The organism is Belnapia moabensis DSM 16746 (assembly GCF_000745835.1).
GTDB lineage: Bacteria > Pseudomonadota > Alphaproteobacteria > Acetobacterales > Acetobacteraceae > Belnapia > Belnapia moabensis.
Genome location: NZ_JQKB01000020.1, coordinates 1 through 55,491, shown reverse-complemented (window position 1 = coordinate 55,491; position 55,491 = coordinate 1). Strand labels below are relative to the sequence as shown.

At 69.7% G+C, this 55,491-nt stretch carries 51 protein-coding genes, 1 tRNA gene and 1 pseudogene (1 of these 53 only partly in view); 34 read left to right on the top strand and 19 right to left on the bottom strand.

Features of this window, described 5'->3' with window-relative positions:
* Positions 1-827, bottom strand: the 5' portion of a protein-coding gene (locus EP26_RS14680; RefSeq protein ID WP_043339497.1) for a hydantoinase B/oxoprolinase family protein. The gene continues 754 nt to the left of window position 1, outside the view; only the first 827 of its 1,581 coding nucleotides appear in the window; its start codon is at positions 825-827; its stop codon lies beyond the left edge, outside the window.
* Positions 824-2,818: a hydantoinase/oxoprolinase family protein gene (locus tag EP26_RS14675; RefSeq protein ID WP_043339495.1), complete on the bottom strand. Its 1,995-nt coding sequence runs from the start codon at positions 2,816-2,818 to the stop codon at positions 824-826. The genes EP26_RS14680 and EP26_RS14675 overlap by 4 nt, the downstream gene beginning before the upstream one ends.
* A 94-nt stretch (positions 2,819-2,912) precedes the next feature.
* Between EP26_RS14675 and EP26_RS14670 the strand changes: the two genes are divergently transcribed.
* The 7 genes from EP26_RS14670 to EP26_RS14640 all read left to right on the top strand — a co-directional run bounded on the left by EP26_RS14670 (position 2,913) and on the right by EP26_RS14640 (position 10,246).
* Positions 2,913-3,674: an SDR family oxidoreductase gene (locus EP26_RS14670; protein WP_043339494.1), complete on the top strand. Its 762-nt coding sequence runs from the start codon at positions 2,913-2,915 to the stop codon at positions 3,672-3,674.
* A gap of 51 nt (positions 3,675-3,725) precedes the next feature.
* Positions 3,726-5,321, top strand: coding sequence for an ABC transporter substrate-binding protein (locus EP26_RS14665; RefSeq protein ID WP_043339492.1), 1,596 nt, complete (start codon positions 3,726-3,728; stop codon positions 5,319-5,321).
* Entirely contained in the window at positions 5,321-6,343 is a 1,023-nt protein-coding gene (locus tag EP26_RS14660; protein ID WP_157033546.1) for an ABC transporter permease, read from the top strand. The genes EP26_RS14665 and EP26_RS14660 overlap by 1 nt, the downstream gene beginning before the upstream one ends.
* Positions 6,340-7,185 carry an ABC transporter permease gene (locus EP26_RS14655; protein WP_043339490.1) on the top strand — a complete coding sequence of 282 codons (846 nt, stop codon included), beginning with the start codon at positions 6,340-6,342 and terminating at the stop codon, positions 7,183-7,185. Before EP26_RS14660 ends, EP26_RS14655 begins: the two co-directional genes overlap by 4 nt.
* Positions 7,182-8,810, top strand: a complete 1,629-nt coding sequence (gene nikE / locus EP26_RS14650) for a nickel ABC transporter ATP-binding protein NikE (protein ID WP_043339489.1) — start codon at positions 7,182-7,184, stop codon at positions 8,808-8,810. The genes EP26_RS14655 and nikE overlap by 4 nt, the downstream gene beginning before the upstream one ends.
* 83 nt (positions 8,811-8,893) lie before the next feature.
* Positions 8,894-10,102, top strand: coding sequence for an acyl-CoA dehydrogenase family protein (locus EP26_RS14645; RefSeq protein WP_052389200.1), 1,209 nt, complete (start codon positions 8,894-8,896; stop codon positions 10,100-10,102).
* Positions 10,103-10,169: 67 nt separating this feature from the next.
* Positions 10,170-10,246 (top strand) — tRNA-Arg (locus EP26_RS14640).
* A 6-nt stretch (positions 10,247-10,252) separates the two neighbouring features.
* Here EP26_RS14640 and EP26_RS14635 read toward each other — a convergent pair.
* Positions 10,253-10,834 (bottom strand): GNAT family N-acetyltransferase, encoded by a 582-nt coding sequence (locus EP26_RS14635; RefSeq protein WP_245624404.1) that lies wholly within the window; start codon positions 10,832-10,834, stop codon positions 10,253-10,255.
* A 158-nt stretch (positions 10,835-10,992) separates the two neighbouring features.
* Between EP26_RS14635 and EP26_RS14630 the strand changes: the two genes are divergently transcribed.
* From EP26_RS14630 to EP26_RS14620, 3 genes are all read left to right on the top strand, one after another.
* Positions 10,993-12,228, top strand: coding sequence for a CaiB/BaiF CoA transferase family protein (locus tag EP26_RS14630; protein ID WP_052389199.1), 1,236 nt, complete (start codon positions 10,993-10,995; stop codon positions 12,226-12,228).
* Complete coding sequence (locus EP26_RS14625) at positions 12,225-12,785, top strand: hypothetical protein (RefSeq protein WP_043339487.1); 561 nt, start codon at positions 12,225-12,227, stop codon at positions 12,783-12,785. Before EP26_RS14630 ends, EP26_RS14625 begins: the two co-directional genes overlap by 4 nt.
* Positions 12,786-12,869: 84 nt before the next feature.
* The gene (locus tag EP26_RS14620; protein ID WP_043339486.1) at positions 12,870-13,592 is read left to right on the top strand and encodes an SH3 domain-containing protein; all 723 of its coding nucleotides are present in this window, start codon (positions 12,870-12,872) and stop codon (positions 13,590-13,592) included.
* On the opposite strand, the gene EP26_RS14615 is transcribed toward EP26_RS14620, so the two are convergent.
* Positions 13,589-14,074 carry an MOSC domain-containing protein gene (locus EP26_RS14615; RefSeq protein ID WP_043339540.1) on the bottom strand — a complete coding sequence of 162 codons (486 nt, stop codon included), beginning with the start codon at positions 14,072-14,074 and terminating at the stop codon, positions 13,589-13,591. The two genes, EP26_RS14620 and EP26_RS14615, sit on opposite strands and share 4 nt — an antisense overlap.
* 243 nt (positions 14,075-14,317) lie before the next feature.
* On the opposite strand from EP26_RS14615, the gene EP26_RS14610 reads away from it, so the two are divergent.
* The 7 genes from EP26_RS14610 to EP26_RS14580 are packed head-to-tail and all read left to right on the top strand — an operon-like array spanning position 14,318 to position 21,402.
* Positions 14,318-15,097, top strand: a complete 780-nt coding sequence (locus tag EP26_RS14610; protein ID WP_043339485.1) for an ABC transporter ATP-binding protein — start codon at positions 14,318-14,320, stop codon at positions 15,095-15,097.
* Entirely contained in the window at positions 15,087-15,791 is a 705-nt protein-coding gene (locus EP26_RS14605; RefSeq protein ID WP_043339484.1) for an ABC transporter ATP-binding protein, read from the top strand. Before EP26_RS14610 ends, EP26_RS14605 begins: the two co-directional genes overlap by 11 nt.
* A gap of 4 nt (positions 15,792-15,795) precedes the next feature.
* The gene (locus tag EP26_RS14600; RefSeq protein WP_043339482.1) at positions 15,796-16,668 is read left to right on the top strand and encodes a branched-chain amino acid ABC transporter permease; all 873 of its coding nucleotides are present in this window, start codon (positions 15,796-15,798) and stop codon (positions 16,666-16,668) included.
* A 5-nt stretch (positions 16,669-16,673) separates the two neighbouring features.
* Positions 16,674-17,699 (top strand): branched-chain amino acid ABC transporter permease, encoded by a 1,026-nt coding sequence (locus EP26_RS14595; protein WP_043339480.1) that lies wholly within the window; start codon positions 16,674-16,676, stop codon positions 17,697-17,699.
* A gap of 27 nt (positions 17,700-17,726) precedes the next feature.
* Complete coding sequence (locus tag EP26_RS14590; protein ID WP_043339479.1) at positions 17,727-18,932, top strand: ABC transporter substrate-binding protein; 1,206 nt, start codon at positions 17,727-17,729, stop codon at positions 18,930-18,932.
* A gap of 25 nt (positions 18,933-18,957) precedes the next feature.
* Positions 18,958-20,166 carry an ABC transporter substrate-binding protein gene (locus EP26_RS14585; RefSeq protein WP_043339478.1) on the top strand — a complete coding sequence of 403 codons (1,209 nt, stop codon included), beginning with the start codon at positions 18,958-18,960 and terminating at the stop codon, positions 20,164-20,166.
* A 27-nt stretch (positions 20,167-20,193) separates the two neighbouring features.
* Complete coding sequence (locus tag EP26_RS14580) at positions 20,194-21,402, top strand: ABC transporter substrate-binding protein (protein WP_157033545.1); 1,209 nt, start codon at positions 20,194-20,196, stop codon at positions 21,400-21,402.
* A 17-nt stretch (positions 21,403-21,419) separates the two neighbouring features.
* Here the strand turns inward: EP26_RS14580 and EP26_RS14575 are convergent, their stop codons facing one another.
* The 10 genes from EP26_RS14575 to EP26_RS14530 form a co-directional block, all read right to left on the bottom strand.
* Positions 21,420-21,989, bottom strand: coding sequence for a lipid-binding SYLF domain-containing protein (locus tag EP26_RS14575; protein WP_043339477.1), 570 nt, complete (start codon positions 21,987-21,989; stop codon positions 21,420-21,422).
* A gap of 79 nt (positions 21,990-22,068) precedes the next feature.
* Positions 22,069-23,400, bottom strand: a complete 1,332-nt coding sequence (locus EP26_RS14570) for an MFS transporter (protein WP_043339476.1) — start codon at positions 23,398-23,400, stop codon at positions 22,069-22,071.
* Between the two features lie 39 nt (positions 23,401-23,439).
* Positions 23,440-24,042, bottom strand: coding sequence for a nitrile hydratase subunit alpha (locus tag EP26_RS14565; RefSeq protein ID WP_043339475.1), 603 nt, complete (start codon positions 24,040-24,042; stop codon positions 23,440-23,442).
* Positions 24,039-24,347, bottom strand: coding sequence for an SH3-like domain-containing protein (locus EP26_RS38475; RefSeq protein WP_043339473.1), 309 nt, complete (start codon positions 24,345-24,347; stop codon positions 24,039-24,041). Before EP26_RS38475 ends, EP26_RS14565 begins: the two co-directional genes overlap by 4 nt.
* Positions 24,344-24,634 (bottom strand): SH3-like domain-containing protein, encoded by a 291-nt coding sequence (locus EP26_RS38470; RefSeq protein WP_043339471.1) that lies wholly within the window; start codon positions 24,632-24,634, stop codon positions 24,344-24,346. The genes EP26_RS38475 and EP26_RS38470 overlap by 4 nt, the downstream gene beginning before the upstream one ends.
* Before the next feature lie 137 nt (positions 24,635-24,771).
* Positions 24,772-25,695, bottom strand: coding sequence for an SH3 domain-containing protein (locus EP26_RS33185; RefSeq protein WP_084112562.1), 924 nt, complete (start codon positions 25,693-25,695; stop codon positions 24,772-24,774).
* Between the two features lie 41 nt (positions 25,696-25,736).
* Complete coding sequence (locus tag EP26_RS14545; protein WP_043339469.1) at positions 25,737-26,111, bottom strand: DsrE family protein; 375 nt, start codon at positions 26,109-26,111, stop codon at positions 25,737-25,739.
* A complete protein-coding gene (locus EP26_RS14540) occupies positions 26,112-26,939 on the bottom strand; it encodes a molybdopterin-synthase adenylyltransferase MoeB (RefSeq protein WP_043339468.1) in 828 nt (275 codons plus the stop codon).
* Positions 26,940-26,989: 50 nt separating this feature from the next.
* Positions 26,990-27,955 carry a tripartite tricarboxylate transporter substrate-binding protein gene (locus tag EP26_RS14535; protein WP_043339466.1) on the bottom strand — a complete coding sequence of 322 codons (966 nt, stop codon included), beginning with the start codon at positions 27,953-27,955 and terminating at the stop codon, positions 26,990-26,992.
* 11 nt (positions 27,956-27,966) lie between these two features.
* Entirely contained in the window at positions 27,967-29,031 is a 1,065-nt protein-coding gene (locus tag EP26_RS14530; RefSeq protein WP_043339465.1) for a ketopantoate reductase family protein, read from the bottom strand.
* 128 nt (positions 29,032-29,159) lie between these two features.
* Between EP26_RS14530 and EP26_RS14525 the strand changes: the two genes are divergently transcribed.
* From EP26_RS14525 to EP26_RS14515, 3 genes are all read left to right on the top strand, one after another.
* Positions 29,160-30,662 (top strand): acetyl-CoA acetyltransferase, encoded by a 1,503-nt coding sequence (locus EP26_RS14525; protein ID WP_043339464.1) that lies wholly within the window; start codon positions 29,160-29,162, stop codon positions 30,660-30,662.
* Between the two features lie 26 nt (positions 30,663-30,688).
* Complete coding sequence (locus EP26_RS14520) at positions 30,689-31,516, top strand: SDR family NAD(P)-dependent oxidoreductase (protein WP_043339463.1); 828 nt, start codon at positions 30,689-30,691, stop codon at positions 31,514-31,516.
* Between the two features lie 66 nt (positions 31,517-31,582).
* Positions 31,583-32,896, top strand: coding sequence for a dicarboxylate/amino acid:cation symporter (locus tag EP26_RS14515; protein WP_245624403.1), 1,314 nt, complete (start codon positions 31,583-31,585; stop codon positions 32,894-32,896).
* A gap of 129 nt (positions 32,897-33,025) precedes the next feature.
* Here EP26_RS14515 and EP26_RS14510 read toward each other — a convergent pair whose 3' ends face one another.
* Positions 33,026-33,883: a family 16 glycosylhydrolase gene (locus EP26_RS14510; protein WP_043339461.1), complete on the bottom strand. Its 858-nt coding sequence runs from the start codon at positions 33,881-33,883 to the stop codon at positions 33,026-33,028.
* A 604-nt stretch (positions 33,884-34,487) separates the two neighbouring features.
* On the opposite strand from EP26_RS14510, the gene EP26_RS14505 reads away from it, so the two are divergent.
* The 13 genes from EP26_RS14505 to glpK all read left to right on the top strand — a co-directional run bounded on the left by EP26_RS14505 (position 34,488) and on the right by glpK (position 49,502).
* Positions 34,488-34,970, top strand: a complete 483-nt coding sequence (locus EP26_RS14505) for a (2Fe-2S)-binding protein (protein WP_043339460.1) — start codon at positions 34,488-34,490, stop codon at positions 34,968-34,970.
* Positions 34,971-34,973: 3 nt separating this feature from the next.
* Positions 34,974-35,960, top strand: a complete 987-nt coding sequence (locus EP26_RS14500) for an FAD binding domain-containing protein (protein WP_043339459.1) — start codon at positions 34,974-34,976, stop codon at positions 35,958-35,960.
* Positions 35,957-38,182 carry a xanthine dehydrogenase family protein molybdopterin-binding subunit gene (locus tag EP26_RS14495; RefSeq protein WP_043339458.1) on the top strand — a complete coding sequence of 742 codons (2,226 nt, stop codon included), beginning with the start codon at positions 35,957-35,959 and terminating at the stop codon, positions 38,180-38,182. The genes EP26_RS14500 and EP26_RS14495 overlap by 4 nt, the downstream gene beginning before the upstream one ends.
* Positions 38,183-38,267: 85 nt before the next feature.
* Positions 38,268-39,497 carry a YeeE/YedE family protein gene (locus EP26_RS14490; protein WP_043339457.1) on the top strand — a complete coding sequence of 410 codons (1,230 nt, stop codon included), beginning with the start codon at positions 38,268-38,270 and terminating at the stop codon, positions 39,495-39,497.
* A gap of 48 nt (positions 39,498-39,545) precedes the next feature.
* Complete coding sequence (locus EP26_RS14485) at positions 39,546-40,340, top strand: DeoR/GlpR family DNA-binding transcription regulator (RefSeq protein ID WP_281177086.1); 795 nt, start codon at positions 39,546-39,548, stop codon at positions 40,338-40,340.
* Positions 40,341-40,430: 90 nt separating this feature from the next.
* The gene (gene glpD / locus EP26_RS14480; protein WP_043339456.1) at positions 40,431-41,957 is read left to right on the top strand and encodes a glycerol-3-phosphate dehydrogenase; all 1,527 of its coding nucleotides are present in this window, start codon (positions 40,431-40,433) and stop codon (positions 41,955-41,957) included.
* Positions 41,954-43,030, top strand: a complete 1,077-nt coding sequence (locus tag EP26_RS14475; RefSeq protein ID WP_043339455.1) for an ABC transporter ATP-binding protein — start codon at positions 41,954-41,956, stop codon at positions 43,028-43,030. The genes glpD and EP26_RS14475 overlap by 4 nt, the downstream gene beginning before the upstream one ends.
* Entirely contained in the window at positions 43,030-44,088 is a 1,059-nt protein-coding gene (locus EP26_RS14470; protein WP_043339453.1) for an ABC transporter ATP-binding protein, read from the top strand. Before EP26_RS14475 ends, EP26_RS14470 begins: the two co-directional genes overlap by 1 nt.
* A 3-nt stretch (positions 44,089-44,091) precedes the next feature.
* A complete protein-coding gene (locus tag EP26_RS14465) occupies positions 44,092-44,979 on the top strand; it encodes a carbohydrate ABC transporter permease (protein WP_043339452.1) in 888 nt (295 codons plus the stop codon).
* Positions 44,976-45,845, top strand: a complete 870-nt coding sequence (locus EP26_RS14460) for a carbohydrate ABC transporter permease (RefSeq protein ID WP_084112553.1) — start codon at positions 44,976-44,978, stop codon at positions 45,843-45,845. Before EP26_RS14465 ends, EP26_RS14460 begins: the two co-directional genes overlap by 4 nt.
* Positions 45,845-46,126 carry a DUF2160 domain-containing protein gene (locus EP26_RS14455; RefSeq protein WP_043339451.1) on the top strand — a complete coding sequence of 94 codons (282 nt, stop codon included), beginning with the start codon at positions 45,845-45,847 and terminating at the stop codon, positions 46,124-46,126. Before EP26_RS14460 ends, EP26_RS14455 begins: the two co-directional genes overlap by 1 nt.
* Before the next feature lie 53 nt (positions 46,127-46,179).
* Complete coding sequence (locus EP26_RS14450; protein WP_245624402.1) at positions 46,180-47,955, top strand: ABC transporter substrate-binding protein; 1,776 nt, start codon at positions 46,180-46,182, stop codon at positions 47,953-47,955.
* Positions 47,956-48,008: 53 nt separating this feature from the next.
* Positions 48,009-49,502, top strand: a complete 1,494-nt coding sequence (glpK, locus tag EP26_RS14445) for a glycerol kinase GlpK (protein ID WP_043339450.1) — start codon at positions 48,009-48,011, stop codon at positions 49,500-49,502.
* Between the two features lie 55 nt (positions 49,503-49,557).
* Here the strand turns inward: glpK and EP26_RS14440 are convergent, their stop codons facing one another.
* Positions 49,558-50,325, bottom strand: a complete 768-nt coding sequence (locus tag EP26_RS14440; RefSeq protein ID WP_052389197.1) for a DUF3891 family protein — start codon at positions 50,323-50,325, stop codon at positions 49,558-49,560.
* Between the two features lie 253 nt (positions 50,326-50,578).
* Positions 50,579-51,976, bottom strand: coding sequence for a CoA transferase (locus tag EP26_RS14435; protein WP_043339449.1), 1,398 nt, complete (start codon positions 51,974-51,976; stop codon positions 50,579-50,581).
* Positions 51,977-52,034: 58 nt separating this feature from the next.
* Between EP26_RS14435 and EP26_RS14430 the strand changes: the two genes are divergently transcribed.
* Positions 52,035-52,418, top strand: coding sequence for a hypothetical protein (locus EP26_RS14430; protein ID WP_157033544.1), 384 nt, complete (start codon positions 52,035-52,037; stop codon positions 52,416-52,418).
* Positions 52,419-52,601: 183 nt separating this feature from the next.
* Here EP26_RS14430 and EP26_RS14425 read toward each other — a convergent pair whose 3' ends face one another.
* Both EP26_RS14425 and EP26_RS37485 read right to left on the bottom strand, forming a co-directional pair.
* A complete protein-coding gene (locus EP26_RS14425; RefSeq protein ID WP_084112552.1) occupies positions 52,602-53,783 on the bottom strand; it encodes an HlyD family type I secretion periplasmic adaptor subunit in 1,182 nt (393 codons plus the stop codon).
* 245 nt (positions 53,784-54,028) lie between these two features.
* Positions 54,029-55,033 (bottom strand): annotated as a pseudogene (locus EP26_RS37485) (putative Ig domain-containing protein); the annotation flags it as partial.
* Between the last annotated feature and the right edge of the window lie 458 nt (positions 55,034-55,491).

Below are 55,491 nucleotides of genomic sequence, written 5' to 3'. Positions count from 1 at the left end.
GCGTCGTCGGTGGCGGAGAAGTCGAAGCGCGCCGTCTCGCCGGTGATGTCGATGCGGACGCGGAGGGCGGCGGGGGCGCCGCCGGGCCCGTCATCGTCGAGGAAGTCTTCGCCGGTGAAGGTGCCCTGGGGGAGGGAGGCGATGGCGGCGCGCATGGCGGCCTCGGAGCGGTCGTGGAGGGCGGCCATGGCCCCCTCCACCGTCGCGGCGCCATGGGTGGCGCAGAGGTCGAGGAGGCGGCGCTCCGCCGTTGCCGTCGCGGCGAGCTGGGCGAGCATGTCGCCCTCGCGCTCGGCCGGACCGCGGGTGTTGTTGAGGATGACGGCGATCTTCTCCTCGTCGGGGCCGTCGGCGGTGAAGAGGCGGAGCGGCGGGAGGCGGAGGCCTTCCTGCACGGCCTCGGTTGCCGAGGCGACGTAGGAGCCGGGCCAGGCGCCGCCGATATCGGCCCAATGGGCAAGGCTGACGGCGAAGCCGAGCAGGCGGCCCTCGGCGAAGATGGGGCGGATGGCCTTCACGTCCGGCAGGTGGTTGCCGCCGAGCTCGGGCAGGTTGGTGAACCAGACATCGCCGGGGCGGAGGCGCTCGGCGGGCACGCGCTTGAGGAAGGCGCCGACGGTGAAGCTCATCACCCCGAGATGGACGGGGATGTCGCGGCCCTGGGCGACGAGCTGGCCGGTGGCGTCGGTCAGGGCGGAGGAGAGGTCGCCGGCCTCGCGCAGCAGCGGCGAGCGGGCCGAGCGCATGACAACGAAGGACATCTCCTCGGCGATGCCCGTCAGGGCGTGGCGGAGGACTTCCAGGCGGAAGGGGTCGGGCGTGGTCATGCGTCCTCCCGGGTCAGCAGGATGTGGCCGCCGGGCTGCGCCGCTGCGGACCAGCCGGGGGGGACGAGGATGGTGGACCAGTCGTCCTCGATGATGGCGGGGCCGGCGATGCGGTGGGGCGGGGCGAGGCCGCTGCGCTCGTAGCGGGGGGTGGGGAGCGGGGCGTCAGGAGTGAACCAGCAGGGGTCGGTGGCGAAGGGCTCCGGCGGGCCGCTTGTCGGCGCGGGTGGGGCGAGATCGAGGGCGCGCGGGGCGGAGAGGCGGAGGCGGAGGCCGAGCATCTCCCAGGCCTCGCCGGAGGCGAAGCCGAAGAGCGCGCGGTGGCGGGCCTCGAAGGCGGTGCCGAGGCCAGCGGCGTCCGCGGGGCCGGAGAGGGGGACATCGACGGCGTAGGACTGGCCGCGGTAGCGGATGAGGCCGGTCTCCTCGGCGGCGATGGCCTCCCGCGCGACGCCCTGGGCGAGGAGGGGGGCGGAAAGCTCCTCCATCAGCGCGGCGCGGGCGGCGGCGAGGCGGGCGGTGTCGAAATCCTCGCCGGGGAGGCGGAGGGTGCGCTGGCGAGTGTAGCTCATCTCGGCGGCGACACAGCCGAGGGCGGAGAAGGCGGAGGAGGCGTGCGGCACCAGCACGCGGGTGATGCCATAGGTGGCGGCGAGGCCGGTGGCATGCATCGGGCCCATTCCGCCGAAGGCGAGCAGCGTGGCGCCGCGGCCATCGACGCCGCGCTCGACGGTGATCTTGTTGAGCGCGCGGGCCATGGTGGCGTCGGCGACGCGGAGGACGCCGAGGGCGAGTTCGACGACCGGCAGGCCGAGTTGCTCCGCCAGGAGGGCGAAGGCGGCGGTGGCGCGTTCGACATCGAGGGTGATGGTGCCGCCGAGGCGGCGGCGGGGGTTCAGGTAGCCGAGGATGGCATTGGCGTCGCAGACGGTGGGGGCGGTGCCGCCGCGGCCGTAGCAGGCGGGGCCGGGCTCGGCGCCGGCGCTGTGCGGGCCGACCGAGAGGCCGGCCGGGCCATGGCGGACGATGGAGCCGCCGCCGGCGCCGATCGACTCGATGGCGACCATGGGCTGGCGCAGCGGCTGGTCGGCGAGGCGGGCATCGACGGTGATCTCGGCGCGGCCGTCGAGGATCAGCGCCACGTCGGTGGTGGTGCCGCCCATGTCGAAGGAGAGCAGCGCGGCCTCGCCGGTCTCGCGCGCTGCGGCGGCGGCGGCGGCGACGCCGGCGGCGGGGCCGGAGAGGGCCATCAGCAGCGGGCGCTCGGCTGCCGCCTCGGGCGAGGCCATGCCTCCGGCGGAGTGCATGACGTGCAGGCGTGCTTCGGCGGGGAGCTCGGCGCGCAGGCGGGCGAGGTATTCGGCGGCGAGCGGCATGACGGCGGCGTTCAGCACCGTCGCCACACAGCGCTCGTATTCGCGCGCCTCGGGGTTCACCTGGTGGGAGAGGGAGAGGTAGGGGACGCGGTCGCGGAGGCGTTCGGCGAGTGCCAGCTCGTGCGCGGGGTTGGCATAGCTGTGGAGGAGCATCACCGCGATGGTGCGGGTGCCGGTGGCGAGCGCGGCGTCGATGGTGGCGTCGAGATCGGCGAGCGGGCGGAGGATGGTGCCGTCATGCGCCATGCGCTCGGCGACGGGGATGCGGCGGGCGGCGGGGATAAGGGGGGCGGGCTTCGGCGGGACGTCGAGGCGGTAGAGGTCGCGGCGGCTCTGGCGGCCGATCTCGATGATGTCCTCGAAGCCTTCCGTCGCCAGCAGGGTGACGGGCTCCAGCTTGTTCTCGACGATGGCGTTGGTGACGCGGGTGGTGCCGTGGACCAGGTCGGCGATCTCGCCGGGGGCGACGCCGATGGCATCGAGCGCGGCGAAGATGCTGCCGACCGGGTCGGCGGGGCGGGAGGGGACCTTGGCGGTGCGGAACTCCGCGCCACGCGCGCCGACGATGTCGGTGAAGGTGCCGCCGATATCGATGCCGACCTGCCAGCCCGTCATGCGTCGCCCCAGCCTCGTTGTGCGGTGCATCCTGACGGCGGCGTTGCGGGATGGCTAGCCCTGGGCGAAGCTCGCGCGACGGCGGAGGCAGGCGATGCGGCTCAGGGACAAGGTTGCGGTCATCACGGGCGGCGGCTCCGGCCTCGGGCGGGCGACTGCCGTGCTCTTCGCGCGCGAGGGGGCGCGGATCGCCATCGTCGACCGCGATGCGGAGGGCGCGGCGGAGAGCGTGCGGCTGGTGGAGGCCGAGAGGGGCGAGGCGATGGCGCTCGCCTCCGATGTCGGCGAGCCGGGAAGTGCTGACCGTGATGCGGCGGCGGTGCTCGACCGCTTCGGGCGGATCGACGTGCTGTGCTGCTTCGCCGGCTTCTCCTGCGGCGGGACGGTGCTGACGACCGATCCGGCGGACTGGGACGCGGTGTTCCGCGCCAATGTCGGCGGCACCTGGCTCTGGGCGCGGGCGGTGATCCCGGCGATGCAGCGGCAGGGCGGCGGGGCGATCGTCACCACGGCGTCGCAGCTGGCGCTCGCGGGTGGGCGGGGGAATACGGCCTATATCGCGGCGAAGGGGGCGATCCTCTCGCTGACGCGGACCATGGCGCTGGATTTCGTCGGCGACAACATCCGGGTGAATGCGCTGGTGCCGGGGGCGATCGACACGCCGCTGCTGCGGCGGAGCTTCGCCCGGCATAAGGAGCCGCAGCCGGTGATGGCGGCCTCGCGTGCGCGGCATGCGATGGGGCGGTTCGGCCGGGCGGAGGAGGTGGCGGAGGCTGCCTTGTTCCTCGCCAGCGATGCCGCGGCTTTCACCACGGGGACGACGCTGGCCGTCGATGGTGGGTGGCTGGCCGCCTGACGGGCGGTGGTACGAGGATTGCTGAGACGGTCTGGACGGCAGGAGGGTGGCATGAGGATCGGGCGTCGGGAGATTCTGGCGGGCGCGGCGGCGATGGCGGTGCCGGGCGGGCCGGCGCTGGCGCAGAGCCGGGCGGAGACGCTGCGGCAGGTGACGGGCAATACCGTCAACACGCTCGACCCGACCATGCCGGGCTCGACGCGCGAGGCTTTCGGCATCAGCGTCAATGTCTATGACCGCCTGGTGGGCTTCGGGCGGAAGCAGCAGGGGGCGGGCTGGGTCTTCGACCCGGACACCATCAAGGGCGAGCTGGCGGAGCGCGTCGAGACCCGCGCGGATGGGACGACCTTCACCTTCCACCTGCGGCGCGACGCCAAGTTCCACGATGGGACGCCGGTGACGGCGGAGGACGTGAAGTGGTCCTTCGACCGGCATGTGACGGCGCGCTCGCTGGCGGCGGTGCAGATCCAGACCGGGTCCTGGACCAAGGCGGAGCAGTTCCGCGTCATCGATCAGCATACCTTCGAGGCGAAGGTCGAGCGGCCGGACCGGCTGGCGCTGCCCAATCTTTGCACGCTCTACTGCATGATCATCAACAGCAAGGTGGCGAAGTCGCACGCCACCGCGGATGACCCCTGGGCGCAGGCTTGGTTGAAGGACAATGCGGCGGGGTCGGGCGCCTATCGCGTCGAGAGCTTCAAGCCGGGCGAGCAGGTGATCCTGCGGCGGAACGACGATTGGAAGGGCGGGCCGCTGCCCTTCTTCCGGCGGATCATCAACCAGACGATCCCGGAGGCGGCGACGCGGGCGAACCTGATCGAGCGGGGGGATGCGGACCTCTCCATCGATCTGCAGGCGAGCGACGTACCGGCGCTGGCGCAACGGCCGCGGGTGAAGGTGGTGTCCACGCCGCAGTTCAACGCCTTCACCATGGTCGCCTTCAACACGCGGATGGCGCCCTTCGACAATGTGAAGCTGCGGCAGGCGGTGGCGGCGGCGCTGCCCTACCAGGATATCTTCAAGGCGGCGCTGTTCGAGCGTGGGGCGGCGCTGTTCGGCGGGGATTGGAGAGAGACGCCGCCGACGGCGCGCTTCCCGCAGCCGATGCCGATGAAGACCGATCTCGCGCGCGCGAGGGCGCTGATGGCGGAGGCGGGTTTCCCCAACGGGTTGGACACCACCTTCTCCTTCAATGTCGGCTCGGCGGCGACGAGCGAGCCGATGGCGGCGCTGGTGAAGGAGTCGCTGGCGCGCATCGGCATCCGCGTCGAGATCCAGAAGCTGCCGGATGCGCAGATCTCGACGCTGGTGACGGAGAAGAAGCTGCCCTTCCTCACCGAGACCTCGATCGCCTGGCTGCCTTCGACGGACTACTTCTTCCGGAATTTCTTCACGGGCGAGCAGCGCTGGAACTACAGCAGCTGGAACAATGCGGAGATCACCGATCTCACCGCCAAGGCGCGGTTCGAGCGCGACCCGGCAGAGTATGAGAAGCTCTGCAAGCGGATGATCGCGGTGCTAGCCGAGGAAGTGCCGCTGATCCTGCTCTGGCAGCCGAACCAGGATGCGGTGATGACCCAGGCCATCGACGGCTATACCTACCAGTACCACCGGCAGGTGGATTACCGCGACCTGCGGCGGGCCTGATGCGCGGCATCGCGGGACGGGCGGGGCGGCGGTTCGTCTCGTCGCTGCCGGCGCTGTTCGGCGTGCTGGTCTTCACCTTCCTGCTGATGCGGGTGCTGCCGGGTGATCCAGCGATATTCTTCGCCTCCGGGCCGAATGCGGGGCAGGCGGAGATCGAGGATATCCGGCGGCGGATGGGACTCGACAAGCCGGTGCCGGAGCAGCTTCTGCTGTATCTCAAGGACATCGGCACGGGGAATCTCGGGCGGTCGATGACCACCGGGCAGCCGGTGCTGAACGACCTGCGCAACCGGCTGCCGGCCTCGCTGGAGCTGACCTTCTGCGCGCTGCTGATCGCGCTGGTGCTGGCGGTGCCGCTCGGCATCCTCGCTGCCTTGAGGCCGGGATCGGTGGTGGATCATGCGGTGCGGCTGCTGTGTACCTTGGGTGTTTGCGTGCCGACCTTCGTCTCGGGGCTGCTGCTGATCTACGTGCTCTATTACCTGCTCGGCATCGCGCCGGACCCGACGGGGCGGATTGACATATTCGCCTCGCAGCCGCCGGAAGTGACGGGGTTCCTGCTGGTGGATGCGGCTATCGCCGGCGACTGGGAGGCGTGGTGGGCGGCGGCGAGCCAGCTGGTGCTGCCGGCCTGCACCATGGCGCTGTTCGTGCTGGCGCCGCTGGCGCGGATGACCAGGGCTTCGATGCTCGCCGTGCTGACCAGTGATTTCATCCGCACGGGGGAAGCGCTGGGGCTGTCGCGGCGGCGGGTGATCCTCGTCTATGCGCTGCGGAATGCGCTGCTGCCGGTGATCACCATCATGGGCATCGTCTTCTCGACCATGCTCGGAGCCAATGTGCTGGTGGAGAAGGTCTTCTCCTGGCCGGGCGTCGCCTCCTATGCGCTGGATGCGCTGCTGTCCTCGGACTATGCGCCGGTGCAGGGCTTCGTGCTGCTGATGGCCTCGATCTTCGTGCTGGTGAACCTGGTGGTCGATCTGCTCTACGGGCTGGCCGATCCGCGGGTGTCGATCGGATGAGCGCGACGCTGCGGCATGCGGGGTGGGTGTTGCGGGGGAATCCCGTCACCTTGCTTGCGGGGTGCGGGTGTGGGCTGCTGGTGCTGGCGGCGCTCCTCGGGCCGTGGATCGTGCCCTATGATCCCATTGCGTCCGACGTGCCGAATGCCTTGCAGGCGCCAAGTGCGGCGCATTGGTTCGGGACGGATCAGCTCGGGCGGGATGTGTTCAGCCGGGTGCTGGTGGCCGCAAGGCTCGACCTGGCGATTGCGGCCTCGGCCGTCAGCCTGTCCTTCATCATCGGGGCGACGGTGGGGAGTTTCTGCGGTTATGCGGGCGGCAGGCTGGATGCGTGGGTCGGGCGCTTCGTCGATGTGCTGATGGCCTTTCCGCTCTTCGTCCTTGCGATGGCGATGGTGGCGGCGCTCGGCAACCGGGTCGAGAACATCATCTATGCGACGGCGATCATCAACCTGCCCTTCTACATCCGCTTCAGCCGGGCGGAGGTGAATGTCAGGCGCGGCTTGGGCTGGGTGGAGGCGGCGAGGGCCTCGGGGAACAGCCATGCGCGGGTGGTGATGCGCTTCCTGCTGCCGAATGTGCTGCCGGCCATGGCGGTGCAGATCTCGCTCAATCTCGGCTGGGCGATCCTGAATGCGGCGGGGCTGTCCTTCCTTGGGCTTGGCGTGCGGCCGCCGACGCCGGAATGGGGGATCATGGTGGCGGAAGGGGCGCGGTTCATCACGACGGGCAAGTGGTGGCTGGTGGCCTGCCCGGGGGCGGCGCTGATGTTCGCGGTGCTCTGCTTCAACCTGCTCGGCGATGGGCTGCGGGATATCCTCGATCCGCGGATGCGGACATGAGCGCGCTGCTCGAGGTTGAGGACCTGCGGGTCGAGTTCGGCACGCGGCATGGGGTGGTGGAGGCGCTGAAGGGCGTCACGCTCTCGGTCGCGGCGGGGGAGACGCTGGGGATCGTCGGGGAGAGCGGGTCGGGGAAGTCGGTGACGGCATTCTGCGTGATGCGGCTGCTCGAGAGGGCGGGGCGGATCAGCGGGGGGCGCATCCGGTTCCGGGGGGAGGATATCACCCGGGCGGGGCGGCGGGTGCTGGCGCCGCTGCGCGGGGCGGCGATGTCGATGATCTTCCAGAACCCGCGCGCGGCGCTCAACCCGATCCGGCCGGTCGGGCTGCAGATCGCGGATGTGATACGGGCGCATGAGGCGGTGTCGGCGCGGGAGGCCAGGGAGCGGGCGCTGGCCTTGTTGGAGGCGGTGCGCATCCGCGAGCCGGTGCGGCGGTTGGAGGCCTATCCGCATGAGCTGTCGGGAGGGATGTGCCAGCGGGTGATGATCGCCATGGCGATCGCCTGCGAGCCGAGCCTGCTCATCGCCGACGAGCCTACGACGGGGCTCGATGTCACCACCCAGAAGGCGGTGATGGAGCTGCTGGCCGAGACAACGGCGCGGCGGGGAATGGCCATGGTGCTCATCACCCATGACCTCGGCCTCGCCGCGCAGTATTGTGGGCGGATCGCGGTGATGGAGCAGGGGCGGGTGGTCGAGGAGGCGGTGCCGGACCGGCTGTTCGGGGCGCCAGGGCACCCGTACACGCAGCGGCTGGTGGCGGCGTCGCCGCGGCGGGATTCGACCGTTGCCGGGCTGGTGGGGGAGAGCGAACCGCGGGCGGTGGTGCCGACAGGGCGAAGGCTGCTGGAGGTCGCGGGACTGCGGAAGGAATTCGGCGGGGTGGCGGCGGTGGAGGGCGTCTCCTTCCATCTCGATGCGGGGGAGAGCCTGGGGCTCGTGGGCGAGAGCGGATCGGGGAAGAGCACGATCTCGCGGCTGGTCTGCCGGCTGCTCGACCCGACGGCGGGGAGCATCCGCTTCGAAGGAGAGGAGATCGGGGCGATTCCGGCGGGGCGGTTCCATGGGAGCCCCTGGCGGAAGGATATCCAGATCGTCTTCCAGGATCATGGGGAAAGCCTCAATCCGCGCTTCTCCGCCTTCGACTGCATCGCCGATCCGCTGCGGCGGCTGCTGGGAATGCGGGAGGGGGCGCAGTTGCGCGCGCAGGCGGAGGATTGCGCGGCGAGGGTCGGGCTGCCGGGGGAGTTGCTGGGGCGGTTTCCGCATCAGCTCTCGGGTGGGCAGAAGGCGAGAGTCGGCATCGCGCGGGCGATCGCGCCGGGGCCGCGGCTGCTGGTGCTCGACGAGCCGACGGCGGCGCTCGATGTCTCGGTGCAGGCGGTGGTGCTGCATCTGCTCGACCGGCTGCGGCGGGAGGAGGGGCTGGCCTATCTCTTCGTCAGCCACGACCTCAACGTGGTGCGGATGATGTGCGAGCGGACCATCGTGCTGCAGGCCGGGCGGGTCGTGGAGGAGGGGCGGAGCGAGGCGCTCTTCGCCGCGCCCAGGGCCGGCTATACGCGGGAGCTGCTGGCGGCGATCCCGCATTTCGAGCCCCAGGGAGAGCCGGTGCCGGGGTGAAATTTGGTCGATCGACCGTCCGTGTCGCTTGCCGGGGGGAGGGGGCGTGATTAGCCTTCGCCTCATCTGGGAGGAGACGGATCATGGCTGCTGCCGAACTCGGCGTGCTCGCGCCCGAGGCCCCGGAGGCACTGTCCACCGCCGGTCCGGTGGAGCGGGCGCGGGCGCTGATCCCCCTGCTGGAGGCGGTGGCGCCGGAGATGGAGCGGGCACGGGAGCTGCCGCCGGCGGTGCTGGAGGCGCTCCGGGCCAATGACTTCTTCCGGCTACTGACACCGGCGGAGTTGGGTGGGCAGGCGCTGCCGCTGCCGGTCTATGCCGAGATCATCGAGGCGCTGGCGATCGGCGATGCGAGCACCGCCTGGTGCGTGAACCAAGGGAATGTCTCGGCCCTCAGCTCGGCGACCTATCTTTCGCCCGAGGTGGCGCGGCGCTTCTTCGGTGATCGGGACAGTGGGCTGGCCTGGGGCGCGCAGCATACTAGGGCGGCGGCGGTGCCGGTGGCGGGGGGATGGCGGGTGACGGGGCGCTGGGACTTCGCCAGCGGCAACCGGCATGCGCGGCTGCTCGGCGCCCATGTGCCGGTGGCGGAGGCGGATGGCTCGGCGCGGGCGGGCAAGCCGGAATTCGTCACGGTGCTGTTTCCGCGCGAGCAGGCGAGCATCTCCGAGGATTGGGCGGCGCTCGGGCTGCGCGGGACGGGGAGCGACACCTATGAGGTGCGCGACCTTTTCGTCCCCGAGAGCCATGCCTGCTTCCGCGACAAGCCGGAGGGAAGGCGGCAGCATGGGCCGGTCTCGCTCTTCTCCTCGCATCTCTGCTACGCCTCGGGCTTCGCCGCGGTGGCGCTGGGGACGGCGCGGGGGCTGCTGGATCGCTACATCGCCCTGGCGCGCGGCAAGGCGGCGCGGGCGGCGGCGCAGCCGATGCGGGAGAATCATTGCGTACAATCGGAGGTCGCGCGGCTGGAGGCGCGGCTGCGGGCCTGCCGGATGTACCTGCTGGGGACGGTGCGGGAGGCCTGGGCGGAAGCGGTGGGGACGGGGGCGATCAGCCTCGATACCCGCATGGCGCTGCGGCTCGCCACGACGACGGTGATGGGGGATGCGACAGAGGTGTCGGTCGCCTGCTACCGAGCGGGGGGGACGACGGCGATCCTGGAATCGGAGCCCTTCGAGCGGCGGTTCCGCGATGCGATGTGCGTCTCGCAGCACCTCCAGGCCAATCCCTGGCATCTGGAGATGGTGGGGCGGCATCTGCTGGGGGTGGAGCAGCCGATTGCCTTCCTGTGACGCCCTGGCGCGGCGGAGGATAGGGGCTTCCTTCCCGCGGCGGGCTGGGCTAAGGGAGGGGCGCGCTGGACCCGTAGCTCAGCTGGATAGAGCGTTGCCCTCCGAAGGCAAAGGTCGTACGTTCGAATCGTATCGGGTCCGCCACTTTCCTTATGCCGTTGCCCGCTCCGGCCGTGTCGAGCTCATCCAGGCTTGGCGGCTCATTCTGTAGAGCAGATGCAGGCGCAGTGGATGATTCTCAGCTAGCCGGGGATGCTCGAAGGTGCCGGTCGGGCGCATGCCGAGCTTCGCCATCAGCAGCCAGGAGGGCGCATTGCCCGGCACGGTGAAGGCGACGATCTCGCTGAGGCCGATGCGGCCGAAACCGGCGGCGAGCGAGAGGCGCGCGGCCTCCTCGGCGTAGCCCTGGCGCTGGTGGGCGGTGGCGATGCGCCAGCCGATCTCGACGCCCGGGGTGAAGTCGGCCTGCCAGGGGATGCTCAGCAGACCGACGGCGCCGATCAGGCCCGGGGCCGATTTGTGCTCCACGGCCCAGAAGCCCCAGCCATGCTCGGCGAAATGCGCCTCGATGCGGTCGAGCCAGGCGTCGCTCTCGGCCCGGCTCATTGGGGCGGGGAAATAGCGCATCACCGCCGGGTCGGCGTTGATGGCGGCGAGCGGCGCGCGGTCCTCGGCCCGCCAGGGGCGGAGGCGGAGGCGCGGACCTTCGAGAGTCAGGGGCGCGGACATCATGCTGGCATCGCCCCGTATGGCCTGTTCGACAAGCCCCTGCTTCGGGCGAATTCGCACCACGGGCTGCTTCGGTCTACAGAGGTGGGCGGGCAGGCGTTGACGCCGGGCCGCTGCCGGGGGAGACGCTTCCGGGAGCGAGATGCAAGGATGATGCTGGGATGACGGAAGCCGCACCACCCGCGGGGCTGGGCCTCGCCCGATCCGAAGGGGCCCTGGCCGGGCTCAGGGTGATCGACCTGACGCGGGTGCTCGGCGGGCCCTACTGCACCATGGTGCTCTCCGACCATGGGGCCGAGGTGATCAAGCTGGAGCCGCCGCAGGGCGACGAGGTGCGCGACTGGGGCCCGCCCTTCAACGAGGCCGGGGATGCCAGCTATTTCGTCGGCGTGAATCGCAACAAGCGCTCGGTGGGGCTCGATCTCTCCAAGCCGGAGGGGCGCGAGGTGCTGCTGCGGCTGCTCGAGGGCGCCGACGTGCTGGTCGAGAATTTCAAGCCGGGCAGCATGGAGAGATGGGGCCTCGGCTATGAGGCGGTGCTGAAGCAGCGCTTCCCCGGCCTGGTGCACTGCCGGGTTTCCGGCTTCGGCGGCGAGGGGCCGCTGGGTGGCTTCCCCGGCTATGACGCCGTGCTGCAGGCGATGACGGGGCTGATGTCGATCAACGGCACCGAAGATAGCGGGCCGACGCGGCTCGGCACGCCGATCGTCGACATCGCCACCGGCCTGTTCAGCACCATCGGCATCCTGATGGCGCTGCAGGAGCGGGCGCGGAGCGGGCTCGGGCAGTATGTGGACATGACGCTGCATGACTGCGGCATGGCGCTGTTGCATCCGCATGCGGCCAACTACTTCCTCAATGGCAAGCGGCCGCGGGCGACCGGCAATCCGCACCCGAACCTCGTTCCCTATTCGAAGTTCCGCACGCGGACCTGCGAGATCTTCATCGCGGCGGGCAACGACCCGGCCTTCCGCAAATTCTGCGACTTCCTCGGCCTGCCGGATTTGGCGAAGGACGAGCGCTTCGCTACCAACGGCGCCCGCGTGGTCAACCGGGAGGCGCTGACGGAGGTGCTGGAGCGGCGCTTTGCCGATGAGGACGGGCATGAGCTGACGCGGCGGATGTTGGCCGCCGGGCTGCCGGCCGGGCCGGTGCTGCATGTCGACGAGGCGATGGCGGCGGCGCATACGGCGCACCGCGAGATGGTGACGGAGCTTGGCGGCTACCGGGGGGTGGGGACGCCGATCAAGCTCTCCCGCACGCCGGGCGGCACGCGGGCGGAGCCGCCGCGCTATGCCGAGCACACCGACAGCGTGCTTTCGGCCCATGGTTATTCCGAGGCCGAGCTGGCGGCGCTGCGCGCCTCCGGCGTTCTGGTGGATGCGCGGCGCAAATGAGTGACACGACCCCGCCGCTGCTGCGGCTGCAAGCGATCGAGAGCCGGGCCGAGGTGCAGGCGCTGTTCGACACCTGGCGCCGCGCGCTGGCCACGGACGAGCGCTTCAAGGGTGCGCGGAACAGCTTCAAGGAGGCCGGGGAGCCGGTGAAAGGCGCCTTCGAGTGGCGGGCCAATCTTCGCCCGGCCGGGGTGCCGGCGGGGCTCGACATCATCATCCGGCTGAATGACGTCTCGGCCTCCTATACGCCGCTCGACCGCGGGGCATCGGGCGCCTTCGGGCGGGATCCGGCGGATGGGGCGGTCTATGCGCTGCGGCAGTGGTACGATTCGAAGCGCATCGGCAGCAAGCCGTTGAAGGAGGAGAGCCTCGCGCAGTACGGCGCGCCGCAGAGCGCGGAGCTGCACTACCCGGCCTCGCAGGGGAATACGGGGCGGGGACGGCTCTACCTGGTGCTGGCGCGGCTGAGCGAGCCGGCGGCGGTGGGGCAGGGGTGCTTCGAGGCGCTGTCGGGCTTCCATCGCGTGGCGGCACTGGCGCGTGAGGAGCTCTGGTAAGGCTTCCGGCTCTGCAACCATGACCGGTTTGCGCGCTTATCCAGGAGGCGGCATGGCGCCGCCGGTTCGTGGATGAGGCAGGGTATGTGGCGGGCATTGGGCGTGGCGATGGCCGTGGTCGTGGCGGCGGGCATCGGCTTCGCGGCGCTGGCCGTCGGGCCGGCGGAGCGGGCGCCGGAGGTGGCGGCCGCCTCGCCGGAGCAGGTGCTGATCCGGGCGACGGAGGATTCGCTTCGCCGGCGGCTGCGGAACCCGCCGAACCTTGCCTTCTCCGATCTCCGCGTGGTGCGCTTCGGCCCGGAGGATGAGCGGGCGGTCTGCGGCAAGGCGGGCGGGGTGGATTTCATCCTGCGCGTGCTGCTGCCGCGCGACGGCTCCGTGCCACAGGAGCGGGACGGACGGAGCTTCGCCTATACGACGGTGCTGGAGCAGGGGCCGGGCCTTCCGCAGATGAGCGGTGCGGCGGAGCGCTTCTGCCGTGAGGGTGGGGCGCTGGTGGCGCGGGCCACGGGGCCGGCGCCTTCGCCCGATGCGGCGCCGGCGGCACCCATGCCGGCGGCTCAGCCGGTGGCCATGCAGGGCAGCGGGCCGGGGAGCCTCGTGGTGAGCGAGGCGGGCGGCGCGGTGCAGGTGCGGAGCAATGCCAATCTGCGCGCGGCGCCGGTCGGCGGGTCCGAGGTGCTGGGGGTGGTGCCGCAGGGCTCGGCCCTGCGCGTCTTCGGCCGGGCGCCAGGCGGCTGGGTGCAGGTGGGGGATGCGGCGCCGCAGGGCTGGGTGCATTCCAGCCTGCTGTCTGGCGCGAACTAGGCGGGACGGATCGGGTCGCCGAGGCGGACTGTGCCGCCTTCCAGGATGCGGCAGTTGAGGCCGGAGCGATTGGTCATCGGCTTGAGGACCGGCTTCTCCAGGATCTCCTCGATATGGCGGCAGGGGGTGGAGAGGCGCGTCGCCTCCAGCAGGCACTCGCCGAGGCGGAAGCGGCGGCCGACCAGGTGCGTCAGCGGCACGCCGCGCGTGGTCACGTTGCGGCGGTGCTCCTCGGGCCGCAGCTCGATGCCGTGGTCGCGGCGGATGGCTTCCAGCGCCTCCTCCTCGAACAGGGTGATCTGGCGGCCGGCTTCCGGCTTCGGGGAGTAGAAGCCCGCCTCCGTGCCGATGCGGTAGCGGTCGCCGAGGATGCCCTCGCCGGCGACGAGCTCGATCGCCTCCATGGGGCGCATGGGCAGGAAGGCCCGGGCGGTGATGTGCAGATGGGCGACGAGGCCGATCCAGCTGGGCGTGACGGACATGGCGTGCTCCGCGTGATGCGGCATGGTGCCCATGGCGGGCGCGATGCTTCAAGCGGCAGGGGCTGCCGCCTTTTGTGGCTTGCGCGATGGCGGCAATGACCGCTCAAATGCCACCGTCCAGGAGAATGAAGGCGCGGACCCGGAATCGGGCATGGCGCCACAAGGGGGAGGCTTTGCATGACTGACCGCCACGGTCCGTCGCGTTGCCCTGTGCAGTCCGGCCCGGATTGGGGCGGTTGACGGATGGCGCTGCTTGAGGTGCGGAACGTGGTGGTGCGCTTCGGCGGCGTCACCGCGGTGGCCGGCGTCTCCTTCGATGTGGAGGAGCGGCAGATCTGCGGGCTGATCGGCCCGAACGGGGCGGGCAAGACCACGCTCTTCAACGTCATCAGCGGCATCTACAAGCCGACTGAGGGACAGGTACGCTTCGCCGGGCAGGCGGCGACGGGGCTGCCGCGGCATCGCATGGCGCCGCTCGGGCTGGGGCGGACCTTCCAGAACCTGGCGCTGTTCCGCAGCATGACGGTGCGGGAGAATGTGCTGGCGGGTGCGCATGCCGAGGGGCATGCGGGCTTCCTCGCCAATGCGCTCAGGCTGCCCTCGGCGCGGCGCGAGGAAGCGGCGGCGGCAGAGCATGCGCGCTCGCTTCTGGCGCTGCTCGACCTCGAGGCCGTGGCGGATGTGCCGGTGGCGGCGCTGCCCTTCGGCACGCAGAAGCGGGTGGAGATGGCGCGGGCGCTGATCGGCAGGCCGAAGCTGCTGCTGCTGGATGAGCCGGCGGGCGGGCTGAACCATGGCGAGGTGGATGGGCTGGCGCAGCTGCTGCGCGACATCAAGCGGAATTTCGAGCTGAGTATCCTGCTCGTCGAGCATCACATGAATCTCGTCATGCGGGTCTCCGACAAGGTCGTGGCGCTCGATTTCGGCAAGAAGATCGCGGATGGGTCGCCGGCCGAGGTGCGGTCCGACCCCGAGGTGATCCGCGCCTATCTCGGGGCGGAGGCTGCGGCCCATGCTGCTTGAGGTGAAGGGCATGCAGGCGGGCTACGGGCAGACGCATGTGCTGCACGGGCTCGACTTCGTCGTGGAGGAGGGCGGCGTCACCGCGTTGCTCGGCGCCAATGGCGCGGGGAAGACGACGACGCTGCGGGCCATCTGCGGGATGGTGAAGACCGAGGGCGACGTCACCTTCCTCGGCGAGCGGATCACCGGGCGGGCGACGGAGGATATCGCGCGGCGTGGCCTCGCGCATGTGCCGGATGGGCGCGGCACCTTCATGGAGTTGTCCGTCGAGGAGAATTTCCGGCTCGGCGCCTATGTGCGGCGGGATGGCGAGGTGAAGTCGGACTTCGAGCGGATGTTCGAGTGGTTCCCTCGCCTGAAGCAGCGCTGGCGGCAGCAGGCGGGTACGCTCTCGGGCGGCGAGCAGCAGATGCTGGCGATCGCGCGCGCCCTGCTGCTCAGGCCAAGGCTGCTGCTGCTCGATGAACCGAGCTTCGGGTTGGCGCCGCTGATCGTGCAGGAGATCTTCGGCATCATGCGGCGCATCCGCGAGGAGAGCGGCGTCGGCATCCTTCTGGTCGAGCAGAACGCCAACCTCGCGCTGGAGCTCGCGGACCGGGCCTATCTGCTGGAGACGGGACGCATCGTCGTCTCCGGCCCCGCCGCCGAGATCCGCGAGGACGAGGCGGTCCGCCGGTCCTATCTGGGGTATTGAGAGCATGGACGGCTTCGCGCACCAGATCATCGCCGGCATCGCCACGGGCGGCATCTATGCCTCGGTGGCGCTGGCGCTGGTGATGATCTACCAGGCCACGCATCACGTGAATTTCGCGCAAGGCGAGATGGCGACGCTTTCCACCTTCATCGCTTGGTCGATGGTGGAGGCGGGCTTCCCCTATTGGGTCGCCTTCGCGGCGACGGTGATGCTCTCCTTCCTCATCGGCGTGCTGGTGGAGCGGCTGCTGATGCGGCCGGTGCAGAATGCGCCGGTGCTGACGCATGTCGGCGTCTTCATCGGGCTGCTGCTGATCGTCGGCAACATGACGGGGTGGATCTTCGGCTACACCACCAAGGTCTATCCAAGCCCCTTCACCAGCAGCGGGCCGCTGATGGGCGGGCTGATCTCGGCGCATGAGCTGGGCAGCACGGCGGTGACGCTGGTGGTGCTGACCCTCGTCTTCCTCTTCTTCCGCTATACCTCGCTCGGGCTGGCGATGCGGGCGGCGGCCTACAACCCGCGCTCGGCGCGGCTGGTCGGCATCCGCGTCGGCTGGATGCTGGCGCTGGGGTGGGGGCTGGCGGCGGCGATCGGTGCGGTCGCGGGGATGATGGTGGCGCCGGTCGTCTTCCTCGATCCGAGCATGATGACGGGCATACTGCTCTATGCCTTCGCCGGAGCGTTGATCGGCGGCATCGACAACCCGCTCGGCGCAGTCATCGGCGGCTTCGCGGTCGGCGTGCTGGAGAACCTGGCCGGAGCCTATGTGGTCGGCACGGAGCTGAAGCTCACCGTCGCCTTGGCGATCATCATCGGCGTGCTGGTCGTGCGGCCCTCGGGCCTGCTTGGCCGCGTCGTCACCAGCAGGGTGTAAAGGCCATGAGCGCAAGCGAGAATGTGGCGATCCCCGGCACCATCCCGCAGGCGGTGCCGGTGCGGCGGGGGATGCCAGCATGGCAGGTGGCGCTGGTGGTGCTGGGCGGGCTCGTCGTCGCCATCGCGCCGGCCTTCGTGCTGGAGAGCTTCCCGCTGTTCCAGCTCACCATGGCGGTGATCATGGGGCTGGCGGTGCTCGGGCTGAACATGGTGACCGGCTTCAACGGGCAGATCTCGCTCGGGCATGGCGCCTTCTTCGCGCTCGGCGCCTATGCGACGGCGATCCTGATGTCGCATCTCGACTGGTCCTTCTGGGCGACGCTGCCGGTCTCGGCCGCGGTCTGTGGGGTGGTGGGGTACGGGATCGGCTTTCCGGCCCTCAGGCTCGGCGGGCTCTACCTGGCGCTGACGACCTTCTCGCTCGCCGTGGCGGTGCCGCAGATCCTCAAGCACAAGTCGATCGAGGACTGGACGGGGGGGGTGCAGGGGCTGTTCCTCGTCAAGCCGGACGCGCCCGCCTGGATGCCTGGGGCGCTGACGCCGGACCAGTGGATGTATTTCGTCGCGGTCGGCGTCGCGGGAGTCTGCTTCCTGCTGTGCTGGAACCTGATCCGCGGCCGCATCGGGCGGGCGCTGATGGCGACGCGCGACCATCAGACGGCCGCCGAGGCGATGGGGATGGACACCGCGACCTTGAAGACGCGGGCCTTCGCCGTCAGTGCCATCGTGACGGGGATCGCGGGGTCGCTCTCGGCCGTCGCGGTCGAGTTCGTGGCGCCTGACAGCTTCAGCCTGATGGTGTCCATCACCCTCTTCGTCGGCATGGTGGTGGGGGGCGTCGCCTCGATCCTGGGCTCGCTCTTCGGCGGGCTCTTCGTGCTCTTCGTGCCGAACATTGCCGAGGCGATCTCCAAGGCCGCGCCCGGCGTGATCTACGGCATCCTGCTCATCGCCTTCCTCTTCATCCTGCCGGACGGTTTCGCCGGGCTGCTGCGGCGCATTGCCGGGCGGCTGCGTGGGCGGGGCTGACGGCGCAACCACCGGAGACCGACCAGCATGACCCTTCATCGCCGTGCCTTGCTGAGCGGAGGCGTCGCGGCGCTTGCGCTGCCCAATCTCGCGCCCGCGCAGGAGGCGCCGGGGGTGACGGCGAACGAGATCCGCATCGGCAGCACCAATGCGCTGTCAGGGCCGGCCTCCTCCTACTCCGTCATCTCGCGCTGCCTCTCGGCGATGTTCAAGCGGGTGAACGACCAGGGGGGCATCGCAGGGAAGCAGGTGAACTTCACCGTCTATGACGACGGCTATGCGCCCCCGCGGACGCTGGAGCAGACCCGGCGGCTGGTGGAACAGGACAAGGTGGCGTTCCTGTTCAACCAGCTCGGCACGCCGACCAACAGCGCGATCCATCGCTACGTGAATCAGCGGAAGGTGCCGCACCTCTTCCTCGCCACCGGCGCGGACAAGTGGGCGCAGCCGAAGGAGTATCCCTGGACGATCGGCTGGCAGCCGAGCTACCGGACCGAGGCGCAGATCTACACCAAGTACATCCTGGAGCAGCGGCCGCAGGCGAAGATCGGCGTGATCTACCAGAACGACGACTTCGGAAAGGACTACGTCAACGGCGTCAAGGATGTCCTGGGCGCGCGGTTCGATGCGGTGAAGCTCGTCTCGCACGAGGCGACGGATGCGACGATCGACAGCCAGATCGTCACCCTGCAGGGCTCGGGCATCGATGCGCTGGTCTGCGGCATCATCCCGCGCTTCGCGGCGCAGGCGATCCGCAAGGTCTACGACATCGGCTGGAAGCCGATGATGTTCATGACGAATGTCTCGGTCTCGGGCTCCATCGTCATGCAGCCAGCGGGGGCGGAGAAGGGAATCGGCCTCATCACCTCCGACTACCGGAAGGACCAGTCGGACCCGGCCTGGGCGGACGATCCGGGCATGAACGAGTGGCGCGACTTCATGCGGCGCTACATCCCGGACGGGGAGCTGGGCGACAACAACTATACCTATGGCTACGGCGCTGGCAGCACGATGATCCAGGTGCTGCGGCAGTGCGGCAGCGACTTCAGCCGCGAGAACATCATGAAGCAGGCGACGAGCATCGCGCCGCTCGAGATCGGGACCTTGCTGCCGGGCGTGAAGGTGTCCACCAGCCCGACGAATTACCACCCGATCCGGCACATGCAGTTGCAGCGCTGGGACGGCAAGTCCTGGGTGCGGTTCGGCGGCGTGATCGAGGGCGCCAACGTGTAGCGACCAGCATGGAAAGGGAGGCGGGATGCTCGGCAGAAGGCAGATCCTGGCGGCAGCAGCGGGGGCGCTCGCAACCCCCTCCCTTGTCCGCGCGGAGGAGACGGTCGGCGTCACCGCCGGCGAAATCCGCATCGGCAACATCATGCCCTATAGCGGGCCGAACAGTGCCTATGGGGTGATCGGCAAGACGGAGCAGGCCTTCGTTCGGATGCTGAACGAGACCACCAGCTTCGCCGGGCGCAAGATCAATTTCCTCAGCTACGATGACGGCTTCAGCCCGCCGAAGACGGTGGAGCAGGCGCGGCGTCTGATCGACCAGGACAAGGTCGCTTTCCTGTTCAACACGCTTGGCACACCGACGAACAATGCCATTCAGCGCTACTGCAACCAGCGCAAGGTGCCGCAGCTCTTCGTCGCGACGGGCGCCGACAAATGGGGGAACTGGCAGGACTTCCCCTGGACCATGGGCTGGCAGCCGAGCTACCGGACAGAGGCGCAGATCTATGCCAAGCATCTGCTCGCCGAGCGGCGCGACTTCAGGCTGGCGATCGTCTACCAGAACGACGATTTCGGGAAGGACTACATCGCCGGCCTGCGCGACGTGATCGGGGCGGAGCGCTTCGACAGGAGCACAAAGACCGCCTCCTTCGAGATCACCGACCCGACGCCGGACAGCCAGATCCTCTCGCTGCAGGGCAGCGGCGCGGATGTGCTGATGATCGCGCTCGGGCCGAAGGCAGCAGCGCAGGCGATTCGCAAGGTGCACGACATCGGCTGGCAGCCGCTGCGCTACCTCACCAATGTCTCGCTCTCGGTCGGCGCCGTCATGCAACCGGCGGGGGCGGAGAAGGGCGTCGGCATCATCACCTCGGGCTACCTGAAGGAGCAGGGGGATGCGGCCTGGCGCGAGGATGCGGGGATGAACGAGGTCCGCGCCTTCGTCCGGCAATGGATGCCGGAAGCGGACCTCAACGACTCCAACGTGGTCTATGGCTACGGGCTCGGCTGCACGCTGCGACAGGTGCTGACGCAATGCGAGGGGAATTTCTCGCGCGAGAACATCCTGCGCCAGGCGGCGGGGCTGCGGGAGGTGGCGCTGCCGGTGCTGCTGCCGGGCATCACCCTGCAGACCGGGCCGCAGGACTACCGACCGATCCAGAAGATGCAGTTGCAGCGCTGGGACGGCGCATCCTGGGTCCGCTTCGGCGGCCTGATCGAGGGTGCGAGCGTGTAGAAGAAAGAAACAGGGAGAACAGACGCCATGATGCCGACGCGACGCCATCTGCTTGCGGCGGGTGCCGCAGCGCTTGCTGCCCCCGCCATCGCCCGCGCGCAGGAGACGCCCGGCGTCACCGCCAGCGAGATCCGCATCGGCAACACCATGCCCTATAGCGGGCCAGCGAGCGCCTATGGCAGCATCGGCCGCTCGCACCAGCATTTCTTCAGGATGATCAACGAGCAGGGCGGCATCGCCGGGCGGAAGATCAATTTCATCACCTATGACGACGGCTACAGCCCGCCGAAGACGGTGGAGCAGGTGCGGCGCCTGGTCGAGCAGGACAAGGTGGCCTTCCTGTTCAACACGCTCGGCACGGCCAGCAACAGCGCCATCCTGCGCTACGTCAACCAGCGCAAGGTGCCGCACCTTTTCCTCTCCACCGGCGCGGACAAGTGGGGGAACTTCCAGGACACGCCTTGGACGATGGGCTGGCAGCCGAGCTACCGGACCGAGGCGCAGATCTACATGAAGCACATGCTGGAGCAGAAGCCGAACGCCAAGCTGGCGCTGCTCTACCAGAACGACGATTTCGGCAAGGACTACGTCACCGGCGTCAAGGACGTCCTCGGCGCGCGCTACGACAGCATCGTCAAGCCAGTCTCCTACGAGGCGACGGACCCGACGATCGACAGCCAGGTGGTCTCGCTCCAGGCGAGCGGGGCGGATGTGCTGCTAACGGCGGCGACGCCGAAATTCGCTGCGCAGACCATTCGCCGCGTGGCCGATCTCGGCTGGAAGCCGCTGCACTACCTCACCAATGTTTCCATCTCGGTCGGCACAGTGATGGAGCCGGCGGGGCCGGAGCGCGGCGTCGGCATCATCACCTCGGCCTATCTGAAGGACCCGACCGATCCGGGCTGGGCCAATGATGCGGGGATGAACCAGTGGCGGGCCTTCATGCAGAAATACATCCCCGACGGGGACATGAAGGACGGCAGCTTCCCCTTCGCCTTCGGCATTGCCACGACACTGATGCAGGTGCTGAAGCAGTGCGAGGGGAACTTCGCCCGCGAGAACATCATGCGCCAAGCGGCGAACTTGAAGGCGCTTGAGATTCCGACGCTGATCCCCGGGATTTTCGTGAACACCGCGCCGGATAACTTCCATCCGATCCGGCAGATGCAGCTGCAGAAGTGGACCGGCAGCACCTGGGAGCGGTTCGGCAGCCTCATCGAGGGGGCGAAGGTCTAGCCTTCGCCCCACCCGCATCACCCGGCTTGGGGGGTGATGCGGGTGATCTTGGTGCCGTTCAGCGCCAGCGCGGCCATCAGCCCTTCCTGGTTGAAGGTGATGGCGTAGACCGGCTCGGTCAGCGTGGTGGAGGAGGCATTGGCCTGCAGGCCGCGGTCGAGAGCGACCACGGTCGGGCCGGTGCCGATCTCCCAGCCGTCGCGGCGGCGCAACGTGGCGGCGGCCTGCTCCGTCATGAAAAACATGGCGAGGCCGGCGGATTGCGCGCCGGCGAGGAAGCCGAGCGAGAGGCCGGCGATGGAGTAGTAGCCCTCAGTCCGCTCGCCGCGCACCAGCGCGCCCTGGCCGTACTGGCCGCCGACGATGAAGCCGCCGCTGATGATGCGCGGGAAGATCAGCGTGGCATGGGCCTTCCGCAGCAGGTCCTGGCTCTGCGGCAGGGCGCGCAGGCGGACCAGGGCGGCGGCGACATCGGCGTCGATCTCGCGCTGCGTCTCGGCCGCGGCCGGGCGCGGGGCAGCAAGGGTGCCGGTGGCGGCGCCGGCCAGCAACAGGCCGGAGAGGGAACGCCGGGTGAAGGCGGTCATGGCAAGCTCAACCTCCGTAGTTCGGTTGCGGCGCAACGCGAGATCGCAAGCCCAGGTTTCGTAACGGAATGAATCGGCCTCAGATTTTCCGTCGCAGCATGCTGATGCCGGCGGCGGCGAGGGCGAAGCCGGCGCCGGCCGCCATCGCCAGCTTCGGCCCGCCGCCCATCTGGAAGATCAGGGCGGTGAGGGTGGTGCCGATGGTCTGGCCGAGCAGCCGCGCTGTCGCCTGCATGCCGCCCGCGCCGCCGCTGCGGGCCTTGGGGGCGGCGGAGAGCATGGTACGGTTGTTCGGCGTCTGGAAGAAGCCGAAGCCGAAGCCCCCGAGCCCGACCGCGAGGCCAAGCATCACCACCGGCGCGGCGCCGGGGAGGGCGATCACCAGGCCGAGCGCGACGGCGAGCGTGCCGCCGCCCAGCATGCAGAGAAGGGCGGTTGGCAGGCGGTCGGAGAGGCGGCCGGCGAGCGGGGCGGCGACGGCCAGGGCGACGGGCCAGGGCGTCATCATGAAGCCGGTTGTCGCCTGGTCGTGCCCGTTGGCGATGAAGTGGAAGGGCAGGGAGACGAAGCCCAGCGACCAGGCGGCGAAGGCGCAGACCGAGGCGAGGGCGGAGATGGCGATGGGCGGCAGGCGCAAAAGATCGAGCGGCAGGAGCGGCGCAGGGCGTGTGAAATCGCGCCGGATCAGGGCGGTGCCGGCAGCTATGCCGCCTGCCATCAGGACTGCGCCGGCCCAGGGCAGGGCGAAGGCGAGGTCGATGCCGAGGAAAAGCAGGCCGAAGCCCAGCGCCGCGAGGCCGGCCGCCACGGCATCGAAGCGGCGATGGGCGCGGGGCGTCTCGGGCAGGGTCAGGCCGCCGAGGATGGTGGCGGCGAGGCCGAGCGGCACGCCTACGGCGAAGAGCCAGGGCCAGGGACCGAGGGCGAGGATGGTGGAGCCGAGGGTCGGGCCGATCGCCCCGGCCAGCGCCACGGTCAGGGTGTTGAAGCCGATGGCGCGGCCGAGCTGGCTGCCCGGATAGGTGTAGCGGATGAGGCCGGCGGTCAGCGCCATCACCGCGGAGGCGCCGATGCCCTGCACCACCCGCGCCGCCAACAGCGCCGGGAAGGAGGGGGCGAGGGCGCAGGCCAGCGAGGCGCAGACATAGAGCACGAAGCCGGCGAGGTAGACGCGGCGGAAGCCGATGATCTCGGCGAGCGAGGCGAAGGAGATCAGCGTCGCCACGACGACGAGCTGGTAGCCGTTGCTGAGCCAGATGACGCTGGCCGGGGCGACGCCGAGATCGCGGGCGATCGCCGGCAGCGCCACGTTGATCATCGAAGTGTCGAGGACGGTGACCAGGATGGAAAGAAGGATGGCGATCGCCGCCAGGCTGCGCCGCGGCTGCGGCAGTCCGTCCTGCGGCGTCATCCCGTTTCCTGGTCCCCCGGTGTTTCCTCGGGGAGCAGGCTACTCGGCGGCGGCGGCGACCGGAAGCCGTGGCAGCGCGACGCCGACCAGTGCATCGCGCGTGACGATGGCGGTGAGCTGGTCCTCGCTCCAGCCCTCGGTGCCGGGTGGGCGCATCGGCAGTACCATCCAGCGGTAGTCGGCGGTGCTGTCGACGACGCGGATCTGCGTGGCCGGCGGCAGGGTGGTGCCCCATTCGGCAAGGACGGCGCGTGGCTCGCGGACGGCGCGGGCGCGGTATTCGAAGGATTTGTACCAGTGCGGCGGGTAGCCGAGCACGGCGCGGGGGTAACAGCTGCAGAGGGTGCAGACGACGAGATGGTGCAGGCCGGGGCGGTCCTCGAGCACGCCGAGGGGCGGGGCGCCGGCCATGGAGACGCCCATCTGCTCCGCTGCCGCGGCGCCGTTGGCGAGCAGGAGGCGGCGGTAGCCCTCATCGAGCCAGGCGCGGGCGACCATCCGGGCGCCGATCTCCGGGCTGGCGCGGTCGGTGCTGGCCTGGCGGTCGGCGATCTCCTGCTCGGTGACGAGGCCGCGGGTGGCAAGGGCGGCGACGAACTTGTCCAGGAGGGCGAGGGATTCGGGGCGGGCGGGCGCGCTCATGCGGCCTCCTGCGCTGGGGTTGCGGGCTCGAGCCAGTGCTCGAAGATCTCGACGAGGAGGCTGTCGCCGGCCTCGCCCTCGGCCCAGATCGGCGGCTGCTCGAAAAGGACGTGGTAGAGCGTGCGGCGCGGGGCCGGGCGGGCGAAGGCGAGATCCTCGGGGTTGGGGAATTCGCCAAGCACGGCCTGGATGGTGCCCTCGCGGCCGCGGAGGTAGTGCGGCGTGCGGATATGGCAGGGGCCGCGGCGCTCGGGCCAGTCGTCCCTGATGCGGATGCGGGCGCCGGGGGCGAAGGTGGCGGTCACCGCAGCTCCTCCGCCGGGATGATGCCCTTCTCGACCATGAGGTTGCTGATCGAGGTCAGCCAGCGCTCGTAATAGGTCAGGGCGAAATACTCTTCCTCGGGGATGCTCTCGATGCCGCGGCGGAGCTCGTCGACGGTCATGAAGCCCTTTTGGGCGAGGATCTGGCGGATGGCATCCACCCGCTTGCCGAACTCGTCGGGCGGCGCCTCGTCGCGCTCGACCGGGGAGCAGCGGTAGCGGCTGGCGCCGCCGAGGTCGTGGATCGCGGGGGTGGGGGCGTCGCTCATATGGGGAGGCTAGAGCAAACCCAGGCCGGGTGGAAACACCCGGGAAGGGTAATTTGCTCGGTCGAGCAAACAGGCCAGGGCCGCTTCCGCGGGCGCAGCCGAAGCGGATGCGGCCCGGGGACGGCTGCCCGCAATTTTCAGTCGCCGATGACCTCGTCCGGCGTCACGCCCCAGATCTCGCTGCGCTTGATCCAGCCGCTGTAGTCGCCGATGCGGGCCTCGCACCAGGCGCTGCCGGCCTCGCAGCGGCGGAGGCTGCCGATGACGCCGGGGCGGAGATGGGCGACGGCCTCGGCTTGGCTGTCGGGGCGGCGGCGCAGGGTCCGCTCCTCGCCCTGGACGATGAAGCTGCGGCGGGAGGTGAGCAGGGGGCGCTGGACCCAGCCTTCGGTGCCCTCCGGGTCGCGGATGCGGCGCCAGACCTGGTGCTCCTCGATGATCTGCACCGGCAGGTCCTTGCGCTGATAGGTCCAGTCGATGCGGAAGCGCAGGTCTGGGCCGATGCGGAGATTGACCTGGTTGGAGCCGAGGGCGGCGAAGCGGGGCAGCGGGCGGCCGGTATCGGAGCCGACCGTGGGGGCGGGCGGTGGCGGTGGGGCAGCCGGGGCAGGAGGTGCGATGGCGACGGCGGCGGCACCCGCCGCAGCGCCGGCGGCTGCGGCGGCCGGGGCATTGCGGCGGCGCTGCTGCGGCGGTTGGGCCTGGCCGGGTGGCGTCGCCGGGCGGGTGGCGGTGGTGCCGGGGCGGGGCTGAACCGTCGGGGTGGCCTGGGCGGCGGGCGGGCGGGCTGGTGTGGCCTGGGTGGGTGCCGCCGGGGTGGGGGGCGCCTGAGCCGGACGTGGCGGGGCGGCAGGGCGGGGCGCCGATGGGGCCTGGGGCGGCTTCGCCGGGGCCGGCCGGGCGGGTGCCGGTTGCTGCTGCGGCGCCTGGGCGGCCGGAGCTGCGGACGGGGCGGCGGCACGAGGCGGCGGCAGGTTGCCCTGCTGGCCGAGGCTGCTCTGCGCATGGGCGGCCGGCGCGGCGAGGGCCAGGCAGAGCAGGAGAATGGGGCGGGGATGCATCACCCGGAGGGGATGCCAAGCCGCGGGGCCATAGGTCAAGCTTACAGCGTGGCCATTTGCCCGTCGCCGATGGCGGCGAGGAAGCTGGCGATGCCGGCGATGGTGACGGAAGGGCGGAGGGGTACCGAGTCCAGCCCCTCGGTGCGGAGGCCGGCCTCGCAGGCGAGGAGGTGGAGGCCGAGGTCGTCCGCGGCTTCCAGCAGCGTGGCGATGCCGGCGACGCCGCGGGCGGCGACCTCGGCCTCGCGCGGATCGGCGAGCAGGGGCTGGTCGGCCAGCAGCAGGCGGCAGCCGGCATTGGTGGCGAAGAGCGTCACCTCGCGGCCGAGGGCGGCGGCGCCGGTGGCCAGCATCAGGGCGTAATGGGCGCGCTCATGCCCGCCCGAGATCAGCAGGATGCCGAGGGGTTTCGGCATTCAGGCGGCCGTGCAGGCGAGTGGGGCGGGCGCGGCATGGGCGGAAAGGTCGCGGATGGTCGCGGCCTCGCCGCAGAGGGCGCAGCCGGGGTCGCGACGCAGGCGGATGGTGCGGAAGCGGGTGTCGAGCGCGTCCCAGAGCAGCAGGCGTCCGGACATGGATTCGCCGATGCCGAGAATCTCCTTCAGCACCTCTGTCGCCTGTAATGTGCCCATGACGCCGGTGACGGCGCCGAGGACGCCGGCCTCGGAGCAGGAGGGCACCAGGCCATCCGGCGGCGGCTCCGGGTGGAGGCAGCGGTGGCAGGGATGCGGGGCGCCGAGATGCGACTTGAAGGTGGAGAGCTGGCCCTCGAAGCGCAGCACCGCGGCCGAGACCAGCGGGCGGCCGAGCAGGTGGCAGGCATCGCCGAGCAGGAAGCGCGTGGCGAAGTTATCGGTGCCGTCGCAGACGAGGTCGTAGCGGGGGATCAGCGCCGTCGCCGAATCCGCATCGAGGCGGATCGGGTGGGCCTCGACGCTGACCTCCGGGTTGAGGCCGGCCAGCGTCTCGGCGGCGCTCTCCGCCTTGTTGCGGCCGAGGCGGGCGGTGCTGTGGATCACCTGGCGCTGGAGGTTGGAAAGCTCCAGCGCGTCATGGTCGACGAGGCCGATGGTGCCGACCCCGGCCGCGGCGAGGTAGAGAGCGAGGGGGGCGCCGAGGCCGCCGGCGCCGATCACCAGCACCCGCGCCGCCCGGAGCTTCGCCTGGCCGATGGCGCCCACATCCTGGAGCAGGATGTGGCGGGAGTAGCGATGCAGCTCGGCATCGGTGAAGTCGAGGTCCATCCCCGGCATATGGGCGGCGGACCCGGGCGGCGGCAAGGCCAAGGCGGAGGTCAGTCGGCGAAGGCGCCGGCGGCCTGGATGATCGGGCGCCAGCGGGCCACCTCCTCCGCCAGGAAGCGGCGGTGGAAGGCGATGGTGGCGCGTTCCTCCGTCGCCGGCTCGGTCGCCAGCTCGGCGAAGCGGCGGCGGAGCGCCTCGTCCTTCATCGCCGCGCGCAGGGCGGTGGAGAGGGTGGCCTGCACATCTTCAGGCGTGCCGGCGGGGGCGTACATGGCGTGCCAGGTGGTCATGACGAGGGCGGGGAAGCCGGCCTCGGCGGTGGTCGGTAGCTGGGGCAGCTCGCCGAGGCGGGCGGCGCTGGTGACGGCGTAGGAGGCGATGCGGTTGTCCTTGATGTAGGGCACCGTGTTGGTCGCCTGGTCGCAGAGCAGGTCGAGCCGACCCGCCATCAGCTCGGCCATGGCGGGGCCAGTGCCGCGGAAGGCGACCGTGGTCGCCCGGGCGCCGGCCGCCTGCTGGAGCAGCACGCCACAGAGATGCGCGGCAGAGCCGAGGCCAGCATGGGCGAGGTTCAGCCGGTCGCCGCCCTCGCGTAGGGCGGCGATGTAGCCGCGGAGGTCGGTGGCGGGGAAGCCGGGGCGCGCGACGAAGGTCATCGCCGCGTCGGAGACGAGGCCGAGCGGGGCGAAGCTCTCCAGCACGTCGTAGGGCAGCTTGCGGTAGAGCGTGGCGCTGGCGGCGAAGCCGATATTGTTGACCAGCAGCGTGTAGCCGTCCGGCCGCGCCTGAGCGGCGCGTTGCGGGCCGACCAGCGAGCCGCCGATCGATTCGACCACGACGGGCTGCGGCAGGACGCGACCCAGCGCATCGGCGAGGATGCGGGTGATGGTGTCGGTCGGGCCGCCCGCGGCGCCGGCGGCGATGAGGGTGACGGGGCGGCTCGGGAAGGGCTGGGCTTGCGCGGTGCCCGCCAGCAGCAGCAGCGGCAGGATGAGCAGGCGGAGGATGGTCGGCATGGAGCGCTTCCTCAGTTCAGCCGGAGGCCGAGGATGTGCTTCGGGTCGGGTTGCAACTCGCCGCGCTCGACGCGCTTGACGATGTCGGTCAGCGCGGCGTTGGCGGGGGTGGCGAGGCTGATCTCCTGCGCGCGGTCGACGATGTAGCCGTTGAGGAATTCGATCTCGGTGCGGCGGCCCTTCACCATGTCCTGGCCCATCGAGGGGCGGTGCGCGCCGCCGCCGGGCTTGCGGGCTTCGGCGAGGCGGTGCTCGTCATAGGCGTGGCGGGCCTCCGGGTCGCCCTCGCCGGCACGGGCGATGACCTCCGGGTCGATGTGGTGGATTTCCTCGAGGCTGTAGCCGAGGGCCTGGCCGGTGCGGATCGCCTCGGAGCCGAGGCGGGCGGTGAACTGGCGCAGCGTGTCGTCGAGCAGGATGTCGCGGCTGACGAGGCCGGTGCAGGCCGAGAGGCCATTCGCCATCGCATTGGTGACGAGCTTCGACCAGCGCTCGCCCCAGAGGTTGCTCGTCACCTGGGTGCTGTCGGAGAGGGCGGTGAGGCGGCCAATCTCCTGTGCGCGCTCGGTGATGCGGCCATGCACCTCGCCGACGCGGAAGACGGTATGCGCGGCGCCCGACTTGCCAGCGGCGCGGCGGACATGGCCGGGCTCGCAAAGATCGACGGTGATGGAGCTGGCGATGGCGCCGAGGGTGCGGCCCCAGCCGACGATGCCGGCAATGGTCTCCTCGTTCATGCAGTTCTGCAAGGAGACGCAGAAGCCGTTGGGGGCCAGGTATTGCCGCACCATCAGCGTGGCCCAGGCGGTGTCGTAGGATTTCACGCAGATGAAGGCGATGTCGAAGGGGCGCTCCTTCGACACATGCTGCAGTTCGGTCAGGTGAATGGCGCGGACGGGGACGGTGAATTCCGGCACGTCCTTCAGGTGGGAGATGCGGAGGCCGTTCCGTCGCATCGCCTCGACATTCTCTGGCCACATGTCGACGAAGGTCACGTCCTCGCCGGCCTGTGCCATATGCGCCCCGGCATAGCCGCCGACCGCGCCGGCGCCGATGATGGCGATGCGGTTGCCCATTCGGATGTCTCCTGCCCTTTGACGAGGACTATGGGCCCCGCACCGAAGCCTCGTCCAGCGGGGGCGGGCGCTTGGCAAAGCTGCCGGGGCGCGCTTCCCTGGGGCAAGGCAATGACGGGAGGAGGTCCATGGCGGCAGGGCAGGAGGCGCGCATCCCGGTCCTGGTCGGCGCCGGGGAGGTGGTCGACCGGCCCGCCGAGCCGCACCTGGCGCTGGAGCCGGTGGCGCTGATGGCGGAGGCGCTGCGGCGCGCGGGCGAGGATGCGGGGGCGCCGGGGCTGCTCGGCGCGCTCGACAGCCTCGACATCGTCAACAGCGTCTCCTGGCCCTATGGCGATCTGCCGGGGGCGCTGGCGGCGCGGCTCGGCGGGGCGCCGCGGCGGATGGTCTATGGGCCGGTCGGGGGCGAGAGCCCGGTGCGCTTCCTGCACGAGGCGGCGCTGCGCATCGCGCGGGGGGAGAGCGAGGTCTCGGCGGTTGTCGGGGGCGAGGCGACCCATGCCGTGGCGCAGGCGCGGAAGGCCGGGGTGGAATTGCCCTGGACGGAGGCGGACCCGAATTGGCGGCGGACGCGGGGGCGGGACTACCTGCATCCGCTGGCGGTGCGGCTGGGCGTGGCCGATCCCGTCACGGTCTATCCTTTCTACGAGAATGCGGTGGAGGCGCATCTCGGCCAGAGCCCGGCGGAGGGGCAGGCGGAATCGGCGGCGCTGTGGTCGGCCTTCTCCGGCGTCGCGGCACGGAATCCGGCGGCCTGGCTGAAGCGGGAGTACAGCGCGTCGGAGATCGGCACGGCGAGCGCGGCGAACCGGCCGATCGCCTATCCTTATACCAAGCTCCAGGTCGCCAACCCGATGGTGAACCAGGGCGCGGCGCTGCTGCTGACCAGCCTGGCGCGCGCCCAGGCGGCGGGCGTGGCGGAGGAGCGGATGGTCTTCCTCTGGGGCGGGGCGGCGGCGGTAGAGCCGCGCGACTACCTCAACCGCGACCACTATCACGAGGCGCATGCGCAGAATGCCGTGCTCGATGCCTGCGCACGCATCGCGGACGAGGGCTTCGGCATCTGCGAACTCTATTCCTGCTTTCCCTGCGTGCCGAAGATGGCGGCGCGGCGGCTCGGCCTGCCGCGGAGCGCGGTGCCGACGACGACGGGCGGACTCACCTTCTTCGGGGCGCCGCTCAACAACTACATGACGCATGCGGCGGCGGCGATGTTGCGGGCGCTGCGGGCGGCGGGGGAGGAGCCGGCGCTGCTGTATGGGCAGGGCGAGTTCGTCACCAAACATCATGCGGTGGTGCTGGCGAGGCGGCCGGCGCAGGGCGGGTTGGCGCCGGAGTACAGCGTGCAGGCGGAGGCGGATGGGCGGCGCGGGACGGTGCCGGAATTCGCCGGGGCGGCGGAGGGGGCGGCGAGGATCGAGACCTTCACCGTGCTGCACGACCGAGAGGGCGCGCCGGAGCAGGGCGTCGTCATCCTGCGGCTGGAGGATGGGCGGCGCGGGCTGGCGCGGGTGCCGGCCAGCGATGGTGCCGCCATCGACCTGCTGCTGCGGCGGGAGCGGACGCCGATCGGCACGCCGGGCCGCGCCGTGTTGGCGGCGGATGGCGTGGCGGAATGGCGGATGGCGTGAATTCGATTCCAGGGAGGAGGAAGAGCATGTCGAGGAAGCTTGAGGGGAAGGTCGCGCTGGTCACCGGCTCTGGTCGCGGCATCGGCCGGCAGATCGCGCTGAAGCTCGCCGGCGAGGGCGCCCGCGTCGTCGTCAACGACCTGGATGACGGGCCGGGCGGCGAGACCGTCGCCGAGATCGAGGCAGCGGGGGGCACGGCCATCGCCTGCAATGGCGATGTGACGGCGGAGGGCTTCGCCGAGCGCTTCGTGCAGGCGGGCATCGACAGCTTCGGCGGGCTCGACATCATCGTCAACAATGCAGGCTATACCTGGGACAACGTCATCCAGAAGATGTCGGACGAGCAGTGGATGGCGATTCTCAACGTCCATCTGACGGCGCCCTTCCGCATCATGCGCGCCGCGTCCCGCTTCATCCGCGAGGCGGCGCGGCAGGAGGCGTCCGAGGGGCGGGAGGTGTTCCGCAAGGTGGTGAATGTCAGCTCCACCTCCGGCGTCTATGGCAATGCGGGACAGGCGAACTACTCCACCGCCAAGGCCGGCATCATGGGGCTGACCAAGGCGATGGCGAAGGAGTGGGGGCGCTACAAGGTGAACGTGAACGCCGTCGCCTTCGGCCTCATCATGACGCGGCTGACCGAGGCGCCGGCGCATGGTGGGGCGACGATCGACATCGCCGGGCGGGAGATCGCGGTGGGCGTGCGGCCGGAGGTGCTGAAGAATGCCGAGACGATGATCCCGCTCGGCCGCGGCGGCAGGCCGGAAGAGGCGGCGGGGTCGGTCTATCTGCTCTGCATTCCCGAATCGAATTATATCAGCGGGCAGATCCTGGAGGTGACGGGCGGACGTCCGTAACGAGACGCGCGCCGGGGTTGCAGCCATGGCCGGGCTGCAACCCCTCAGGGCCTGGAGCATTGCGGCATGAGGCCCAACCCCAGGCAGGAGCCGCGGCGGATGCGCGCGAACCGGCTGACGACCTACATCCTCATCGCCATGGTGCTCGGCATCGCCGTCGGGCATTTATGCCACGAGCTCTGGCCTGACCCGGGCACGGCCAAGGCGATCTCCGACTACATCTCCCTCGTCACCGACATCTTCCTGCGGTTGATCAAGATGATCATCGCGCCGCTGGTCTTCTCGACGCTCGTGGTCGGTGTCGCGCATATGGGCGACACCAAGGCGGTCGGACGGATCGGGGCGAAGGCGATGCTCTGGTTCGTCTGCGCCTCGGTGGTCTCGCTGCTGCTCGGGCTGGTGCTGGTGAACCTGCTGCAGCCGGGGGCCGACCTGAACCTGCCGCTGCCGGATGCGGCGGCCTCCTCGGGCGTCGCCACCTCCTCGCTGTCGCTCAAGGATTTCGTCGCGCATCTGGTTCCGCGCTCGGTCTTCGAGGCGATGGCGCAGAACGAGATCCTGCAGATCGTCGTCTTCTCGCTGTTCTTCGGCGTGGCCTGCGCGGCGCTCGGCGAGCGGGCGAGGACGGTGGTCGCCTGGACCGAGGAGCTGTCGCATGTGATCCTCAAGATCACCGGGTACATCATGGGGCTGGCGCCGCTTGCCGTCTTCGCCTCCATGGCGGCGATCATCACCACGCAGGGGCTCGGCATCCTCGTTACTTACGGGAAGTTCGTCGCCGAGTTCTACCTCGGCCTTGGCATCCTGTGGTGCGTGCTAGCCGCCGTCGGCTTCGTCTTCTTCGGGCGGCGGGTCTTCGAACTGATCAGCCTGGTGCGGGAGCCATTCCTGCTGGCCTTCAGCACGGCGAGCAGCGAGGCGGCCTATCCGAAGATGATGGAGCAGCTCGTTCGCTTCCCCGTAAGCCGGCGGATCGTCAGCTTCGTGCTGCCGATGGGCTATTCCTTCAACCTCGACGGCTCGATGATGTACTGCACCTTCGCGACGATCTTCATCGCGCAGGCCTACAACATCGATCTTTCCGCCGGGCAGCAGGCGACGATGCTGCTGCTGCTGATGCTGACCAGCAAAGGCATGGCGGGCGTGCCGCGCGCCTCACTCGTCGTCATCGCGGCGACGCTCGCCACCTTCAACATTCCAGAAGCGGGGCTGCTGCTGATCATCGGCATCGACCAGTTCCTCGATATGGGGCGCTCGGCAACCAACGTCATCGGCAACTCCCTGGCGACGGCCGTGGTCGGCAAGTGGGAGGGCGAGGAGCCGGCGGTGCCGGAGACGGAGGGCGACTTCGCGCCGGAGCCGCGATCGCAGACGGCCTGAACGCAAATCGGGCGGAAGCGATGCCGCTTCCGCCCGTTATCAGGTCTCAAAGGCTGCCCTTAAAAGGCTCGGCACCCGGAGGTGCCGGCATCGTCGCAGTGCCGTGTGGCGCTGCGCCGATCGGGTCCTTCACATGAACCAGTGGCCCGTGGCTTCGTAGTTCGCCATCACCTGGGCGGCCAGCGCGTGCCAGTCGACCGGATGGTCCTGCGACGGGGCCGGTGCAGGGGCCGGGCTGTGCGAGGTGCCGCCGGAGGGCATCTCCCACTTACCGGTGGCGTTGAAATTCGCCGTCATTTGCGCCGCGATGGCGTACCAGTCCACGGCGCCGCCGGAAGAACTGCCGCCGCTGCCCGTGCTCGGGGCCGGCGCAGGCGCGGCCTCCGGCGTCGGGGCAGGAGCGGGGGCGGGGGCCGGGTCGCTGCTGCCGAGCGGCTTGAAGTCGATATGCGAGACGGTGATCGAGGTGTCCGGATTGTTGTTCAGGATACCGATCGTGTTGTTCATCCCGCCATGGGCGAAGTCCTTCGGCACATGGGAAGTGATGCTGCCCATATCCTTGCCGTCGACCTTGAAGGTCATCTTCCCCGGCTCCCAGATCAGCTGGTAGTCGTGGAACACGCCGCCCGTCACGCCCTCGAACATCTCGGTCTTGAAGGCGTCCTTGCCGTTGTCGTTCCAATGGACCGTGCCGTATTGCCGGCCGGAATGGTCGTGCGCGTTCTCGACAAGGTCGATTTCCTGGCCGGGCCACTTGTCATCGCCGGGCCAGAGCAGGATGGCGGGGCCGGGCTCGTGCCCATTGATCTTGGCGGTGACCGTGTAGGTCCCATAGCCATGGCCGGCGGACTTGCCGCTTGCCCATTCCATCAGGCCCGAGGAGCCGGAAAGCGTCACCTCTCCATTGCGGGGGGCTGGCACGTTCCAGGCATTGCCGAGCGAGCCGAAGCCGTTGTCGAAGCTCACGCTGAGCGGGTTGTTAGCCATTGAGAGTAGTCCCCAATATCCATTGCCGATGCCGCACGACTCACCCTGCCGCGCAGGATGCGCGGCCCGGGGTCAATACGGCGTCTGGGCTGCAGCAGCCCCCGGATGCCTGCGGCACCCGTGTCAACGGCCGGGCTTGTTGCCCCGGCCTTCACCCGGATCCCGGCCCTGGAAATGGCCGAATTCCGAACGAATGTGGTCGATTAAGATACGATCGAACATCAGACCGCGCTCATGCCCCGACGGCCAATATTGCCGTGGTGCGGGAAGTGGAGGACCGGTGCATCGCGGAATGCGACGGGCCTGAATTCCTCTCCCTGCTGGCGTGAGGCGCGCAGTCAACCAAGAAACTGTTCCCCTGTGGTTGAAACCCAAAGGTGCTCAGGCTTGTCAGTACCGCGTGAGCGGGGCTTGGGTACGCAAGTAATTGTATACGTTCAAGTGTTGTTTTTCGCGTCCGGTGCTGGTTCGCAACATTACCGTGGGTAACACGGCGTGATCCATCGTTGGCCCAATGCCCAAGGAAACGAACGCAGTCGCGCTTTTTGGCGTTGTCCGGACATCCAACAGGCCCTGTCGCCAGGGCTCGCCCGGGAGCCCCCCCATGCCCGATCCATCGCAGCATTTCAGCCTGACCCTTCGCGTGAACGGCGCCGAGCACCGCGTCGCGGTGGATGCGCGCACCACGCTGCTCGATGCATTGCGCGACCGGTTGCACCTCACCGGCACCAAGAAAGGATGTGCGCTCGGCCAGTGCGGCGCCTGCACCGTGCTGCTCGATGGGAGGCGCGTTGTCTCCTGCCTCATGCTGGCAGTGATGGCGGAAGGTCGGCTGGTGACGACGATCGAAGGGCTGGCGCAGGGCGGCGAACTGCATCCGGTGCAAGCGGCCTTCGTCGAGCATGATGCCTTCCAGTGCGGCTATTGCACGCCGGGGCAGATCATGTCGGCGGTGGGGGCGATCCGCGAGGGGCGCGCCGGCTCCGATGACGAGATCCGCGAGCAGATGAGCGGCAATCTGTGCCGCTGCGGCGCCTATGCCAATATCGTCGCCGCCGTGCGCGACGCCGCAGCGCGGGAGGGCTGAGCGATGCAGCCCTTCACCTATGCTCCCGTTGCCGATGCCGCCGGCGCTGCCGCCCGGGCGCTTGCCGGCGCGCAGTTCATCGCCGGCGGAACGGACATGCTGCAATTGCTGCAGGAGAACGTGCTGCAGCCGGGTGAACTTGCCGATCTGAACGGGCTCGGCCTTGCCGGGATCGGCGAGGAGCCGGATGGCGCGCTGCGGCTTGGTGCGCTGACAAGGCTTCAGGAGGCGGCGGACCATCCGTTGTTGCGCGAGCGCTGCCCGGTGGCGACGGAGGCGCTGGCGGCCACGGCCTCGCCGATGGTGCGGCACATGGCGACGCTTGGCGGCAACCTGTTGCAGCGGACGCGCTGCCTCTATTTCCGGGATGTCTCGACGCCCTGCAACAAGCGGCAGCCGGGCAGCGGCTGCTCGGCGCTGGAAGGGGAGAACCGGCACAACGCCATCCTCGGCGGGAGCGAGCATTGCATCGCGGTGCAGCCTTCCGACTTCCCGGTGGCGCTGGTCGCGCTCGATGCGGAGGTGCTGCTCCGGGGCGCCGAGGGGGCGGAGCGTTGGGTGCCGGTGGAAAGCTTCCATCGGCTGCCGGGTGATACGCCGGAGATCGAGACGGTGATGCGGCCGGGCGATGTTATCCTGGCCATCCGCATCCCGTCCCATGCGATGCGCTGGCGCTCGCATTACGTGAAGGTGCGGGACCGGGCGAGCTTCGCCTGGGCGCTCTGCTCGGCGGCCGTCGCGCTGCGGCTGGATGGGGAAGGGCGCGTGGCCGAGATGCGGGTTGCGGCGGGCGGCGTCGCCACCAAGCCCTGGCGGCTGGTGCGGGTGGAGCAGGAGTTGCTCGGTCATCGGATGGACCGGGACCGGGTGCGGCTGGCGGCAGTCTGGGCCTCGGAGGGGGCGGTGGCGCGGCCAGGCAATGCCTACAAGGCGCCGTTGCTGCAACATACCGTTGAGCGTGCGCTCCTCGAGATTGGTGGCCTGGCATGAACGCGATCATCGGACAGCCCGTCAGCCGGGTGGATGGCCCGGCCAAGGTCACCGGCCATGCGACCTATGCGGCGGAATTCGACCTGCCCGGCCTCGCCTATGCGGCGATGGTGCTGGCGACCATCCCGCGTGGCCATGTGCGCAGCATCGACCGCGCGGCGGCGGAGGCGGCGCCGGGGGTGCTCGCGGTCATGACGCATGAGGATGCGCCGCGTCTGCCCTACAAGCAGATCGCGCAGCGGCCGCAGGTGGATGCGCAGTCGGGCGAGCAGCTGCATGTGCTGCAGGACGACCAGGTGCGCTTCAATGGCGAGCCGGTGGCGGTGGTCGTCGCCGAGACGCTGGAGCAGGCGGTGCATGCGGCGGAGCTTGTCCGCGTGGAGTATGCGCGGAGCCCGGCGGTGACGATCTTCGACGCCAAGCAGGGGCGGCCACCGAGCGAGGGCAATGCCAAGGCCGGGCGGGTGCCGGAGCTCGGGCGCGGCGATGTCGAGGGCGCGATGCGGGAGGCGCCGGTGCAGGTCGAGGCGCGCTATGTGCATCCGCGGGAGCATCACAATGCGATCGAGCCGCATGTGACCATCGCGCATTGGGAGGGCGAGAACCTCACCCTCTACGACAAGACGCAATGGGTGGACAACGACCGCAAGGAGATCGCGCATGTCTTCGGGATGGAGGAAGAGCGCATCCGTGTCGTCTCCCCATTCGTCGGCGGGGCTTTCGGCTCGGCGCTCCGGACCTGGCCGCATGTGACGCTGGCGGTGATGGCGGCGAAGCGGGTCAGGCGGCCGGTACGGCTGGAGCTGACGCGGCGGCAGCTCTACATGGCGGTCGGCTTCCGGCCGCATTCGGAGCAGCATCTGCGGCTCGGTGCGGACAAGGAGGGCAGGCTGGTCGCGCTGGAGCATGATGTGATCCAGCAGGTCGGGCGGTACGAGGAATATGCCGAGACGGCGCTCTCGCCGACCAGCCACCTCTATCAGTGCGACAACCTGCGGGCGCGCTACCGGCTGGTGGAGATGGACACCAACTCGCCCTGCCCGATGCGGGCGCCGGGCGTGGTGACGGGCGTGCTCGGCCTCGAGATGGCGATGGACGAGCTGGCGGCGGAGCTGGGGATGGACCCGCTGGAGCTGCGGCTGCGCAACTATGCGGAGCAGGATCAGCAGAAGGGACTGCCCTGGTCGAGCAAGGAGCTGCGGGCCTGCTACGAGACGGCGGCGGAGCGCTTCGGCTGGGCGCGGCGCAAGCCCGAGCCGCGTTCGATGCGCGAGGGCGGCATGCTCATCGGCTACGGCATGGCGACGGCGATCTATCATTCCGACCGGAGCGGCGGCTCGGCCTCCGTTGCGCTGACCGGGAACGGAATGGCGGTGGTGCGCAGCGCCTCCTCCGATATGGGGCCGGGGACCTATACCTCGATGACGCAGGTGGCGGCGGAGACGCTGGGCCTGCCAGTCGATCATGTACGCTTCGAGCTGGGCGATACCAACCTGCCCTATGCGCCGGTGCATGGCGGCTCCATCACCATGGCGAGCCTCGGCAATGCCGTCGTCGCGGCCTGCCGGGCGGTGCAGACGAAGCTGACCTCGCTGGCGCGGGCGGCGCAACAGGGGCCCTTCGCCGGACTGGCGGAAGATGCGGTGGTGGCGCGCGAGGGAGGGCTCGGCCGGGCCGATGGCAGCGGGCCGGTGGTGCCCTATGCGGAGCTGTTGCGGCAGCACAATCTCGGCTGGGTCGAGGCCGAGGGCAGCGCGCAGCCGGGCGAGGAGACGAAGAAATACTCCTCGGCCGCTTTCGGGGCGATCTTCGTCGAGGTGCGGGTCGATGAGTTGCTGGGCACGGTGCGGGTGCCGCGGATGATCGGCGCCTATGACGTGGGGCGCGTCATCAACCCGAAGACGGCGCGCAGCCAGTGCATCGGCGGCATGGTCGGCGGGCTCGGCATGGCGTTGGAGGAGCGGGCGGAATGGGATGCGCGCTTCGGCAAGGTGATGAATGCCAACCTCGCCGAATACCTGGTGCCGGTGAATGCGGATGTGGCGGAGATGGAGGCGATCTTCGTCCCCAATGACGACCGCAACTTCAACCCGCTCGGGGTGAAGGGGCTGGCGGAGGTGGCGATCTGCGGCGTGGCGCCGGCAATAGCCAATGCCGTCTGGCATGCGACGGGGCGGCGCATCCGCGAGCTGCCGATCACGCCGGAGCGGTTGCTGGGGTGAAGGGTGCCATGCGCGATGGGAATGGGGCGAGGATCGGGACCGGCCCTATCTAGCGTGTGACGGGTTCGACAGGATTGGAGTTGGCATGTCCGCGACGAGCATGGCCGCCCCGGTGGGGGTGCGGCAGGTCGCTATCAATGTCCCGGCGGCGCTGATCGCCGGAGCGCTGCTGCTGCTGGGCGGCGGCGTCATCGCGCAGGCGGTCAGCCCGCGGCAGGCGGAACTGTTCCTGCTCGGGGCGGCGCTGGGGCTGGTGCTGTATCACGCGGCCTTCGGCTTCACCTCGGCCTGGCGTGTTTTCATCGCCGACCGGCGTGGGGCGGGGCTGCGGGCACAGATGGTGATGCTGGCCGTCGCGGTACTGCTGTTCTTTCCGGTGCTGGCGACGGGGACGCTGTTCGGCGAGCCGGTGCGGGGGCTGGTGTCGCCGGTCGGCGTCTCGGTCGTGTTCGGCGCCTTCCTCTTCGGCATCGGGATGCAGATGGGCGGGGGCTGCGCCTCGGGCACCCTTTATACTGTAGGCGGCGGTTCGGTGCGGATGCTGCTGACGCTGGCGGCCTTCATCGCCGGCTCTGCGCTGGGGGCGGCGCATCTGCACTGGTGGTCGGCGCTGCCGCATCTGGAGCCTGTGTCTGTGGTGCAGGCATGGGGAGTGGTGCCGGCGCTTGCCGCCAATCTTGCGGTCTTTGCCGGCATCGCTTGGCTGACGGTAATTCTGGAGCGGCGACGGCATGGGCGGCTGGTGACGCCGCCGGATGCGCCGCGGCGGGGCCTCGCCCGGCTGCTGCGCGGGCCCTGGCCGCTGGTCGCCGGGGCGGTGGCGCTGGCGGTGCTGAACTTCGTAACGCTGGCGCTGTCGGGGCGGCCCTGGGGGATCACCGCGGCCTTCGCCCTCTGGGGGTCCAAGGCGGCGGCTCTGATCGGGCTTGATCCGGCGAGCTGGCCTTATTGGCAGGCGCCCGGGCCGCGGGCAGCGCTGGAGGGGAGCGTGCTGACCGATGTCACTTCGGTGATGGATTTCGGCATCATCCTCGGCGCGCTGCTGGCTTCGGCGCTGGCGGGGCGGTTCTCGCCGGGCTGGCGGGTACCCTGGCGCTCGGCATTGGCCGCCGTGGTGGGTGGGGTGATGCTGGGCTATGGGGCACGGCTCGCCTATGGGTGCAATATCGGCGCCTATTTCTCGGGGATCGCCTCTGGCAGCCTGCATGGATGGGTCTGGATGGTGGCGGCCTTCTTCGGCAACTGGCTGGGGACGGGCATCCGGCCACTTTTCGGGCTGGAGGTGGAGCGGCTGCCGCGGCAGACGGGGTGCTGAGCGAGCTTTGCGCTTTCGTTTGAGGCGCGGTTGGCGCATCGTTATGGGGTGACGACGACACTGCCCCTTGCGGAACTTTCAGATCGGCAGCAGGCCATTTTGAGCTTGGCCCGTGGGGCTGGACGCGTCGGGGTGGAGGAGCTGGCGGCGCGCTTCGCCGTCAGCCCGCAGACCATCCGCAAGGACCTCAACCTGTTGCGCGACCTCGGTCTGCTGGCGCGACAGCATGGCGGGGCGATGCTGGCCTCGGGCGTCGCCAACGCCTCCTACGAGGCGCGACGGGCGCTGGCGCATGAGGAGAAGCGGCGGATCGCGGCGCGTTGCGCGGCGCTGATCCCGGACGGCTCCTCGCTCTTCATCAATATCGGCACGACGACGGAGGAGGTGGCGCGGGCGTTGACACGGCATCGCGATCTACTCGTCGTCACCAACAACATCCATGTCGTCTCCATCCTGCTGCCGAGCCCGGGGGTGGAGGTGGTGGTCGCCGGCGGGCCGGTGCGGCAGAGCGATGGCGGCATCGCGGGGGAGGCGACGGTGGACCTCGTCTCCGAGTTCAAGCTGGATTTCGCGGTGATCGGCGCCTCCGCCCTCGATGAGGATGGCAGCCTGCTGGACTACGACTACCGCGAGGTGCGGGTGTCGCGCGCCATCCTCGGCAATGCGCGGCAACCGATCCTGGTGGCGGATGCGGGGAAGTTCGAACGCTCGGCGCCGATCCGGATCGGCCATGTGCGGCAACTGCATACGGTGGTGACGGACCGGCCGCCGCCGCAGCGTTTCACCGAAGCCTGCCGGGAGGCGGGAACGCACGTGGAGCTGGCGGGAAGCGAAACCCGGTGAGGTGCGGTTAAGGCGCGGAATTTTCGCTTGCGCTTTCGGATGGGCTGAGGAAGCATCACCGTAAGGGTCAGGGAAGGTCGCGTGGCAGCAATGGGCAACAGCCAGGTTCAGGATCTCCTCGTCATCGGCGGGGGCGTGAATGGCTGCGGCATCGCGCGTGACGCGGTAGGGCGGGGCCTCTCCGTAACCCTTGCCGAGAAGGGCGACCTGGCGGGCGCGACCTCCTCCTCCTCCACCAAGCTGATCCATGGCGGGTTGCGTTATCTCGAGTACCGGGAGTTTCGCCTGGTGCGGGAGGCGCTGATCGAGCGCGAGGTGCTGCTGCGGGCGGCGCCGCATATCGTCTGGCCGCTGCGCTTCGTGCTGCCGCACAATGCGGGGCAGCGGCCCTGGCCGATCCTCAGGCTTGGGCTCTTCCTCTATGACCATCTGGGCGGGCGGCGCATCCTGCCGCCGACGCGCAGCGTCGATCTGCGGCGGGACCCGGTGGGGGCGCCGCTCAAGCCCGAGTTGACGCGCGGCTTCGAATATTCCGATTGCTGGGTGGAGGACGCACGGCTCGTCGTGCTGAATGCGCGGGATGCGGCAGATCGTGGCGCGACCGTCAGGACAAGGACCCGCGTGGCCTCCGCCCGGCGCGAGGGTGGGCTGTGGCATGCGACGCTGCGCGACGAGGACAGCGGCGCCGTCAGCGAGGTGCAGGCGCGGGCGCTGGTGAATGCGGCGGGGCCCTGGGTGGGCTCGGTGCTCGGCGGTGTCGCAGGCGTCAACACGCCGGCGCGAGTCAGGATGGTGAAGGGCAGCCATATCGTCACCCGGCGGCTCTATGAGCACGACCGTTGCTACATCTTCCAGAATCCGGATGGACGGATCTGCTTCTCGATTCCTTATGAGGAAGACTTCATGCTCATCGGCACAACCGATGAGGAGTTCGAGGGCGATCCGGCGACAGCGAAGATCTCCGAGGCGGAGACCGCCTATCTCTGCCGTGCGGTGAGCGAGTATTTCCGCCAGCCCGTCACGCCCGCCGATGTGGTCTGGAGCTATTCCGGGGTGCGGCCGCTCTATGACGACGGCGCGTCGAAGGCGCAGGAGGCGACGCGCGACTACGTCCTCAAAATCGACGAGGCGGAGGGCGGGGCGCCGCTGCTCAGCGTCTTCGGCGGCAAGATCACCACCTATCGACGGTTGGCCGAGGCGGCGATGGCGAAGCTGGCGCCGCATTTTCCGGGGCTGAAGCCGGGCTGGACGGATGCCGCCTCGCTGCCGGGGGGCGACTTTCCCTGGGACGGGGCGCCGGCATTGGTCGAGGCGTTGCGGCGCGACTATCCCTTCATCGAGGCCAAGCTGGCGCGACGGCTCGTCCGGCAATACGGCACGCGGGCCGTGCGGGTGCTGGGGGATGCGCGCGGTATGGAGGATCTCGGCCAGCATTTCGGCGCCGGGCTGACGGCGCGCGAGGTGGATTGGCAGATGCGGGAGGAATGGGCCCGCGCGCCAGCCGATGTGCTGTGGCGGCGGAGCAAGCTTGGGCTGCGGGTCGATCAGGCGGGGCAGGCGGCGCTGGCGGAGTATATGGACGCGGCGCGGGCTGCGGCCGGGAGGGCGGCGGAATGACGGTGCGGGCGGAAGGGCTGGCGCTGTCCTCCGGCGGCGAGGCGGTGCTGCATCCCGTGACGCTGGAGTTGCAGCCGGAGCTGCCGAATGTGCTTCTCGGCCCGACCGGCGCAGGCAAGACGACGCTGCTGCGGCTGCTGGCGGGGCTGGATCGTCCGAGCGAGGGGCGGCTTTTCGCCGAGGGGCGGGAGGTGACGGGGCAGCCGGTGCGGCGGCGGAGCGTCGCCATGGTGTATCAGCAGTTCATCAACTATCCGACGCTCTCGGTATTCGAGAATATAGCCTCGCCGCTGCGGGTGGCGGGGCTCAAGCGGGCGGAGATCGAAGGGCGGGTACGCGAAGCGGCGCGGCTGCTGCGGCTGGAGCCCTATCTGGCACGGCGGCCGCTGGAGTTGTCCGGCGGACAGCAGCAGCGGACAGCGATCGCGCGGGCGCTCGTCAAGCGCGCGTCGCTGGTCTTGATGGATGAGCCGTTGGCCAATCTCGACTATAAGCTGCGCGAGGAATTGCGAGAGGAATTGCCGAAGCTCTTCGCCGAGACCGGATCGGTCTTCGTCTATGCGACGACGGAGCCGGCGGAGGCGCTGCTGCTGGGCGGGTTCGTCGCCACGCTCTCGGAAGGGCGGGTTACGCAGTTCGGGCGGGCGGGCGAGGTGTTCCGCCGGCCGGGCAATCTGGCGACGGCGCGGGTCTTCTCCGATCCGCCGCTGAACGAGGCGCCGGCGCGGGCCGAGGGCGGGCGGCTGGTGCTCGGCTCGGGCGCGGTCATGCCGGCGCCGGCGGGCGTCGTGGATGGGGAGTGCACCATCGGCATCCGCGCGCATCAGGTCTCGCTGGAGCCGCTGCCGGGTGCGGTCGCCCTGCCGGCGGTGGTGCGCGTGGCGGAGGTGACGGGTTCCGAGACCTACGTGCATTGCAGCTTCGGCGGGATGGATTGGGTTGTGCTCACGCCCGGCGTGCAGCGGCCGGAGCCGGGGCAGGAGGTTACGCTCTGGCTCGATCCGCAGCGTTGCCTGGTCTTCGGCGCGGATGGCAGGCTTACTGCGGTCGCGGCGCTGGCGGAGGCTGCCTGATGGCTCGCATCGCCTTCGAGCGCCTGGCGCATGGCTATCCTGGCAGCAGCGCCTATGCTCTGAAGCCGATGGACATGGTCTGGGAGGATGCGGGCGCCTATGCGCTGCTTGGTCCCTCGGGCTGCGGTAAGACGACGCTGCTGAACATCGTCTCCGGGCTGTTGCGGCCGCGGGAGGGACGGGTGTCGTTCGACGGGCGTGATGTCACGGCGCTGTCGACCGAGCGGCGCAACGTGGCGCAAGTCTTTCAATTCCCTGTCGTCTACGACACGATGACGGTGCGGGAGAACCTGGCCTTCCCGTTGCGCAACCGCGGCGTGCCGGCGGCGGCGGTGCGGGCGCGCGTCGAGCATGTAGCGGGGCTGCTTGGGCTGACCGCGATGCTGGATCGGCGGGCGCGCAATCTCGGAGCCGATGACAAGCAGAAGATCTCGCTCGGGCGTGGGCTGGTGCGGGATGACGTCGCCGCGATCCTATTCGACGAGCCGCTGACCGTCATCGACCCGCATCTGAAGTGGGAGCTGCGCTCGCGGCTGAAGGAGCTGCATCGCCAGGTGCCGGTGACGATGATCTATGTCACCCATGACCAGACCGAGGCGCTCACCTTCGCCGACCGGGTGGTGGTGATGAGCGAGGGCGAAGTGGTGCAGGTCGGCACGCCGGAGGCGCTGTTCGACCGGCCGGCGCATAGCTTCGTCGGGCATTTCATCGGCTCGCCGGGAATGAACTTCCTGCCCTGTGCGGTGGAGGGCGATACCGCGATCCTCGCCGGCGGGCACAAGGTCGGGCTGCCGCGTGCCTATCCGCAACTGGCGGGCAAGGTGGAGCTTGGCATCCGGCCGGAATTCGCGGCGGTCGCCATGGACGGGTTGCCGGTGACGGTGCGGCGCGTCGAGGATCTCGGGCGGCGGCGCATCGCGCGGGTGGAACTGGACGGAGTGCCCTTCGCCGCAACCCTGCCGGAGGGGATGGCGGTGCCGGCGGAGCCACGCCTCGCCCTCGATCCGGCGCGTCTGCATGTTTATGCCGATGGCCGCCTGGCCGAAGGAGAGGGCTGAGCGATGGCCAAGCCGCTCGATAACCGCGCCTGGTTCCTGGTGCTGCCGGTGGTGGCGCTGGTCGCCTTCTCCGCCCTCATCCCGGTGATGACGGTGGTGAACTACTCGGTGCAGGACAGCTTCGGGAATAACGAGTTCTTCTGGAACGGCACGGGCTGGTTCAAGGAGCTGCTCGATCCCTCGACCGATCTCGGCGGGCGCTTCTTCGATGCGCTGTGGCGGACGCTGCTGTTCAGTGCGCTCTGCCTGCTGATCGAGGTGCCGCTCGGCATCGGCGTGGCGTTGACCCTGCCGCGAAAGGGCTGGGGCGTGGCGGCCTCGCTCGTGTTGCTGGCGCTGCCGCTGCTGATCCCCTGGAATGTGGTGGGGACGATCTGGCAGGTCTTCGCGCGGCGGGATATCGGTCTGCTGGGCGCGGCGGTGAACGGGCTCGGCATCGAGTACAACTATGCGCAGACGCCGCTGGCGGCCTGGGTGACCGTGGTGGCCATGGATGTGTGGCATTGGACGTCGCTCGTCGTGCTGCTCTGCTATGCGGGCCTCAGGGCGATCCCCGACGCCTACTACCAGGCGGCCAAGGTTGATGGCGCCAGCAGCTGGGCGGTGTTCCGCGCCATCCAGTTGCCGAAGATGCAGCGGGTGCTGACCATCGCCATCCTGCTGCGCTTCATGGACAGCTTCATGATCTATACCGAGCCCTTCGTCGTCACCGGTGGCGGGCCGGGCAATGCTACGACCTTCCTGTCCATCGACCTCGTCAAGATAGCGCTTGGGCAGTTCGACCTTGGCAAGGCGGCGGCGATGTCGATCGTCTACAACCTGATCGTGCTGACGGTGTGCTGGGTGTTCTTCGCCACCACGACGCGCAGCCAGAGCGAGGCGGTGCAATGAGCGGCGCGACCTTGGCCCCGGCGGCTCTCGCCGAGACGCGCACTCCGGCGGAGAGCGGTGCGCTGCGCGCCGCCGTGCCGCGGGTGGTGCTGGGGCTCTACCTTCTGTTCCTGCTCGTGCCGATCTATTGGCTCGTCAACATGAGCCTGAAGACGAATCTCGAGATCAATTCCGGGATGACGCTCTGGCCGCAGAACCCGACGCTGGAGCATTACCGGCGCATCTTCACCGATGCCTCCTGGTACAGCGGCTACATAAACAGCCTGACCTATGTGGCGCTGAATACCGTGATTTCTCTCGCCGTGGCGCTGCCGGCAGCCTATGCCTTCAGCCGCTACCGGTTCCTCGGCGACAAGCACCTGTTCTTCTGGCTGCTGTCGAACCGGATGGCGCCGCCGGCGGTCTTCGCGCTACCCTTCTTCCAGCTTTACAGCGCGGTCGGGCTGTTCGACACGCCCTGGGCGGTGGCGCTGGCGCATTGCCTGTTCAACATCCCGCTCGCGGTTTGGATCCTCGAGGGCTTCATGTCGGGCGTGCCGCGCGAGATCGACGAGATGGCGGCGATCGACGGCTGGTCCTTCCCGGCCTTCTTCATCCGCCACTTCCTGCCGCTGGTGGCGGGCGGCGTCGGCGTCGCGGCCTTCTTCTGCTTCATGTTCTCCTGGGTAGAGCTGCTGCTGGCCCGCACCCTGACGACGGTGAATGCGAAGCCCATCGTGGCGACGATGACGCGCACGGTCTCGGCGGCAGGGATGGATTGGGGGCTGCTCGCGGCCGCGGGCGTGCTGACCATCATCCCGGGGGCGATCGTCATCTGGTTCGTCCGCAACCACATCGCGCGCGGCTTCGCGCTGGGGCGGGTGTGATGGCCCTCGGATGGATGGCCTGGACCTGGCAGACGGCGCTGTTCTTCGGCGCGCTGCTCTGCGTGCTGGCGGTGATGACGACGCTCGCCGCCTTGCGTCCGGAGCGGGACAGGATCGGCATGCTCGGCCTGCCGACGACGCGTGGCGACCGGCTGTTCCTGACGCTGCTCGGCGCCGCCTTCATCCATCTCGGCTGGCTGGCGCTGGCTGGGGATGCGCCGCTCTGGGGAGCGAGTATCGTATCCGTCATCTATGGGACGATATTGTTCCGCTGGGCCTGACCATAGGCGGTGGGCCATAAGGTTCGCCGTGCCTTGCTGAGGAGGGAAACGCAATGAATGCCATGACCCCGATGGGCCGCCGCAAATGGCTGCTCGGCAGCGCGGCAGTGCTCGCCGCGCCGGTGCTGCTCCGCCCGAGCCATTCTGTCGCGCAAGGCGTCGACGCCGCTCGGCGCTGGGTCGCGGAGGAATTCCAGCCCTCGACGCTGACGCAAGAGCAGCAGATGCAGGAGATGGAGTGGTTTGCCCGCGCGGCGCAGCCCTTCCGCGGCCAGGAGATCAACGTCGTCTCCGAGACCATCACCACCCATGAGTACGAAGCCCGGACGCTGGCGCGCGCCTTCTCCGAGATCACCGGCATCCGCCTGCGGCACGACCTGTTGCAGGAAGGCGATGTGGTCGAGAAGCTTCAGACGCAGATGCAGTCCGGCCGCAATGTCTACGATGCCTGGGTGAATGACAGCGACCTGATCGGCACGCATTTCCGCTACCAGCAGGCGGTGCCGTTGACCGACTGGATGGCAGGTGAAGGCCGCGACCAGACGCTGCCGACGCTCGACCTCGAGGATTTCATCGGCCGCAGCTTCGGCACCGGGCCGGACGGCAAGCTCTACCAGCTGCCGGACCAGCAATTCGCCAATGTCTACTGGTTCCGCTACGACTGGTTCAATCGGCCGGCGATCAAGGACGCCTTCAAGCGGCAGTTCGGCTACGACCTCGGCGTGCCGGTCAACTGGTCCGCCTATGAGGACATCGCCGAATTCTTCACCAACACGGTGAAGGAGATCGATGGGGTCAAGGTCTATGGCCACATGGACTACGGCAAGAAGGATCCCTCGCTCGGCTGGCGCTTCACCGATGCCTGGCTCTCCATGGCCGGCAATGGCGACCGCGGCATCCCGAACGGCAAGCCGGTCGACGAATGGGGCATCCGCATGGAGGGCTGCCGCCCGACCGGCTCCTCCATCGAGCGCGGCGGCGACACCAACGGGCCGGCGGCGGTCTACTCCATCACGAAGTATGTGGAATGGCTGAAGAAGTATGCTCCGCCCGAGGCGGCCGGCATGACCTTCTCCGAGAGCGGCCCGGTGCCGGCGCAGGGCAACATCGCCCAGCAGATGTTCTGGTACACCGCCTTTACCGCCGACATGGTGAAGCCGGGCCTCGCGGTGATGAACCCGGATGGTACGCCGCGCTGGCGCATGGCGCCCTCGCCGAAGGGCGCCTATTGGAAGGAAGGGATGAAGCTCGGCTACCAGGATGCGGGCTCCTGGACGCTGCTGAAGTCGACGCCGGTGGACCGGCGCCGCGCGGCCTGGCTCTACGCGCAGTTCTGCGTCTCCAAGTCGACCAGCCTGAAGAAGAGCCATGTCGGCCTCACCTTCATTCGCGAGAGTGACATCTGGCACCAGTCCTTCACCGAGCGGGCCAAGCAGCTCGGCGGGCTGATCGAGTTCTATCGTTCGCCGGCGCGGGTGCAGTGGACGCCGACGGGGGTGAACATTCCCGATTATCCGCGCCTGGCGCAGCTCTGGTGGCAGAATATCGGCGACGCCTCCTCGGGCGCGAAGACGCCGCAGGCGGCGATGGACTCGCTGGCGGCGGCGCAGGACAGCGTGCTCGAGCGGCTGCAGCGCGCCAATGTGCAGGGCGAGTGCGGCCCGCGGCTCAACCCGCGCACCAGCGCCGAGCAGTGGTACGAGCGGGCGGAGAAGGACGGCAACATCGCGCCGCAGCGGCGGCTCGCCAATGAGAAGCCGCAGGGCGAGACGGTCGATTACGACAAGCTCATCCAGAGCTGGCCGGCCAACCCGCCGCGCCGCGGCTGATCCCAAGGGCGGGGGCTTCGGCCCCCGCCATCCATCTAGCAGAGGTTCAATCCATGCCCGCCGAAGGCCATATCCTTGCCCTCGACCAGGGCACCACCTCGACCCGGGCGATCGTCTTCCGCACGCCCGACCTCGCGCCCGTTGCCTCTGCGCAGCAGGAATTCGCGCAGCATTATCCGCAATCCGGATGGGTGGAGCATGAGGCGGAGGATCTTTGGGAGACCTCGCTCGCGGTGATGCGGGAGGCGATCGGCAAGGCGGGGCTCGCGCCCGCGCAGATTGCCGGCATCGGCATCGCTAATCAGCGGGAGACGACGCTGATCTGGGACCGGCGCACCGGCCGGCCGATCCATCGCGCCATCGTCTGGCAGGATAGGCGGACGGCCTCGACTTGCGCGGCGTTGCGCGAGGCAGGGCATGCGGCGGCCGTCGCGGCGACGACGGGGCTGCTGATCGACCCCTATTTCTCGGCCACCAAGATCGCCTGGATGCTCGATGCCGTGCCCGGTGCGCGGGCCGCCGCCGAGCGGGGCGAACTGGCCTTCGGCACGGTCGACAGCTTCCTGCTCTGGCGCCTCACCGAGGGGCGCGTGCATGCGACGGATGCGACCAATGCGGCACGCACCATGCTCTTCGACATCCGCGCCGGCGCCTGGGACACAGCGATGTGCGAGCTGTTCCGCGTGCCAATGGGGATGCTGCCGGAGGTGCGGGACTGCGCGGCGGAATTCGGGGCGACGACGCTACTCGGCGCCTCGATCCCCGTGCTCGGCATCGCCGGGGACCAGCAGGCGGCGACAGTGGGGCAGGCCTGCTTCGAGCCGGGGATGGTGAAATCGACCTATGGGACGGGCTGCTTCGCCCTGCTGAACACGGGAGAGGCGCCGGTAGCCTCCAGCCATCGGCTGCTGACGACCATCGCCTATCAGCTGCGTGGCCGGCGGACCTATGCGCTGGAGGGGGCGATCTTCGTCGCCGGGGCGGCGGTGCAGTGGCTGCGCGACGGGCTGGGCATCATCGCCGATGCGGCCGAGAGCGGCGTGCTGGCGGAGCGGTCCGATCCGGCGGGGCGGCTCTATCTGGTGCCGGCCTTCGTCGGCCTCGGCGTGCCGCATTGGGATGCGGAGGCGCGCGGTAGCATCCATGGGCTGACCCGGGCCTCGGGCCGGGCGGATTTCGCTCGCGCGGCGCTGGAGAGCGTCGGCTACCAGACGCGCGATCTGGTGGCGGCCATGCAGGCGGATATGGGCGCCGGGGTGAGCGCAGTGCTGCGCGTCGATGGCGGCATGGTCGCCTCCGACTGGACGATGCAATTCCTGGCCGATGTGCTGGGGGCGCCGGTGGACCGGCCGGTCATCCGCGAGACGACGGCGCTCGGCGCGGGGTATCTCGCAGGATGGCAGGCGGGGCTTTGCCCGGAGCCTGCGGAATTCGCGGCGCGCTGGCAGCTCGACCGGCGCTTCACCCCGGCCATGGCCGAGGGGGAGCGGGAGGCGGCCTATGCCGGCTGGCGGCGGGCGGTGCAGCGGACCTTGTCCGACGCCTAGAGGCGTTTCCACATCATCGGCTTCGCTCAGGCTCAGGCATCGCAGCTGGGACCTGTCAGGCCGGGACCAGCGTCTCTGCCAGGGTGCTCCAGGTGGCTTCACGGAGGTCGCGGCGCATCGCCTCCTCGTCGGTCCAGCGGGTTTCGGCGGGGAGGCGGATCACCTCGCATTGCACCGTCAGCGTGCCCTCGCGGAAGGGCCATGGGTCCAGCGACCAGCGGGAGGGCCCCTGCCGCACGAGCTTCATCTTGCGGGTGGTGCCATCCGCCATCGGTGCCTCGCCGGCCTTGTCGGGATCGGCGAAGCAGAGGGCGAGGGAAAGGGCGTCGGTCACCGCGACGAGGGCGGAGTTCCGGTCGACCTGATCCTGTGTCACGCCGAGCCTGGCGATCCAGTCTGCCTGGAGAGCCGCCTCCTTGGCGGCGTTGCGGTCGATCGCGGCATGGTCCTCCGGTGGCAGGCTCTCCGGGTCCATGTACTCCGTGTAGACCCGTGTGCCGTGCAGGGAGATGAGCAGGGCTGGCCAGAGGCCGTAGGCGGCGCGGGCGATCTCCACGCCGCGCGCCCACATGGGGGCATGGACCGCCGGGCCGAGCCGGGTAAAGGGGTGGGGCAGTCCGGTCTCGGTGTCGAGGGTCGGGGCGGTTTCCCAGGACAACCAAGCGATGTCGTGCTGTTCGGCGGCGAGGATGACCTCCGGCGCCGGATCCGGCTGGGCGAAGCCGGGAGCGCCCCAGGCGGCCATCATCTGGCCCGACAGCAGGGCATGGGAGGGTTGGGAGATGAGAAGGCGGATGCCGTTCTCCGGGCTGCGCAGGATCATGGGACATCAACGCACGAACAATGCTTTGGGATACGGCAGTTGCTGAAATGCCTGGGTTGGGGGCGGTACCCGGAGCGTATCCGCCTGGGTCGGGCATCATGGCTCGCAACGGCTATCCGGGGGAGGCCCTTATGGTTTCCGCCTGCAGCCCGACCCGGAGCGTCGCCGTGACGCCGCATTGCGAACTCCCCTGCGGCTGCGCCGCTTCCGCCCCTGCGCAGCCCCACGGCGGCAATGGCTGGGACACCGGCGCTCACGCCGTCCTGGCATGGCTCCAGGACGCTTCCGCTGAACCGAGTGCCGAGGCGGGACGGTCCCAACGCAACACTGTATCGCCGATCCGCAGGGGCGAGCTTAGGCGCAGGGCCGGGCCCCATGCCGTCAGCTCGGTTTCCGGCGCATAGTCTTCGTCCCGGCGCCCGGCGAAATCGGGCCCTGGCGATGCGCCGCTGTGCTCGGTCAGTGCCAGGGCCGTCCGTGTCAGGGAGAGCCTGGCGGTGACGGCGAGCCCCTCCCGCAGCCGGGCCGCCAAGCCGCGGATCGCCGAAGCCGCGATGAGATAGCCCGTCGCGTGGTCGAGCGCCTGGACGGGGAGCGGCACGGGCCTGTCCGCGCCCTTCCAGGCCATCCCCGCCGCCGCGATGCCGGTGGACATCTGCACCAGGCTGTCGAAGCCGCGCCGGCCGGCCCAGGGGCCGGTCCAGCCATAGGCACAGAGCGACACGTCGATGAGGCCGGGATTGACCCGCCGCCGCTCCGTCGGACCGTAACCCAGCCCGTCGAGTGCGCCCGGGCGGTAGCCGTGCACCAGGATGTCGGCCCCGGCGAGCAGTGCCTCGAAGCGCCGCCTGTCCGCCGTTTGGCGCAGGTCGAGCCGGGCACAGCGCTTGCCGGGTGTGACATCGGGCGCGATGGACGGCTCCTCCCAGCCTGGAGGGTCGATCCGCAGCACCTCCGCCCCCAGCCCGGCCAGGAAGCGCGTGGCGATCGGCCCGGCCAGGACGCGGGTGAGGTCAAGGACCCGGATTCCCGCCAGCGGCCGGGCGGGGTCGGGCCGCCAGGACGAGGCCGGGGCGGCGGCCCGATCGAGCGCGATCAAGGGCTCGGCGCGGACGGCCCGGCCCTGGGCGTGGACCCGCCAGGCCGCCATGTCACGCATGGCAGCGGCGCAGCCCCCCGCGCTCAGGATGGCGGTTTCCAGCTCGCCGGCGGCGAATCGGGAGACTGCCGATGCGACTGCCTCCCGCTCCCCCGCGCAGTCCAGCACGGCGAGCGCCGCGGCCCGATGGTGCGGGGCGTTGGTATGTAGCCGGATCCAGCCATCCGCCGCCCGGTAGTCGCCGGCGATGGGGTCCCAGGGGTTGGGCATCTCCCAGCCCTGCGGCCGCAGGGAGAAGATGAACCAGGCGGATGCCAGGTGCCGGTCCACCGTGACGGCAGAGGAGGGGCCATCGAGGCTCAGCAGCCCGGACACCGCGAGGCCTGCGGCGGCGATCGCCGCCGTGGCGAGGTCCGTAACCGGGAAGCAGGAGGGGAGGCTTCCCTCGCCTGCGACCACCAGCCGTTCCGCCAGGGCGGCAGGCAGCGCCAGGGCGTCGAGCGCTTCCGCAAGGATGGCGTGAGAGGGGGTAGGGGCGGGGTGCTCGGGCATGGTCGGCCTCCTGATGGCGAGGCTAGGCTGTGGCCGGTCGACCCGCCGATCAATCCTGATGAAGCTCGTCAACATGCGGGAATGGCTCGACCGCCCCGACGCGCTCCGCATCCTCGGCGTGAAGGCGAAGACGCTCAATGCCTATGTCAGCCGCGGCCTGATCGAGGCGAGGCGGCATCCCGAATTGCGGTACAGCCTCTATCGGTCCGAGGAGGTGACGGTCCTGGCCCGCCGGCAGGGCCGGAGCCGGAAGCAGGCGGCCATCGCAGCGGGCTTCATGGCCTGGGGCGAGCCCTCGGTGCCGACCACGATCAGCACCGTCCATCGGAGGCGCCGGATTTATCGCGGGATCGATGCCGTTGCCCTGTCGCTCGAGGCGATGCTGGAAGAGGTCGCTCGCCTGTTTTGGGACGGTGGGAAGGCTGTGGATTCTAGCGGCTAGCGGTGGCAACGCTCTTCCAGGTGTAGGCCGGGCTGATGCCGGAGGGCGAGGCCTCACGGGCCGTGGCAAGGAGCGCCTGTGCAGCGAAGCGCATATCACTTTCTTGCATCTCGCCGCAGCCTGAGGAGTGCCGCCCGGTACGGCGCCGTCGACTAATCAGGCGTTGAGGCCTGAAGGTCGTCCTCATTCTTCACGGAATGCTCTGACAAAGTAATCCGACATCGGCTTGGTGAGGTAGGACAGCACCGTGCGGTCCCCGGTGCGAATGAAGCTCTCGACCGGCATCCCGGGGACCAGGCGCACCGCACCCAGCTTCTCCTCCTCGCCCTCGGCGATGCTTATCCGGACTGGATAGTACTGCAGGCCGGATCGCTGGTCGGTCATCAGGTCTGCAGCGATCAGGCGAACATGGCCACGCAGCTCCGGCGTTGTCCGCTGGTTGAGAGCGGAGAGGCGCAGCACCGTGTCCTGTCCCGGTGTGAGCTGGTCGATGTCCTGCGGTGCCACCTTCACCTCGATGGTAAGGGCGTCCGCCTCGGGCATGACCAACATCAGCTGCTCGCCGGGCGCGATGACGCCGCCGACGGTATGCACGGTGGACTGGTACACGATACCGTCCTGCGGCGCGCGGATGTCGATGCGCCGCAGCTGGTCCTCGGCCGCAACCCGGCGCTCCACCATCTCGGCGATACGCGCCTCGACTTCCCGCAACTCTTTGGCGGTCTCGCTACGGAGATCCTGATCGATCTGCAGAATCTGTAGCTGGGTTTCGCTGATCCGTCCCCGGGCCTGGGCGATGCTCGAGAGAATCTGCCCGTGTTCCCCGCGCAGCCGGGTCTCTTCCCGGCGCAGCAGCGTTAGCCGGTTCATCGCCACCAGGTTCTGCCGCCAGAGGTGCTCGACCCCGCTGAGTTCCTCCTGGATGAGGCGGATCTCGTCGGCCTTGGCCAAGCCCTGCAGGCGGAGGCCGGCAATCTGCTCGTCGAGCTGGGAGACCCGCTCGCGCAGCTGGGCCTTCTGGCCCTCACGCGACAGGCGCCGGTTCTCGAACAGCCGCGCCTCGCTCCGCCACTGCACATAGGCCTGCGGATCGAGGCCGGCAGGCAGGGGGGCCATCGCCTCGCGTCCGTCGCGCTCGGCCTCCAGCCTGGCCTGGCGCGCCGCGAGCTCGCCGAGGCCCTTGGTCAGCATGGAGACATTCGCCTGGGCCACCGTCTCGTCGAGCCGGATGACCACATCGCCGGCCCGCACCCGGTCACCGTCGCGGGCCAGGATCTGGCCGATGACGCCGCCGGTCGGGTGCTGCACCTTCTTCGCGTTGCTTTCGACCACGACACTGCCGGCCGCCGCGACCGCGCCGGAAATCTCGGTGGCGACGGACCAGCCGCCGAGGCCGCGCCGTTCACGTCGCGGCTAGGAGCCGTGAAGCCGGTGCCCGTGTTCCCGACCTCGCGCTTCTGGGTAAGAGCCGCGCCGGTGCCCGTGTTGTCGCTGATGACGAAGGTTTCGGCCTGGATGGTGAGCTGGAAGGGCGTGCCGGTCGTGCCGCCGATGATGACGGAGGTGGTGGCCTCGGCCTCGTTGCCAGCGGCGTCGGTGACGAAGACGGTTGCGGTTCTGGTGCCGGCAGGCAGGGCAGAGCCGTTGAAGACGAAGTCGCCGTCGGCATCGGGCAGGACGGTGGTGCGGGTGGCGCCGCCGTCGAAGCTGATCTCGGTCTTGACGATGTCGGTGTCGCGGCCGGCGATATTGAAGTTGATGGAGGCGGCGCCAGTTTGGTTGAGTGGCTCATCCGGCCCGGAGAGGAAGAGGTTGCCGTCGGCATCGGCGGTGGTGTCGGTCGGGGTCCCGACCGGGACGATTTCGAGGCTGTCGAGGTTGGGGCCGGAGGTGGCGCCGGTGGGAATGGCGAAGGAGATAGTGTTAGTGCCGGCCTGGAGGGTCACAGTCTGGGTCAGGGTACCCCAGACATTGAAGCCCTGCTCGGCGACTGGTCCAGTGCCCGGGCCAGTGCTCGGGAAGGGGACGGTGGTGGGGGTGCCGTTGTTGACGGCGATGGCGAGGGAGCGGTCCGCTCCGTTGAACGGGGCGGAGGCGTAGCGCACGTTAAGCGTGTACGCGCCTGCCGTCTCGATTTGGACGGTGTAGGTGACGCGGTCGCCGCCGTCATTGCCGAAGTCGAGGTAGCCCGTACCGGTGAAGCCGGGGCGGAGACCGTTCGGCAGATCGGGGTTGCTCTCCCGATTGCTTGGATCCCGGATCTGCGTGCTTTGGGTGTCTGCCGCGGCCGCCAGCGTGACCTGACCCGTTTCAGCCTGGATCAGGATCGGCGCCGCCGGTTCTTGCTCCTCGGGAGCGATGGTGAGGTTGAAGGTGTCGGTGGCGGTTGCGCCGGCTGTGTCGGTGGCGGTGACGGTCAGCTGATAGGTGCCGGCCGCGGTCGGGGTGCCGGAGAGGGTGCGGGTCTCGGCGTTGTAGGTGACGCCCTGGGGCAGGCCGGTGAGGCTGAACGTCAGCGCATCGTTGTCCGGGTCGGTGAAGGCGTTGGACGGCAGGACGACGTTCAGCGCCTCGCCGACCTGGCCGGTCTGGTCGGCGATGGGGGCCGCCAGCACCGGCGCAGCGTTCTCCGGCTCCTCCGGTGCGGGCTTGGGTGTCAACTCGACATAGTCGATGCGGGCGAATTCGAGGTTGTCCGAGGTGGCGCGCAGCTCGAGCACGGAGTTGGCGCCGACCGCGACGTTGGCGAAGGTCACCTCGCGCAGGTTGGCGATCTGGGTGCCGTTGCCCGGCGTCGCCTGGTCGAAGCGCCAGTCGCCGACCTTGACGCCGTCGACATAAAGCGAGGCACCGATGTTGCTGTCGTTCTCGTCGAGATAGGCGATGCGGACGTCGTAGGTGCCGGCCGCCACGCCCACATCGGCGAGGTCGGTCGAGGTCGTGCCGCTCTGGCCCGAGGGCAGGCGGATCACCTGGCCGCCGGAGGTGCCGGCGATGGTCTCGAAGGTGAAGCCGGTGCGACGCTCGAAGGCTTCCGCCTCGATCCGCACCGGCGCTGCCGGCTCCTGGTCCT

Coding starts and splice junctions, on each gene's coding strand:
- EP26_RS14675 (WP_043339495.1), bottom strand. CDS start 2,818: ATGACGGGCTGGCAGGTCGGCATCGATATCGGCGGCACCTTCACCGAC.
- EP26_RS14670 (WP_043339494.1), top strand. CDS start 2,913: ATGCGGCTCAGGGACAAGGTTGCGGTCATCACGGGCGGCGGCTCCGGC.
- EP26_RS14665 (WP_043339492.1), top strand. CDS start 3,726: ATGAGGATCGGGCGTCGGGAGATTCTGGCGGGCGCGGCGGCGATGGCG.
- EP26_RS14660 (WP_157033546.1), top strand. CDS start 5,321: ATGCGCGGCATCGCGGGACGGGCGGGGCGGCGGTTCGTCTCGTCGCTG.
- EP26_RS14655 (WP_043339490.1), top strand. CDS start 6,340: ATGAGCGCGACGCTGCGGCATGCGGGGTGGGTGTTGCGGGGGAATCCC.
- nikE (WP_043339489.1), top strand. CDS start 7,182: ATGAGCGCGCTGCTCGAGGTTGAGGACCTGCGGGTCGAGTTCGGCACG.
- EP26_RS14645 (WP_052389200.1), top strand. CDS start 8,894: ATGGCTGCTGCCGAACTCGGCGTGCTCGCGCCCGAGGCCCCGGAGGCA.
- EP26_RS14635 (WP_245624404.1), bottom strand. CDS start 10,834: ATGATGTCCGCGCCCCTGACTCTCGAAGGTCCGCGCCTCCGCCTCCGC.
- EP26_RS14630 (WP_052389199.1), top strand. CDS start 10,993: ATGACGGAAGCCGCACCACCCGCGGGGCTGGGCCTCGCCCGATCCGAA.
- EP26_RS14625 (WP_043339487.1), top strand. CDS start 12,225: ATGAGTGACACGACCCCGCCGCTGCTGCGGCTGCAAGCGATCGAGAGC.
- EP26_RS14620 (WP_043339486.1), top strand. CDS start 12,870: ATGTGGCGGGCATTGGGCGTGGCGATGGCCGTGGTCGTGGCGGCGGGC.
- EP26_RS14615 (WP_043339540.1), bottom strand. CDS start 14,074: ATGTCCGTCACGCCCAGCTGGATCGGCCTCGTCGCCCATCTGCACATC.
- EP26_RS14610 (WP_043339485.1), top strand. CDS start 14,318: ATGGCGCTGCTTGAGGTGCGGAACGTGGTGGTGCGCTTCGGCGGCGTC.
- EP26_RS14605 (WP_043339484.1), top strand. CDS start 15,087: ATGCTGCTTGAGGTGAAGGGCATGCAGGCGGGCTACGGGCAGACGCAT.
- EP26_RS14600 (WP_043339482.1), top strand. CDS start 15,796: ATGGACGGCTTCGCGCACCAGATCATCGCCGGCATCGCCACGGGCGGC.
- EP26_RS14595 (WP_043339480.1), top strand. CDS start 16,674: ATGAGCGCAAGCGAGAATGTGGCGATCCCCGGCACCATCCCGCAGGCG.
- EP26_RS14590 (WP_043339479.1), top strand. CDS start 17,727: ATGACCCTTCATCGCCGTGCCTTGCTGAGCGGAGGCGTCGCGGCGCTT.
- EP26_RS14585 (WP_043339478.1), top strand. CDS start 18,958: ATGCTCGGCAGAAGGCAGATCCTGGCGGCAGCAGCGGGGGCGCTCGCA.
- EP26_RS14580 (WP_157033545.1), top strand. CDS start 20,194: ATGATGCCGACGCGACGCCATCTGCTTGCGGCGGGTGCCGCAGCGCTT.
- EP26_RS14575 (WP_043339477.1), bottom strand. CDS start 21,989: ATGACCGCCTTCACCCGGCGTTCCCTCTCCGGCCTGTTGCTGGCCGGC.
- EP26_RS14570 (WP_043339476.1), bottom strand. CDS start 23,400: ATGACGCCGCAGGACGGACTGCCGCAGCCGCGGCGCAGCCTGGCGGCG.
- EP26_RS14565 (WP_043339475.1), bottom strand. CDS start 24,042: ATGAGCGCGCCCGCCCGCCCCGAATCCCTCGCCCTCCTGGACAAGTTC.
- EP26_RS38470 (WP_043339471.1), bottom strand. CDS start 24,634: ATGAGCGACGCCCCCACCCCCGCGATCCACGACCTCGGCGGCGCCAGC.
- EP26_RS33185 (WP_084112562.1), bottom strand. CDS start 25,695: ATGCATCCCCGCCCCATTCTCCTGCTCTGCCTGGCCCTCGCCGCGCCG.
- EP26_RS14545 (WP_043339469.1), bottom strand. CDS start 26,111: ATGCCGAAACCCCTCGGCATCCTGCTGATCTCGGGCGGGCATGAGCGC.
- EP26_RS14540 (WP_043339468.1), bottom strand. CDS start 26,939: ATGGACCTCGACTTCACCGATGCCGAGCTGCATCGCTACTCCCGCCAC.
- EP26_RS14535 (WP_043339466.1), bottom strand. CDS start 27,955: ATGCCGACCATCCTCCGCCTGCTCATCCTGCCGCTGCTGCTGCTGGCG.
- EP26_RS14530 (WP_043339465.1), bottom strand. CDS start 29,031: ATGGGCAACCGCATCGCCATCATCGGCGCCGGCGCGGTCGGCGGCTAT.
- EP26_RS14525 (WP_043339464.1), top strand. CDS start 29,160: ATGGCGGCAGGGCAGGAGGCGCGCATCCCGGTCCTGGTCGGCGCCGGG.
- EP26_RS14520 (WP_043339463.1), top strand. CDS start 30,689: ATGTCGAGGAAGCTTGAGGGGAAGGTCGCGCTGGTCACCGGCTCTGGT.
- EP26_RS14515 (WP_245624403.1), top strand. CDS start 31,583: ATGAGGCCCAACCCCAGGCAGGAGCCGCGGCGGATGCGCGCGAACCGG.
- EP26_RS14510 (WP_043339461.1), bottom strand. CDS start 33,883: ATGGCTAACAACCCGCTCAGCGTGAGCTTCGACAACGGCTTCGGCTCG.
- EP26_RS14505 (WP_043339460.1), top strand. CDS start 34,488: ATGCCCGATCCATCGCAGCATTTCAGCCTGACCCTTCGCGTGAACGGC.
- EP26_RS14500 (WP_043339459.1), top strand. CDS start 34,974: ATGCAGCCCTTCACCTATGCTCCCGTTGCCGATGCCGCCGGCGCTGCC.
- EP26_RS14495 (WP_043339458.1), top strand. CDS start 35,957: ATGAACGCGATCATCGGACAGCCCGTCAGCCGGGTGGATGGCCCGGCC.
- EP26_RS14490 (WP_043339457.1), top strand. CDS start 38,268: ATGTCCGCGACGAGCATGGCCGCCCCGGTGGGGGTGCGGCAGGTCGCT.
- glpD (WP_043339456.1), top strand. CDS start 40,431: ATGGGCAACAGCCAGGTTCAGGATCTCCTCGTCATCGGCGGGGGCGTG.
- EP26_RS14475 (WP_043339455.1), top strand. CDS start 41,954: ATGACGGTGCGGGCGGAAGGGCTGGCGCTGTCCTCCGGCGGCGAGGCG.
- EP26_RS14470 (WP_043339453.1), top strand. CDS start 43,030: ATGGCTCGCATCGCCTTCGAGCGCCTGGCGCATGGCTATCCTGGCAGC.
- EP26_RS14465 (WP_043339452.1), top strand. CDS start 44,092: ATGGCCAAGCCGCTCGATAACCGCGCCTGGTTCCTGGTGCTGCCGGTG.
- EP26_RS14460 (WP_084112553.1), top strand. CDS start 44,976: ATGAGCGGCGCGACCTTGGCCCCGGCGGCTCTCGCCGAGACGCGCACT.
- EP26_RS14455 (WP_043339451.1), top strand. CDS start 45,845: ATGGCCCTCGGATGGATGGCCTGGACCTGGCAGACGGCGCTGTTCTTC.
- EP26_RS14450 (WP_245624402.1), top strand. CDS start 46,180: ATGAATGCCATGACCCCGATGGGCCGCCGCAAATGGCTGCTCGGCAGC.
- glpK (WP_043339450.1), top strand. CDS start 48,009: ATGCCCGCCGAAGGCCATATCCTTGCCCTCGACCAGGGCACCACCTCG.
- EP26_RS14440 (WP_052389197.1), bottom strand. CDS start 50,325: ATGATCCTGCGCAGCCCGGAGAACGGCATCCGCCTTCTCATCTCCCAA.
- EP26_RS14435 (WP_043339449.1), bottom strand. CDS start 51,976: ATGCCCGAGCACCCCGCCCCTACCCCCTCTCACGCCATCCTTGCGGAA.
- EP26_RS14430 (WP_157033544.1), top strand. CDS start 52,035: ATGAAGCTCGTCAACATGCGGGAATGGCTCGACCGCCCCGACGCGCTC.